The sequence below is a fragment of the Treponema putidum genome (genome assembly GCF_024401155.1).
Classification (GTDB): Bacteria; Spirochaetota; Spirochaetia; order Treponematales; family Treponemataceae; genus Treponema_B; species Treponema_B putidum.
In genome coordinates, this window is the sequence record NZ_CP038804.1 from 749,069 (window position 1) to 806,739 (window position 57,671).

Annotated in this window: 49 protein-coding genes (2 of these 49 running past the window's edge); 47 read left to right on the forward strand and 2 right to left on the reverse strand. The window is 32.8% G+C overall.

The annotated features are described in order from the left end of the window. The 37 genes from rfbF to hisS form a co-directional block, all read left to right on the forward strand. Window positions 1-388, forward strand: partial view of a glucose-1-phosphate cytidylyltransferase gene (rfbF, locus tag E4N74_RS03545; RefSeq protein WP_255818919.1) — the final stretch only. The gene continues 389 nt to the left of window position 1, outside the view; 388 of the gene's 777 nt are visible here — the last part of the coding sequence; its start codon lies off the left edge, out of view; it ends in the stop codon at window positions 386-388. Window positions 389-390: 2 nt separating this feature from the next. Continuing rightward, complete coding sequence (gene rfbG, locus E4N74_RS03550; RefSeq protein WP_255818921.1) at window positions 391-1,458, forward strand: CDP-glucose 4,6-dehydratase; 1,068 nt, start codon at window positions 391-393, stop codon at window positions 1,456-1,458. 60 nt (window positions 1,459-1,518) lie between these two features. Further along, window positions 1,519-1,815, forward strand: a complete 297-nt coding sequence (locus tag E4N74_RS03555; protein ID WP_255818923.1) for a hypothetical protein — start codon at window positions 1,519-1,521, stop codon at window positions 1,813-1,815. Window positions 1,816-1,831: 16 nt separating this feature from the next. Continuing rightward, complete coding sequence (locus E4N74_RS03560; protein ID WP_255818925.1) at window positions 1,832-2,098, forward strand: STAS-like domain-containing protein; 267 nt, start codon at window positions 1,832-1,834, stop codon at window positions 2,096-2,098. A gap of 9 nt (window positions 2,099-2,107) precedes the next feature. Continuing rightward, window positions 2,108-3,439, forward strand: coding sequence for a lipopolysaccharide biosynthesis protein RfbH (gene rfbH / locus E4N74_RS03565; protein WP_255818927.1), 1,332 nt, complete (start codon window positions 2,108-2,110; stop codon window positions 3,437-3,439). Continuing rightward, window positions 3,436-3,975 carry a dTDP-4-dehydrorhamnose 3,5-epimerase family protein gene (locus E4N74_RS03570; protein ID WP_255818930.1) on the forward strand — a complete coding sequence of 180 codons (540 nt, stop codon included), beginning with the start codon at window positions 3,436-3,438 and terminating at the stop codon, window positions 3,973-3,975. Before rfbH ends, E4N74_RS03570 begins: the two co-directional genes overlap by 4 nt. A gap of 1 nt (window position 3,976) precedes the next feature. Next, entirely contained in the window at window positions 3,977-4,846 is an 870-nt protein-coding gene (locus E4N74_RS03575) for an SDR family oxidoreductase (RefSeq protein ID WP_255818932.1), read from the forward strand. Window positions 4,847-4,855: 9 nt separating this feature from the next. Further along, window positions 4,856-6,133, forward strand: a complete 1,278-nt coding sequence (locus E4N74_RS03580) for a protoporphyrinogen/coproporphyrinogen oxidase (RefSeq protein WP_255818934.1) — start codon at window positions 4,856-4,858, stop codon at window positions 6,131-6,133. A 602-nt stretch (window positions 6,134-6,735) separates the two neighbouring features. Further along, window positions 6,736-7,986 carry a glycosyltransferase family 2 protein gene (locus E4N74_RS03585; protein WP_255818936.1) on the forward strand — a complete coding sequence of 417 codons (1,251 nt, stop codon included), beginning with the start codon at window positions 6,736-6,738 and terminating at the stop codon, window positions 7,984-7,986. A 190-nt stretch (window positions 7,987-8,176) separates the two neighbouring features. Then, window positions 8,177-9,202 (forward strand): glycosyltransferase, encoded by a 1,026-nt coding sequence (locus tag E4N74_RS03590; protein ID WP_255818937.1) that lies wholly within the window; start codon window positions 8,177-8,179, stop codon window positions 9,200-9,202. A gap of 4 nt (window positions 9,203-9,206) precedes the next feature. After that, the gene (locus tag E4N74_RS03595; RefSeq protein WP_255818938.1) at window positions 9,207-10,559 is read left to right on the forward strand and encodes a sulfotransferase family protein; all 1,353 of its coding nucleotides are present in this window, start codon (window positions 9,207-9,209) and stop codon (window positions 10,557-10,559) included. A gap of 31 nt (window positions 10,560-10,590) precedes the next feature. Continuing rightward, window positions 10,591-11,838 (forward strand): nucleotide sugar dehydrogenase, encoded by a 1,248-nt coding sequence (locus E4N74_RS03600; protein ID WP_255818941.1) that lies wholly within the window; start codon window positions 10,591-10,593, stop codon window positions 11,836-11,838. A gap of 7 nt (window positions 11,839-11,845) precedes the next feature. Next, complete coding sequence (locus E4N74_RS03605; protein WP_255818943.1) at window positions 11,846-12,904, forward strand: glycosyltransferase; 1,059 nt, start codon at window positions 11,846-11,848, stop codon at window positions 12,902-12,904. A gap of 36 nt (window positions 12,905-12,940) precedes the next feature. Continuing rightward, the gene (locus tag E4N74_RS03610; protein ID WP_255818944.1) at window positions 12,941-13,960 is read left to right on the forward strand and encodes a glycosyltransferase family 2 protein; all 1,020 of its coding nucleotides are present in this window, start codon (window positions 12,941-12,943) and stop codon (window positions 13,958-13,960) included. A gap of 7 nt (window positions 13,961-13,967) precedes the next feature. Further along, a complete protein-coding gene (locus E4N74_RS03615) occupies window positions 13,968-14,360 on the forward strand; it encodes a sugar 3,4-ketoisomerase (protein WP_002678015.1) in 393 nt (130 codons plus the stop codon). After that, window positions 14,357-14,782 (forward strand): sugar 3,4-ketoisomerase, encoded by a 426-nt coding sequence (locus tag E4N74_RS03620; RefSeq protein WP_255818945.1) that lies wholly within the window; start codon window positions 14,357-14,359, stop codon window positions 14,780-14,782. The genes E4N74_RS03615 and E4N74_RS03620 overlap by 4 nt, the downstream gene beginning before the upstream one ends. A gap of 290 nt (window positions 14,783-15,072) precedes the next feature. Continuing rightward, window positions 15,073-16,179, forward strand: coding sequence for a DegT/DnrJ/EryC1/StrS family aminotransferase (locus E4N74_RS03625; RefSeq protein ID WP_255819349.1), 1,107 nt, complete (start codon window positions 15,073-15,075; stop codon window positions 16,177-16,179). Further along, the gene (locus E4N74_RS03630; protein WP_255818946.1) at window positions 16,167-17,558 is read left to right on the forward strand and encodes a glycosyltransferase; all 1,392 of its coding nucleotides are present in this window, start codon (window positions 16,167-16,169) and stop codon (window positions 17,556-17,558) included. Before E4N74_RS03625 ends, E4N74_RS03630 begins: the two co-directional genes overlap by 13 nt. 3 nt (window positions 17,559-17,561) lie before the next feature. Beyond that, window positions 17,562-18,899 carry a hypothetical protein gene (locus E4N74_RS03635; protein WP_255806200.1) on the forward strand — a complete coding sequence of 446 codons (1,338 nt, stop codon included), beginning with the start codon at window positions 17,562-17,564 and terminating at the stop codon, window positions 18,897-18,899. A gap of 3 nt (window positions 18,900-18,902) precedes the next feature. Continuing rightward, a complete protein-coding gene (locus E4N74_RS03640) occupies window positions 18,903-19,892 on the forward strand; it encodes a glycosyltransferase family 2 protein (RefSeq protein ID WP_255818947.1) in 990 nt (329 codons plus the stop codon). A gap of 14 nt (window positions 19,893-19,906) precedes the next feature. Next, the gene (locus tag E4N74_RS03645; protein ID WP_255818948.1) at window positions 19,907-20,656 is read left to right on the forward strand and encodes a glycosyltransferase family 25 protein; all 750 of its coding nucleotides are present in this window, start codon (window positions 19,907-19,909) and stop codon (window positions 20,654-20,656) included. Between the two features lie 9 nt (window positions 20,657-20,665). Next, window positions 20,666-21,976 (forward strand): sulfotransferase family protein, encoded by a 1,311-nt coding sequence (locus tag E4N74_RS03650; RefSeq protein WP_255818949.1) that lies wholly within the window; start codon window positions 20,666-20,668, stop codon window positions 21,974-21,976. Beyond that, a complete protein-coding gene (locus E4N74_RS03655; protein WP_255818951.1) occupies window positions 21,973-22,989 on the forward strand; it encodes a glycosyltransferase family 2 protein in 1,017 nt (338 codons plus the stop codon). Before E4N74_RS03650 ends, E4N74_RS03655 begins: the two co-directional genes overlap by 4 nt. Further along, on the forward strand, window positions 22,970-23,602 hold the full coding sequence (locus E4N74_RS03660) for a glycosyltransferase family 25 protein (protein ID WP_255806205.1): 633 nt from the start codon (window positions 22,970-22,972) through the stop codon (window positions 23,600-23,602). Before E4N74_RS03655 ends, E4N74_RS03660 begins: the two co-directional genes overlap by 20 nt. 37 nt (window positions 23,603-23,639) lie before the next feature. Then, complete coding sequence (locus E4N74_RS03665; protein ID WP_255818952.1) at window positions 23,640-26,327, forward strand: membrane protein insertase YidC; 2,688 nt, start codon at window positions 23,640-23,642, stop codon at window positions 26,325-26,327. 30 nt (window positions 26,328-26,357) lie between these two features. Beyond that, window positions 26,358-29,072 (forward strand): YidC/Oxa1 family membrane protein insertase, encoded by a 2,715-nt coding sequence (locus E4N74_RS03670; RefSeq protein ID WP_255818953.1) that lies wholly within the window; start codon window positions 26,358-26,360, stop codon window positions 29,070-29,072. Window positions 29,073-29,086: 14 nt separating this feature from the next. Continuing rightward, on the forward strand, window positions 29,087-30,304 hold the full coding sequence (locus tag E4N74_RS03675; RefSeq protein ID WP_255818954.1) for a CDP-glycerol glycerophosphotransferase family protein: 1,218 nt from the start codon (window positions 29,087-29,089) through the stop codon (window positions 30,302-30,304). Next, window positions 30,298-33,006 carry a YidC/Oxa1 family membrane protein insertase gene (locus tag E4N74_RS03680; protein ID WP_255818955.1) on the forward strand — a complete coding sequence of 903 codons (2,709 nt, stop codon included), beginning with the start codon at window positions 30,298-30,300 and terminating at the stop codon, window positions 33,004-33,006. The genes E4N74_RS03675 and E4N74_RS03680 overlap by 7 nt, the downstream gene beginning before the upstream one ends. A gap of 19 nt (window positions 33,007-33,025) precedes the next feature. Beyond that, the gene (locus E4N74_RS03685; protein ID WP_255818957.1) at window positions 33,026-34,315 is read left to right on the forward strand and encodes a CDP-glycerol glycerophosphotransferase family protein; all 1,290 of its coding nucleotides are present in this window, start codon (window positions 33,026-33,028) and stop codon (window positions 34,313-34,315) included. Then, window positions 34,312-37,152: a YidC/Oxa1 family membrane protein insertase gene (locus tag E4N74_RS03690; RefSeq protein WP_255818958.1), complete on the forward strand. Its 2,841-nt coding sequence runs from the start codon at window positions 34,312-34,314 to the stop codon at window positions 37,150-37,152. The genes E4N74_RS03685 and E4N74_RS03690 overlap by 4 nt, the downstream gene beginning before the upstream one ends. Window positions 37,153-37,157: 5 nt before the next feature. Next, window positions 37,158-40,007, forward strand: coding sequence for a YidC/Oxa1 family membrane protein insertase (locus tag E4N74_RS03695; RefSeq protein WP_255818960.1), 2,850 nt, complete (start codon window positions 37,158-37,160; stop codon window positions 40,005-40,007). Beyond that, complete coding sequence (locus tag E4N74_RS03700) at window positions 40,004-40,804, forward strand: glycosyltransferase family 32 protein (RefSeq protein WP_044979116.1); 801 nt, start codon at window positions 40,004-40,006, stop codon at window positions 40,802-40,804. Before E4N74_RS03695 ends, E4N74_RS03700 begins: the two co-directional genes overlap by 4 nt. Window positions 40,805-40,806: 2 nt before the next feature. Then, window positions 40,807-41,877 (forward strand): glycosyltransferase, encoded by a 1,071-nt coding sequence (locus E4N74_RS03705; RefSeq protein WP_255818962.1) that lies wholly within the window; start codon window positions 40,807-40,809, stop codon window positions 41,875-41,877. A gap of 2 nt (window positions 41,878-41,879) precedes the next feature. Beyond that, window positions 41,880-42,869: an NAD-dependent epimerase/dehydratase family protein gene (locus tag E4N74_RS03710; RefSeq protein WP_255818963.1), complete on the forward strand. Its 990-nt coding sequence runs from the start codon at window positions 41,880-41,882 to the stop codon at window positions 42,867-42,869. A 54-nt stretch (window positions 42,870-42,923) separates the two neighbouring features. Next, window positions 42,924-43,799, forward strand: coding sequence for a glucose-1-phosphate thymidylyltransferase RfbA (gene rfbA / locus E4N74_RS03715; protein ID WP_255806216.1), 876 nt, complete (start codon window positions 42,924-42,926; stop codon window positions 43,797-43,799). A gap of 18 nt (window positions 43,800-43,817) precedes the next feature. Continuing rightward, window positions 43,818-44,906 carry a dTDP-glucose 4,6-dehydratase gene (gene rfbB, locus E4N74_RS03720; protein ID WP_255818964.1) on the forward strand — a complete coding sequence of 363 codons (1,089 nt, stop codon included), beginning with the start codon at window positions 43,818-43,820 and terminating at the stop codon, window positions 44,904-44,906. Window positions 44,907-45,027: 121 nt separating this feature from the next. After that, window positions 45,028-46,374, forward strand: coding sequence for a histidine--tRNA ligase (gene hisS / locus E4N74_RS03725; RefSeq protein WP_044979121.1), 1,347 nt, complete (start codon window positions 45,028-45,030; stop codon window positions 46,372-46,374). Here the strand turns inward: hisS and rlmB are convergent. Together rlmB and E4N74_RS03735 are read right to left on the reverse strand one after the other, a co-directional pair. Next, window positions 46,371-47,147 (reverse strand): 23S rRNA (guanosine(2251)-2'-O)-methyltransferase RlmB, encoded by a 777-nt coding sequence (rlmB, locus tag E4N74_RS03730; protein ID WP_145475344.1) that lies wholly within the window; start codon window positions 47,145-47,147, stop codon window positions 46,371-46,373. The genes hisS and rlmB overlap by 4 nt on opposite strands. A gap of 4 nt (window positions 47,148-47,151) precedes the next feature. Continuing rightward, window positions 47,152-48,564 (reverse strand): MBL fold metallo-hydrolase RNA specificity domain-containing protein, encoded by a 1,413-nt coding sequence (locus tag E4N74_RS03735; protein WP_044979122.1) that lies wholly within the window; start codon window positions 48,562-48,564, stop codon window positions 47,152-47,154. Between the two features lie 390 nt (window positions 48,565-48,954). On the opposite strand from E4N74_RS03735, the gene E4N74_RS03740 reads away from it, so the two are divergent. The 10 genes from E4N74_RS03740 to E4N74_RS03785 all read left to right on the forward strand — a co-directional run. After that, window positions 48,955-49,149 carry a hypothetical protein gene (locus E4N74_RS03740; RefSeq protein WP_173402615.1) on the forward strand — a complete coding sequence of 65 codons (195 nt, stop codon included), beginning with the start codon at window positions 48,955-48,957 and terminating at the stop codon, window positions 49,147-49,149. A gap of 347 nt (window positions 49,150-49,496) precedes the next feature. Then, window positions 49,497-51,245, forward strand: a complete 1,749-nt coding sequence (ettA, locus tag E4N74_RS03745) for an energy-dependent translational throttle protein EttA (RefSeq protein ID WP_044979125.1) — start codon at window positions 49,497-49,499, stop codon at window positions 51,243-51,245. Between the two features lie 12 nt (window positions 51,246-51,257). After that, a complete protein-coding gene (locus E4N74_RS03750; protein ID WP_044979126.1) occupies window positions 51,258-51,986 on the forward strand; it encodes an HAD family hydrolase in 729 nt (242 codons plus the stop codon). Between the two features lie 113 nt (window positions 51,987-52,099). After that, on the forward strand, window positions 52,100-53,575 hold the full coding sequence (locus tag E4N74_RS03755; RefSeq protein WP_255818965.1) for a S41 family peptidase: 1,476 nt from the start codon (window positions 52,100-52,102) through the stop codon (window positions 53,573-53,575). Further along, window positions 53,575-54,348: a 16S rRNA (uracil(1498)-N(3))-methyltransferase gene (locus E4N74_RS03760; RefSeq protein WP_255818966.1), complete on the forward strand. Its 774-nt coding sequence runs from the start codon at window positions 53,575-53,577 to the stop codon at window positions 54,346-54,348. Before E4N74_RS03755 ends, E4N74_RS03760 begins: the two co-directional genes overlap by 1 nt. Next, window positions 54,329-55,069 (forward strand): WecB/TagA/CpsF family glycosyltransferase, encoded by a 741-nt coding sequence (locus tag E4N74_RS03765; RefSeq protein ID WP_044979129.1) that lies wholly within the window; start codon window positions 54,329-54,331, stop codon window positions 55,067-55,069. The genes E4N74_RS03760 and E4N74_RS03765 overlap by 20 nt, the downstream gene beginning before the upstream one ends. Before the next feature lie 13 nt (window positions 55,070-55,082). Then, window positions 55,083-56,210: a hypothetical protein gene (locus tag E4N74_RS03770; protein ID WP_044979130.1), complete on the forward strand. Its 1,128-nt coding sequence runs from the start codon at window positions 55,083-55,085 to the stop codon at window positions 56,208-56,210. A gap of 169 nt (window positions 56,211-56,379) precedes the next feature. After that, a complete protein-coding gene (locus E4N74_RS03775; protein ID WP_255818968.1) occupies window positions 56,380-56,700 on the forward strand; it encodes a hypothetical protein in 321 nt (106 codons plus the stop codon). Between the two features lie 50 nt (window positions 56,701-56,750). Next, complete coding sequence (locus tag E4N74_RS03780) at window positions 56,751-57,587, forward strand: CPBP family intramembrane glutamic endopeptidase (RefSeq protein WP_255818969.1); 837 nt, start codon at window positions 56,751-56,753, stop codon at window positions 57,585-57,587. Further along, a protein-coding gene (locus tag E4N74_RS03785; protein WP_255818971.1) for an McbB family protein crosses the window boundary here: on the forward strand, window positions 57,547-57,671 show its 5' end (the start). Its footprint extends 721 nt past the window's final position; the window shows 125 of its 846 coding nt (coding positions 1-125); the start codon lies at window positions 57,547-57,549; the stop codon falls past the right edge of the window. Before E4N74_RS03780 ends, E4N74_RS03785 begins: the two co-directional genes overlap by 41 nt.

A 57,671-nucleotide genomic window follows, 5' to 3' on the forward strand; every position in this document is an offset into this window, starting at 1 on the left:
TGGGAACATCAATATTCCCGAATTAATAGATTTTCATAAACAAAATAACAAAACGGTAACATTGACAGCCGTATTACCTGACGGAAAATTCGGCGCCCTGCAATTAAACAATTCGGATGATATAACCGAATTTAGGGAAAAACCTGCCGGCGACGGCAGCTGGATTAACGGCGGTTTTTTTGTATGCGAACCGAAAGTATTCGATTACATAACAAAGGGCGACAGTACTATTTTTGAAAGAGAACCTTTAGAAAGGCTTGCAGCTGATAAGCAGCTAAAAGCATACAAGCATACCGGATTCTGGAAGCCTATGGATACGCTAAAGCAAAAAATGGAACTCAACAGCTTATGGAATTCCGGTAATCCGCCGTGGAAGGTTTGGCAATAATCATGCTTGAATTTTATAAAGGAAAGCGCATTTTTATTACCGGTCATACGGGATTTAAAGGAACATGGCTTACACGAATCTTACTTGCCGCAGGGGCTGACATCACAGGTTATGCTTTAAAACCGCCGACCGCCCCTTCTCTTTTTGAATTAACCGATACCCAAAAACATATACATTCAGTTGAAGCGGATATTGCCGATAGAGAAAAACTTATAAAATCGGTAAAAAATGTAAAACCGGATATAGTTTTTCATCTTGCGGCCCAGCCGTTAGTGCGGTTGTCATACAAAGAACCTGCGGCAACATACAGCACGAATGTTATGGGAACCGTAAACATTTTAGAAGCAGTCAGACAATGCTATTCCGTAAAATCTTTTGTAAATGTTACCACCGACAAGGTATATGAAAATAAAGAATGGTGCTGGGGGTATCGTGAAAATGAAAATCTCTGCGGCTTTGACCCCTATTCAAACAGTAAAAGCTGCAGCGAATTGGTAACGTACAGCTATCGAAATTCTTTTTTTGCCGGATTTGAAAGTCCTGCAATCAGTACAGCCCGCAGCGGTAATGTAATAGGCGGCGGAGACTATGCCGAAGACCGCATTATTCCGGACTGTATACGTGCCGTTCAAAACAACAAACCGATAGTACTTCGAAACCCAGGTTCTACACGCCCATATCAGCATGTGCTTGAGTGCTTATCCGGCTACTTGCTTTTAGCACAAGCTCAATACGAAGATAAAAAACTGGAAGGTGCTTATAATTTCGGTCCGGATGATGAAAGCTGTGTTACAACGGGCGGTTTAACCGATATTTTTTGTAAAGCGTGGGGAAACGGTGTACAATGGGGAAGCAAAGATGAAAACGGACCTCACGAAGCGAACTTTTTAAAGCTTGATAATACCAAAGCAAAAAACATGTTACACTGGAACCCTCATTGGAAAATCAAGAATGCGGTTGAAAAAGTTGTAGAATGGGAAAAGAACATTGCAGCAGGAATTTCTGCCGGAGAAATAACAGATAAACAAATAAAAGAATATTTTACAGATGAATATAATATAAGATTTTGATGTAAATTCAATTGTTCAAGAAATTAAAAGAGCTTCTGAAAAAAAAGATTATAATTATTTTTGTACAAGTCGCGATATCTTTCAAGCTCACAAGGTATAAGGAATTATCTTTCTTCCGTACGACAAATTAATTCCGATTTAGATGCGATAAAAATTGCATTTACAGAACGGCTTTCAGGACGTTCACCGGAACAGAGAGGAAACGGATTAAAATTTGTTTGTGAATCCGTAAAAGAAAAACAGTGGACTTTATATTTTCAATCGGGCAAGGCTTGTTGTGTAATAAAAGAAAGAGTTGTTTCTTTTATGGAAACAGGTGATTCGGTAATCGGCTGCCTAGCAATTTTAAAACTTTAATGGAGAAATAAGTGCGATGAATTTAAGTATAAACAAATTTGGAGATATATTAATATCACGACCTGTCGGTAAAGATGCTTTTCTTACTGCAAAAGTGTATGTTTTTAATTCTCTAAAGGCCGATGAAACGATCAACTTGGATTTTACCGATGTAAAGGTTCTTACACTTTCGTGGATTGACGAGTTTATTTCCGGTATAAAATCAAATTTTAAAAATAAAATAACGTACTTTAATACGACTAATGAATCCGTTGCCGCTTCATTGAAAACCGTATTGAACTGAGGATATACTATGTTTGAAGGTGCTGAAAAAGAACAAGCGGCACAGAAAATTCTTGCCGTTGTAAAAGAATACTACAAGGAATACATGATTAAGCCAGAATACAAAGACGGCGACCGTATTCCATACGCTAGCCGTGTCTTTGACGAACATGAAGTAATAAATCTTGTAGACAGCGCTTTGGAATTTTGGCTTACGGCAGGAAGATACACCGATGAGTTTGAAAAAAACTTCGCACGGTATTTAAACGTACCGTATTGCTCATTGGTCAATTCAGGGTCAAGCGCAAACCTTATAACTTTTATGGCTCTAACTTCACCTCTTTTAAAAGAGCGTGCCGTAAAACGCGGAGACGAAGTTATAACAGTCGCCTGCAGCTTCCCGACGACGGTAGCTCCTATACTGCAATACGGAGCCGTACCGGTTTTTGTGGATGTAACAATTCCTCAATACAATATCGATGTAACAGAACTCGAAGCAGCGTTGTCCGATAAAACAAAAGCCGTGATGGTTGCTCATACACTCGGTAATCCGTTTGACTTAAAAACCGTAAAAGAATTCTGTATCGAACACAACCTTTGGCTTATAGAAGACAACTGTGATGCACTCGGTTCGGAATACACAATAGGCGGTACAACAAAGCTGACCGGAACATGGGGAGATATAGGTACGTCCAGTTTCTACCCGCCGCATCATATGACGATGGGAGAAGGCGGCGCTGTCTATACGGCTAATCCGTTATTGCACAAAATTATCCGTTCACTACGTGATTGGGGACGCGATTGTATTTGTCCGTCAGGTAAAGACAATATGTGCGGTAAGCGATTTTCGCAACAGCATGGAGAGCTCCCGTTCGGTTATGATCATAAATATGTGTACAGTCATTTCGGCTATAATTTAAAAGCAACCGATATGCAGGCCGCAATCGGCTGTGCCCAGCTTGAAAAATTTCCGACATTTGTAGAAAAGCGTCGCTATAATTGGCAGCATTTATATGACGGGCTTAAAGATGTAAAAAACGAATTGATTTTACCTGAAGCTGCCGAAAATTCAAATCCGAGCTGGTTCGGTTTTTTAATAACCTGTAAAACAAACGAACAAAAAAATATACTTGTTTCAAATTTAGAAAAAAACAAAATACAAACGCGCTCATTGTTTGCAGGAAACCTTATCAGGCATCCCTGTTTTGATTCAATCCGCGGTACGGCGGCATATCGAGTTTCAGGTTCACTTGATGTTACCGACCGCATTATGAATACAACTTTTTGGGTTGGCGTATATCCGGGCATGACAAAAGAAATGCTGGATAAGATGATTAAAACTATTAAAATAAATTTAGAATGATTATTAAAACAGAAACAGAAATATCGGGACTTTTTGTACTGTCAAACACAATTTTTTTAGATGAACGCGGCAACTTCAAAAAAGTTTTTACTAAAAACGAATTTGCACACCTTAATCTGGAATTTGATTTTAAAGAATTGTATTATTCAATAAATAAAAAAAATGTTATACGGGGAATGCATTTTCAATCTCCGCCGCACGATCATATAAAAATGGTATATGTAACTCAAGGTACCATTACCGATGTTTGTTTGGACATACGAAAAAAATCAAAAACTTACGGTAAATATTTTTCGATAGAATTATCTGGTGAAGATGAAAATTATCTCTATATTCCGAAGGGAGTGGCTCATGGCTTTGCCGCCCGTACAGATAATGCAATAGTACACTATGTCCAAACGAGTTGTTATAACAAAGAACATGATTGCGGTATTCATTACGCTTCATTCGGATATAATTGGAATGTTACAAGTCCCATTGTTTCTGCACGTGATAAAATGTTTCCTGATATACAGGCTTATGAAGGAATTTTTTAGTATGAAAATACTGTGTACCGGATCTACAGGTTTTATCGGCTCTAACCTTATTCCTGCACTATTACAGAAAAAATATAGTGTCGCCATATTAAAACGAAAACTGTCTGATTTAAGGCAACTGGAAAAACAAAAAGATAATTTAATTATATATGATTACATGAATTACCAAGATATCGAAAATGCTTTAAAAAATTATAAACCTGATGTGGTAATTCATTTAGCTACTTTATATATAAATAATCATACAAAAGATGAATTGCAAAACTTGCTTGATTCAAATATTGTATTCGGTTCATATTTATTAGAAGCAATGAAAAATAGCGGTATAACTAAGTTATTAAATTTTGGCACACGCTGGCAGCACATCAATAACGAGTTATACAATCCTGCTAATTTGTATGCAGCAACAAAACAGGCTTTTTATGATATTCTTTGTTGGTATAATAAAGATGGTATTATGTCAAAAACACTTGAGCTATGCGATACATTCGGTAAAAATGATACTCGAAAAAAAATCGTTAGTTTGTTGATTGAGGCATGTAAAAATAAAATTCCATTGAATTTATCGCCAGGAGAACAAATACTGGATGTTCTTTATATAGACGATCTTGTTAATTATATTATTGATAATATTGAAACTCTCTCTTTTTTTGACAACCAAACAGTACAAATTATCGGAACGGAAATTAAATTAAAAGATTTGGGGACGCTTATTGAAAAACAATATGACGTAAAAAGCATTTTACAATGGGGAGCAAAAGATTACCGCAAAAACGAAGTGATGACTCCACCATTATTCAATGATCTTACTCAAGTCCATTTAACATCTGATATAAATACCATACTTACAACAACTTTTAATTTATTATAGATATTAATTATGCAAACATATGATACTGTTATTTTAGGAGCTGGTTTTGCAGGGATCGGAGCAGCTTACGGTGCAAGGCTTGCTAAAAAAAAAGATATAGTTCTATTTGAACAGGATAAAACATGGGGTGGATTATGTGGTTCATTTAAAAAATATGATTTTATCTTTGATAAAGCTGTTCATCTATCTTTTTCCGAGATAAAAGTGGTACAGGATATTTTTTATAAAACACCGCATATAGAACATAGACCCGAGGCAAAAAATTATACCAACGGTTTTTGGGTTCGCCACCCGATTCAAAATAATTGTTGCGCCCTTCCTGTAGAGGAACGAATAAAAATTATAAAGAGTTTTATAAACCGCTCTGAGAAAAAACGAAATCCCAAAAACTATCTTGATTATCTTGTTGCGCAATTTGGGGAATATTTTGCGCAAAAATATCCTGAACAATATACAAAAAAATACTGGGCGGCAAAGCCTGAAGAATTAAATTGTGTATGGTGTGGGAATCGACTTTATATTCCGACTCTGGATGAGGTATTACGAGGAGCATTTACGGATAAAACTCCCAGCACATATTATGCAAAGAAAATGCGTTATCCCGAGAAGGGGGCTTATAAAACTTTCTTGACGAATATTGTTGACGGTCTGGATATACAATACAGAAAAAAAGCAATAAAAATAAATACGGATTTAAAACAGATTGAATTCAGTGACGGTTCACTATGTGCATATCAAAATTTGATCAGTACTATTCCACTGCCTGAATTATGTTTTATGTGTGATTCAGCATCCGATTCAATAAAGAAAGCTGCTTCAAATTTACAGGCAAGTTCTATCTGTTTGGTTTCAATAGGTTTTAATAAAATAGTGGATATTCCTGCATTGTGGTTTTATGTATATGATGAAGATATTCCTTTTGCAAGAGCTCATTCTCCAAGTATAAAGTCTATGGCAAATGTCCCGAATGGAACAAGTTCCTTGCAATGTGAGATTTACTATAGTAAAAGTATGCCTCTTAGGTATTCCGACAAAGAACTCATAAGTAAAACCGTGCAGTCACTTACCAATATGAAAATTGCAAAAGAACGGGATATTCTTTTTACGGATTTAAGACACATAAAATATGCAAATGTAATTTTTTATCACAATATTGAAAAATATAGAAAATTTTGTTATGAGTATATCTTATCAAAAGGTATACGTACTGCAGGTAGATTTGGAAATTGGGATTACTTATGGAGTGACCAAAGTTTTATGAGTGGATATAATATTTTTAAAGAGTAACTATGAAAATATTGATAATCGGTTGTTAGGTTTTGTAGGTTCTGATGTTTTTATATTTTGTATATACAAAAAAGAAAAGCAATGATGTTATTGTTTTAGATAATCCCATTTTGTATAGTAGATGATCGCGATATGTTTATAAAAGGTTATTATGTTGACATTTTTGAACATAATATACAGGATAATTTAAAGGGTATTTTTTTAATTATTCTCACAAGAGGGCTATATGTGCAATGCATTTTCAACGAGAAAAACAATAAGCCAAATTAGTCCGCCGTGTTGCTGAAGTATGTTTGATGTTTTTTCCTGATTTAAGAAAAGACACAAACTTTTTGGATATATGGATCAGTTTAGAATGATCTCAGGAAAACCAGCGTGAAATTATAATTTCAGAAGGTTGCGTATACGGTTGTTGAGTTTTAGGAGATGCTATGATGTTATATAAGTGTGGTGAAGTGTTTAGAATACGATGATGGTATTATATGAAATTATCCTAATTTGAATATAAAGAACCCATTGATTTAATTGGCAGAAGTAAAAAATAATTATATTTGAAAAAGATAGAAAATGTTTTTTTTATGAAAAGATAAAGGATGATGTTTATGAAAAATGAAATTGTACCAAGGTATTCAATTATATTACCGGTAAAAAATGTAAGACCTTATATTGAGTCAGCTATTAATTCTGTATTATATCAAAATTATTTAGATTATGAGTTGATTATTAGTGATAATCAATCTGATGATGGAACTTCTGAATATGTAGATGCAATCAATCATGATAATGTAAAGGTGTTTCATACTCCTCGACATTTTACTATAGCAGAACATTTTAACTGGGCTCAATCTCATGCAGTCGGAATATGGCAGATTTATTTAGGAGGTGACGACGCAGTTCAACCATATTTTTTTACTTTAGCTGATAAACTTACTACAATTGCTGAATCAAAAAAAATATCTGCTATTTCAAGTAGGCGCGGATATTATTTTTGGAATGGTTGTCAAGAACAACATGGAGATGTGTGTGTGTCTTATTCAGCAGAGGATAAATATAAAATATTATCTGCAAAAAAAGAGATGTATAAGGCATTATGTGGAAAGTTACCTTGTGGATATTTTGATTTACCTCAAATGTATACCACATCCCTTTTTCATAAATCAATGATAGATGAGATACGACAAAGACAGAACGATCTCTTTCTACATTCGTATACGATTCAAGATGCTGCCCTTGCTGCTATATCTATCTTATTTTCAGAAAAGATCCTACGTTCAGAAATTCCTTTAGGTTGGGTTGGTACCTCACCTAAGACAGCTTTCAGAGAAAAAACATGGAGTAATAATTTTAAATTACGGCCTGAATCTGGAGATTTTAATATTGCTTCTTTGGAATTATATTTTTTTGATTCTTTATTGACTATTATGGAAGCTATTCCGGAAGTAAAAATAAAAAAACTTTTTTCTTCTTTTTTCAAAATTAAAATGTTTGCGTCTATTCTTGCAAATATTGAATATGCGAAAGAACCAAATAAATATGACGCTTTGTTAAAAGTAATAAAAGTAAATAATTGTAGTATAACACTTGTTAAATTATATATTAAAATCTCTTTTATTTATATAAAAATTTTAAATTTTATAAGATATGTATTTAGATTCTCTTGGCATTGCATCAGATATACCCTAAAACGTATTCCTTTTACAAAAAAATACTTTATAAATAAAACTTCGATAAAAAATGATATTAATCTGTATGTTTCTTGGAATGATGATCCCAACATGACGATGCAAAAAGCATCAGAGATGGTTATGGATTTGATAAATAAAAATATATATTTTGAAGAATTTAAATTATAGTCTGAGTTGTTTTTTTAATTTTATATGTTATAATTTCAAGCAGCTATGTCTCTTATGTTGATGATGTCAAAGACAAGTTTTATATGAAAAGGTTGTTTAGAATGGATTGGTTAGTTTTAATAAAAATTTATCCAATGAATATACAATGTACTGTTATTTAATTCTAATAAAATATAATGATTGATGCCATATGAATAAAATAACCATATTAATGCCTTCTTATAATAGAGGAGCATATATTAATGAAGCAGTTTCATCCGTATTAAACCAAAAAACTGATTTTGGTGTTAAACTTATTATAACGGACGATTGTTCGACAGACGGATCTATTGAAATAATAAAAAAACTGCAAGAAAAACATCCCGAAAAAATTGAAATATTGTTATCTGAAAAAAACGAACGGCTTCTTGCTAACATTCTTAAAGCTCAAGTAAGGGTGCAGACTGAATATTTTTGCGTGCTCGACCCAGACGATTATTATACTGATGAGTTTTTTTTACAAAAAGCAGTTGACTATCTTGAAAAACATGAAGATTTTACTATTTATAGTTCAAACTGTATGATGATGTATGAAAACAAAACCGAAAAACCGTTTATTGAAAATAATGTAAAAGAAGCTATATTTGATTTTAATGATTTACTCCAAGATAAACCTATTATAACCCAAACTGCCGGAAGCATTTTTAGAAATACCGTGTATAATAATGGTATACCTCAGATAATAAAAGAATCTATAGGTACGCCAAGTGAAACATCATTTAGAGATGATACATGTAGGTATATAATTCATTTATATAAAGGAAAAGCCTTTTTTAGAAATGAGGTCGTTGCCGTATATAGAATACATAAAGATGGGATATGGACAAAAGCTAATCAATTTCAGCACAATTTATTTTCGGTACAAGCTTATTATGATTATTTCCGATACTTCAATTATACTCATGAGGAATATTTTATACGCCGTTCTTTATTTTATGTAAAAGAATGTTTTACAGAATTAGAAAAGATAATAGATAAAAGAGAATTTACACAGACTATCGAGAAGTCAGATATGGTGCGATTATTTAATATAATCGTTGAAGACGAAAAATATTTTAAAGAACCTAAAGAGAATAATGATAAGCCATACACAAAAAAATCTATAACGGTAAAAAAAATAATCAAGTATCTGCTGCCATACGGTTTTGTGCGGCTGATTCAAGAAATAAGGAGATGATAATATGAGTATACCCCCCCCTACAATTATAGGAACTTCCAGCTTTGCACAATCAGGAGGTTCCGCTATTACAAATATTTTGGAAGAATTCTCCAATTTTTCAGTTCTTAGAGGAGAAGCGACATTTGAGTGTAAATTTTTTACGGAAAATATTTTTGCTTTAGAAACCGCTTTGAAAATAGGTAATGGTATAGATAGAGCAGCGAAGGCATTCTTATACAACGCACAAAAAGCTTCAAAAGAATTTGATTATAAAAATAATTTCGGTTCCGAATTTTTAAATTATACAATTGAATATATTAATTCCGTTACGGAAAATTATCTCGGTGCCGTTCACAAAGATTATGATTATGCTTTTCTTGACCCTGCTGAACATGCTATATTTTCAAAGGCTCAAACGCTTTATAATTATAAATACGGTATGCGTGTTTATGAAGCCTATGAGCCGTATCCTTGGGTGCCTGTTTACGCTCCTTTTGGCATTGTATATTACGGTGATTTCCCAAATGATTTTTATGATAAGACCCAAAAATATCTGGAAAAAGTTTTTTCCCCTCTTTATGAAAATGGAAAAAATTATATACTTGCCGATTCTATTTATAGTGCGACTACAATAACACCGCAAGAATTAATGTACTATAAAAATTCAAAGGCTTTAATTGCAAATAGAGATCCTCGTGATTTATATGTGATGAATAAAGAAATATACGGTGAGTGGTTTATTCCAACTTGGAACGTAGACGCTTGGATTACATATTATAGAAATAGACGACAAAGCATTAAACCTCAAAAAGAAAATAATAAAGACAATATCTTACATCTTCAATTTGAAGAGCTTATTTACAATTATGAAGAAAGTTTAGCAAAAATTAAAACTTTTTTAAACTTAAAAGATTCGGATCATATAAAAAAAGGGCAAATCTTTATTCCGGAAAAATCACAAACGAACACTCAAATGTTTAGAAAGTATCCGCAATATTCAAAAGACGTTGAAAAAATAGAGAAGGAATTGCCTGAATTTTGTTATCCTTACTCCGAAGGACAAATACGGTATTTTCTGCCTGAAGAGATAAAAGACAAAAATAGGGAAACATTAGAAGATATACGCAAAACCGTTTGCATCTTTCAAAAAACGGGAAAACTGCCGTTTTCAAATAAACAGGGTGCTTTTTTGTTCTCAAAACTAGGTCAACAAATACAAAATTTTAAAGACAGAAAAACGCTGTTCTCAAAGATAAAAGGTATAATAAAACTCGTAATGCTTTTTCCATATTGTCTTGCGGATTTTTATAAACAGCTTAAATTTCTTAATGAATATCAAGATAAAAATAAAGATAGGGTGGTGGAATTTAAATAACGCTTAGCGTATTAAAATTAAATCAATACATATGTCAAACTATAACATTGCCGTAGCAGGAACGGGATACGTCGGTTTAAGCATTGCGATTTTGCTTGCCCAATACAATGAAGTTTGTGCCGTCGACATTCTACCTGAAAAGGTCAGTCTTATAAATAATAAAAAATCTCCTATTCAGGATAAAGAAATAGAAGATTATCTTTTAACTAAATCACTTAATCTTACGGCAACACTGGATGAAGCCTCGGCTTATCGCAGTGCCGATTTTGTTGTTATTGCGGTTCCTACCGATTACGATCCGCAAAAAAACTTTTTTAACACAGGCGCAGTTGAAAACGTTATACATTCCGTAATGCAACACAATCCGAATGCAATTATGATTATAAAATCTACTATTCCGGTCGGCTTTACAAAAGCAATACGGGAAAAAACAGGGAGTAAAAATATTTTATTCAGTCCTGAATTTTTGCGTGAAAGCAATGCTCTTTATGATAATCTTTATCCGAGCAGAATTATCATCGGTACGGATTTAAAAGATAAAAAACTTACAAAAAAAGCTCATATTTTTGCTGAATTATTGCAAGAAGGCGCTATTAAAGAAAATATCGATACTCTTTTTATGGATTTTACCGAAGCCGAAGCCGTAAAATTATTTGCAAATACCTATCTTGCTCTTAGGGTAAGTTTTTTTAATGAACTTGATACTTACGCTGAACTTAAAGGCTTGAACGTTCAATCGGTAATTAAGGGGGTTTGTCTTGATCCACGAATAGGTTCTTTTTATAATAATCCTTCATTTGGATATGGTGGTTATTGCCTTCCAAAAGATACAAAGCAGCTGTTGGCCAATTATCAAGATGTACCGCAGAATCTCATTCAAGCAATAGTGGAATCAAACCGGACAAGAAAAGATTTTATTTCTGATCGGGTGCTGCAAAAAGCCGGTTATTATGATTATTCCGGCTCAGTATCGTTCAATGTACATAACGAAAAAAAAATAATTGTTGGTGTCTATCGTCTTATTATGAAATCAAACAGCGATAACTTCCGTCAAAGTTCAATTCAAGGTATTATGAAACGTATTAAAGCAAAAGGTGCTGATGTTATCATATATGAACCTAATTTAAATGACGGCGAAACATTTTTCGGTAGTCTTGTTGTAAATGATTTGGAAAAATTTAAAAAAATGAGTGAAGTTATAATTGCAAACCGTTATGATTCTTTACTTGCCGATGTTCAAGAGAAAATATATACACGGGATTTATTTGGAAGAGACTGATATTATTATGAATAACGATGTGAATGATACGATAACGATAATAATTCCGACATATAATAAAGTTGATTTTATTTCTCAAACAATTGAAAGTGCTTTAAATCAAACTTATTCTGACTATAAGATTCTGGTTGTTGATGATTGCTCCTCTGATGGGACAGATTTAATAGTAAAAAAATATATATCAGATAAACTTAGATATATTAGACATGAAAAAAATTTAGGGCCAAGTGTAACATATAATGATGGAATTCTTATGTCAGATTCCAAATATGTTACTATCCTTGACAATGATGATATTTTATTACCCAATCATTTAGAGCTGATAATGCAAGAATTTAAGAAAGATGAACATTTAGATGTCGTATTTTCAAGATTGGCTGTAATTGATGAAAACAATAATATCACGAATGAAAGAAGGATTAATACAAACAAAGATAAATACAGCTTAATAAGACAAGCCTTTTATGTTAGTAATATTTTTCCTTCTCCAGGAGTTGCTTTTAATAAAACGTTTTTTAAACAAATTGGGCTATTTAATACTGGTTTAATTTTAATGCATGATTATGCACTAAATATAAAAACGGTTGTATATGGGCGATTTACAATTTTACCTCAAATAACTGTTTATTATAGGCGTTTCTCTGATAATAAAAAAAATCTTAGTGCTCTCGGTGAGTGGCAGCATAATTGTGAAGTTTTTGAGCGCAACATCGTTAGAGATATTATTTTTGATTCTATACCTAAAGATGAGTTTACCTCCTTTTTCCCTCAGTTTACTAATGTCGGTAATACTGAGTATACCGATTTTCTTTTGATAAAAGAGGCTTGTCTTTCGCAGTCTCACGATCTAAATGAATGGGGGTTTTCCAGGATCCAAAAATATTTAGATGATAACCGTGATTTTTTTACTAACAATGTTTTTAATTTTCAATACACTGATTATATAGACTTATATAAGAAAAGGATAAAGCTTAACTATACCCAACTTACACGTAAGCAAAAGCTAATAAAAATGCTGAAAAAAATAATTAGAAGCACGATCGGCAGATTGTACAAGATGCTATAAAGAGTACTATATATAAAAAATCATTGGAAGGTTTTGATGAATTGTCCTGTTTTTTCGATTCTAATTCCCGTATATAATACGGAATGTTATTTAACTCGTGCCTTAGATTCAATTGTAAATCAGAGTTTTGATTTAGACAAAGTGGAGGTAATTGTTGTCAATGATGGTTCTCCTAATACCGATCTTTGTGATAAAATCGTAACTAATTATTCAAATACTCTTCATATTACCTACATAAAAAAAACTAAAAATGAAGGATTATATTTAGCAAGGAAGACAGGTGTTGAAAATGCACATGGGAAATATTATTTAAATCTTGATGCTGACGATGAACATACTCCTGAGGCTTATGAAACACTTTTTAATGTGTTAAAAAAACATAAAGAGCAGGATTTGGACTATATTGAATTTCAAATTTATGAAATTGGAAGTAGAAAAAAACCTTACACATATCCTATATGTGATAATAGAAACCTTGATATATTGTTACAACAAGAAATATGGACATCAATGTGTTATCGGTGTTTTAATACTGACTTTTTAAAAAAAGTATATTCAAATATGAATAATTTTTATGCTGTAACAATTGAAGATTTTTATCAAAGTGTTATATGCGAATATTATTCAAAAAGTAAAATTTCTATTCCGGAATTTTTATATAATCGTTATTTAGATATAGGAGTTTCTTCACAACGCCACTATGATGATATTGAAATATTTCTTAAAATGCAAATAAGTGTTGAAAATGTTTTTCATAATATTTATGAATTTTTTCATTCTAAAAATATTTATAACTATGATATTTATCTAAATAAGTTCTATAATAAATTTTATATAGATGCCTTAGATATAACTTCAAATACAATGGTGATTGATATAGCTTTAGATAAAATTGATGATAAATATCTTCATAAATATTTAATCAAACAATATAAAAACTTGTCTCATAATATGACAAGATATAGAGCCTTGTTACCAATAGCAAGTCGGTTAACTAAGCCTATGAAGTTTTTAAGCTCTATTAAAAGTTATTTTAAATTACACAACAATTTCTAGACAATATATGCGAAGAGCAAAGATAATACAATTATTTACAATTACAGATTCTCGAGGAAGTTTATCTTTCTTTGAAGAAAATAATCCTATTCCATTTAAAATTCAATCCTCATATTGGATATTTAATGGATGTCAAAGACAAGATTATGCACATAAAGAGAGTGAAGAATTTATAGTTGCGTTATCAGGTCATTGTGACATTATTATTGATGATGGAAAAATAAAAAAAAAATATATGCTTACTAAACCTTCCTATGGATTATATATACCTGATTTACATTGGAGTAAAATAGAAAATTTTTCCAAAGACTTTATATTGCTGGTTATTACTTCTTCTGAAATTGATAAAATAGATTGCATTTATGATTATGATGAGTTTTTAAATTTGCTAAATAAATGAAAAAATATAATGTGTACAGTTGTTCTGTTATTGAACTGAAAAAAGAATATTTATTGGGCGGCTATATGCTTGGCATCGGAAATAATAAAAATATTCCCTTTCAGGTTAAGAGGTGTTATTATTTGTATGATGTTCCAAACAATGAAAAAAGAGGAGCGCATGCTCATAAAAATTTAATACAGTTAATGATTGCAGTTTCAGGTTCTTTTGATATATGCCTGGATGATGGATTGAATAAACAAAGATTTACTTTAAATTCTCCATATCAGGGTTTGCTAATTGTTCCCGGTATTTGGCGAGATTTGAAAAATTTTTCATCGGAAGCTATTTGCTTAGTACTTACATCTGAACTTTATGATGAAGCCGATTATATTAGAAACTATGATGATTTTTTACAATACCGAAAAATGAATGTACATTAGGATATAGCAAAAATGTCCATATCCCTGATAATATTTCTCTTTTCGGAGGGTATATTCAAGATGGCTTAGTTGTAGCTGTTGTAGTTTTTTATTTTCTAAAAACAAAAACGATACATACTCAATATTTATGTTCTAAGGAAGAATTTACAAAATTAAGCCAAATGATTCTATGTATTATTATTCTATGATCGGTGAAGCAAAAAAATAAATTATAAAGAATTAAAAGAGAAATAAAATGTGTGATATAGAAAAATATGGGAACGACAGGTAATAATATTAAGAATAAATCTATGAATATTCCTTTTTTATCATTACAAAAAATAACCGAATCTTTTGAACCGGAACTTTCACAAAAAATTGCTGAAGTTGTAAAAAACGGCTGGTATATTCACGGCAAAGAATGCAAAGCGTTTGAAGAAAACTTTGCTCAATTTTGTAACGTTAAGCACTGCATAGGTGTAGGAAACGGTCTTGAAGCCCTAAAACTCATTTTGCATGCATATAAATTGCTTGGCGTTTTTAAGGCGGGTGATGAAGTTATTGTTCCGTCAAATACCTTTATCGCAACTATTTTAGCGGTAAGTGCTGAAAATTTGACGCCCGTTTTTGTTGAGCCGAATATAGATGATTATTTAATTGATGTAAAAAAAATAGAAAAAAAAATAACAGAAAAAACGAAGGCAATTATGCCTGTACATTTATACGGCAGACTTTGCAATATGGAAGCGGTTACCTCCATTGTAAAACAATATAACTTAAAAGTAATTGAAGATGCGGCTCAAGCGCACGGTGCAGCGGAAAACAAAAAACGCAGCGGAGCATTCGGCGATGCCGCCGGTTTTAGCTTTTATCCGGGGAAAAATTTGGGCTGCTTGGGCGACGGCGGCTGTGTTACGACTAACGATGATGAACTTGCAGTTGCCGTGCGAAAACTGGCAAATTACGGTTCAAGCATAAAATACGTGCACGAATACAAGGGAGAGAATTCCCGCCTTGACGAAATACAGGCAGCTGTACTTTCAGTCAAACTGAAAAGACTTGATACGGACAATGATCGCCGCCGTCAAATCGCTGCAATGTATAATGCTGAAATAAAAAATAAGGCTGTTATTTTACCCAAACCGCATCAAGCCGAAGAACACGTATGGCACATTTACTGTGTGCGGGTTCAGAACAGAAATGCGTTTATTGACTATTTAAAAGATTGCGGAATAGAGACGGTTATTCATTATCCAACTCCACCCCATAAACAAAACGCCTATAAAGAATTTTCACACCTTCAACTGCCGATAAGTGAGAAAATACATGCGGAAGTTGTCAGCCTTCCGATGAGTCCTATGTTGATAGACGAAGAAGTTCATTTTGTAATTGAAAAAGTAAACGAATGGAAAAATTAAAACTACTTTTTATAACTTATACCCATTCAAATGGAGGGGGTGCTGAAAAGGTTTTAACAACGCTTGTTAATAATTTGGATGCGGAAAGATACGATATTTCTATTTTTGAAATAGTACGGTATAATGTTAAGCAAGAACCTCTAAATAAAAATATTCAATTGCTCCCACCGCTTTACTATTGTAATGATCGAGATTATAAAGTTAAGGTATTAGACTATATCCTTGAACAGAAACCGGAAATTATCAGAGCTCTGAATAATTTTGATGCATACGATGTTATAATTACATGGAATTATCAATTACCATCGTTTATGCTTCCTGCTTTTCCCGATAAAAAAATGATAGCCTGGTTTCACGGGGCTATTGATGATTTGGATATTTCAGATAATTTAACTGCTGTCAAATGTAGATACTATCTGCAGAAAAACGCTTGGGGCTTTGCCGATAAAATTGTTACGATTTCACATAAATCGCTGCAGTCGTTGGGAACCGTTTTTCCGGAATATATGCACAAAGCGCAAATAATTCATAATGCGTTTGATGTAAAAATTTCAAAAATAAACGCGACCGAAAAAATTGAAGATATTTATGAAAACTGTTATTTACCGATTATAGTTTGCGCAGGACGATTGGATAAAAATAAAAACTTTTCGCTTCTTGTAAAAACCGTAGCAAAATTGAAAACCGATAATATTAAATGTGCTTTATTTATCATCGGTGACGGAGAAGAAAGAGAACCGCTTGTACACTTAGCAGCTGAATCAGGTGTAACTGATTTAGTCTTTTTTTTAGGCTATAAGCAAAATCCATTGCCCTATATAGGCCGGGCACAATTGTTATGTGTATCATCACTGGCAGAAGGTTTCCCTACTGTTGTTCTGGAATCGATGGCCTTAGGTAAACCTTTTGTAACAACACCGGTTGCAGGTGCCTCTGAAGAATTGGCTGACGGTGGAAAATGCGGTCTTGTAGCCGATTGGAATGCTGATGATTATGCGGAAAAGATAAAAACTTTACTAACCGATAAAGCTCTTTACGATAGAATGTCGGAAAATTGTATTAAAAAAATAAAAGAATTTTCCGTAGAAAATACCGTTCGGCAATTTGATAACCTTGTTGCTTCATTGCCGGAAAAATCGAATGTAACATTCGATATCCTTGGCAAAAAAGAAGCTTTCAGGCAAATGTGTTCCATTTATGTGTGGCACCCCGACAATCTGGTCAACAATATAAAATTTTCAATTACCAGATTTAAAACAACAAAAAAAGTCTACCATTTTATGCTGCTTGGTTATCATATATTGCGGTTTTTATTCTATATATTAACCGCCCCTTGCAGAATGTTTATGGCAAAAAACATCTTAGGGTGTGATAAATAAACTATGCATAAACCCCCTTTACCTACTATTTTAACATCTACAGGATACGGCGGAAGCGGTAGTTCAGCGGGAACGAATATCCTGGAGGAGTTTTCTTCGGTAACAAGTTTCGGCAATAAATTTGAATGTACTTTTATTCATGAAGCGGACGGAATTTATGATTTGGAAAATGCAATTAATGAAGGACATCGCTTAAAGATAGATTTAGCTGTTAAACGTTTTTTATCGCTTGCAAAAAAATTAAATCAAGATAGTGATTATCAAAAATATTTTAACGGACAATTTTATGAACTAAGTAAAAACTATATTGATTCAATTACAACATGTAAATGGAACGGTTGCTGGCACCGTGCTTTTGAAATAGAAAAAATAACCTTTGCGGAAAAACAAAGAATAAAATTTGCTGAAGCACTTTTTAGCACTTTGTATAAAAAAAAACAATTCGGCAGTTATGAACCTGATAGTTGGAGACCTTCATATAATCCTGTAATCGATTATTACTGTATCGGTAAGCAGTCGGATTTTTACGAAAGAACAAAAACGTATACGGCGGCTTTATTTTCCAATGATCTATATAAAAATAAATATACTTTAGTCGATCAGCTTTTACCGGTCTGCGATCTTAAACAATATTCCAACTATTTTTCCGATATAAAAACGCTCGTTATTGATAAAGACCCAAGGGATTTATATGCGGTACAGATGGCAGAATGGGGAGTCGGCTATATTCCATGCGATGATGTAAACGTATTTATAGATTGGTATAAGACAACACGGGCACAGCGGTATAAAATCAACACGGAATGGAAGGATGTCGCTCTTTTTATTCCGTTTGAAAGTTTGATATATGAATATGAAAATTCATTAGAAAAAATAAAAGAATTTACCGGCCTAAAAACCGATGAGCATGTGCATAAAAAGCAGTTTTTTATTCCTGAAAAATCAATAGCAAACACGCAAGTGTATAAACGCTACCCTCGATTAAAAAAGGATATTGAAAAAATAGAAAAAGAACTGGCAGAGTATTGTTTTCATTTTGAAAAATATCCTCCGATGCCGATTGATGTCGTAAACGATGACTATATTTTTATAAACGATATTTGTAAGACTGTGGAGAAACTACAATTAACCGGAAAATTATCACAGAACCGGAAGGTAAACCCTATTACATTGATTTTTAATGTATGCAAATTGCCCGTTTGCATTAAAACTTTCGCTGGGAGAAAAACATTAAAATCGAAATTAAAGGGAATAATAAAAATCGGATTGTTTTTTTTATCGTTTCCGATTGAGTTTTGTATGAATCTTGCATTATTTTTGTTTGCAACAAAGGATGCTTAATAAATGAAGTTTTCTATCATTATACCGATTTACAATACCGAAAAGTATTTGGAAAAATCGATTTTATCCGTTTTAGATCAATCCTACACCGACTATGAGCTCATTTGTGTTAATGACGGTTCAACAGATAATTCCACACAAATTCTGTCTACATTTGCTGATAATCCAAAAATAAAATTAATTCACAATAATGCTAACAAAGGCCCCCACTGTGTACGTAAAATAGGCGTGCAAAACGCTACAGGTGATTATATTTTATTTTTGGATTCAGATGACTGGCTGGAACAAAATGCGTTAAAAATATTAGCAAAAGAGTTAAGTAACAGCAGACCCGATTATATAGAATTCAGTTATTATATGGTTTCTGCCAATGGGCGAAAAAAAACATGGCGTTTTTCAAAGGCGGATAAGACAAAAAAACTTACAGATATATTATCATCAAAAGCAAATTTTACTATTTGGAATAAATGTTATAATGCAAATACCATAAAATCGATTTACGATGCCTTACCGGATTTTTATGCAGTATTTGCTGAAGATTATTATCAAATAGTGATACTTGAATATTTTATTAAAACACGAAAACTTATCACGTGTCCACTTTATAACTATAGAGTTACAACCGGTATAAGCAATATTCCGTATTTTGATAATCTTGAAAAGACGAAGAATATTGATATAAGTTTGAACAATATATCTCAAAATCTTTCTTCTTTCTTTGAAAAAGAAAATCATGTGGAATACACTCAGTTAATTCAATGTTTTATTAATGTAAGATATTTGACTATATTAAAAAATACGCATTCTTATGATGTTATTCGTATTGTAAAGGAAAGATTTGGTGAAGACGGGTTTACATTACTTTTAATGCAAGAACTGAAAATTATGGATGAAAAAACAAATAAGATAGACGAAAAATATGCCCCATTGTCTGTTTTTGCAAAAATTCTAAAAAAGCCATTTGCATATATAAAAAAAATCATTAAAACTTAAATATGCCAAAAAATATGAAAGTTTTTATAGTTAATCTAAAAGAATCTACAGATCGCCGTCAATATATGATTGAAGAAATGAAAAAAACAAATCTTCAATATGAGTTTTTTAATGCGGTAAACGGTAAAGATATAAAAAATATAGAAGATGTTTATGATCATGACTATGCTGTGACAAAAGTCGGTAGTCCCTTAAATTTAGGTGAAATAGGTTGTTGTATGAGTCATCTTTTAATTTATAAAAAGATGATTGATGAAAATATCGAAAGAGCTTTGATACTTGAAGACGATATTATTATTAGTGAGAAAATTGATGAAATAATAAAAGAAATATTGGAATTTAGTTTACAAAATAGTGTTATACTTTTGGGACAATCTTCTAAAAAATTAAAAAGGAAAATATATAAGACTAAACTAGATTCTATTTATACTATGTCTAAGATTTTTAATTCAGCATGTGGTACTTATGGATATATAATAGATAATAAGGCAGCAGAAAAACTTTATGATTTTAACTATCCAGTGAAATATGCTGCAGATATGTGGCATATATTTTGGCAGTTTATAAATATATACATTGTTGAACCTTATTTGATCGATTATAAAAGAGACGGCTGTTCAGTAATTGATTCCTATTCTAAACGTACCTACGATTTAAAGAAAACTAATCTTTCGATATTTTATATTTTTTTTAGAAAGTCAATTAGTTTATGTAAAAGAATCTTTTGGTTTTTACGTGATTGTATATATCGTGTTTTACCATAGGAATAAATAATGCAGCAAATAATAACATGCACAGGCTACGGATTTACCGGCAGTTCTGCAGCAACAAACATCATAGAAGAATTTGAAAATGTAAAAAGCCTTGATGCCGGTTTTGAGTGTACTTTTTTACATGAACCTGATGGTATCAGAGATTTGGAAACAGCTCTCAAAGAAGGACATCGTCTCAAAGTTGACATGGCGGTCAAAAGATTTTTAAGGCTTGTAAATATACTTAACTCCCAAGTCGAATTTCAAAAGTATTTTAATGGAAATTTTGAAAAACATTCAATCGATTATATAAATTCGATTTGTACTGCGCAGTGGCAAGGGAATTGGCACCGCGGTTCCGATACTATTAAGTTTTCAAAACAAGATTTACTTTATTATAATTTAGCAAAACAAGTCTTTCTTAATGAATATTCATATAAAAATTATTCTTTATATGAACCTGATACTTGGCATCCTACATATCAGATGAGAAATAATAGTTTCTATGCTTTTTTTGATGATTCTTTTTATGCTAAGACTCAAGATTATATAAAAAAACTTTTTTTGGAAGTCGGTATTCATGCGGACGCAAAAAGAGTTTTGATAGATCAGTTTTTTCCTGCTTATAATATATCGGCATATTTGAAATATGCTCCGCAAACAAAAATTGTTATTGTTGACCGCGATCCGCGTGATCTTTATGTGTTAAATAAAAGTTCTTGGGGAGAGCCTTATATTCCGACTGATGATGTAAATACTTTTATAAGCTGGTATAAGGGTATACGTTTTTCACAAAAAACAGAAGCTGAAAATAAAAATGTTCTTTTACTTCATTTTGAAGAGTTTATTTTTGATTATGAAAATTCGTTATTAAAATTAAAAACATTTTTTGAACTGCGGGATGAAGAACATATAAAAAAGGGGCTTTATTTTAATCCTGAAAAATCGGCAAAAAATACATACAAATTTAAAAACTATCCTCAGTGGGAAGATGATATTTTTAAAATTGAAAAAGAGCTGTCTGAGTATTGCTACGATTTCCCTGATGGATTGGATAATGGTATTAAAGTCGATAAAAGTAAGCCTGTGGAAAAATATATTCAAGATTCTTATGAGTTTCAACTTAAACAAGAACTGCCTGAAGAGTATAAAAATAAGGCGTATAGGTTATTGTTTGGAATAACTTCTTTCGGCGGTGTTTGTGAAAGTTTTAATCATAGAAAGACTTTAAAAATGAAAGTTAAGGGGTTTGTAAAACTGTTTATGTTTTTTCCTTTTTTTTTGATTGAATTTCCATATATGATTTTTAATTATTATAACTTAAAAAAATGAAATTCAGTATAATAATTCCGATATATAATCGCAGTTTTTTTATTGATGGAACTTTATCAAGTATTTTAAATCAGACCTATACAGATATTGAGATAATTTGTGTTGATGATTATTCTACGGATAATAGTCTTGAGCAATTAGAAACTTATGCTTTAAAAGATGACCGTATAAAAATAGTGCGACATCAGAAAAATCTTGGACCGCATTGCGCAAGAAAAACCGGAGTAGAAAATGCTTCGGGAGATTATATTCTTTTTTTGGACTGTGATGATGCTCTTAAAATATTTGCCTGTGCATCTTTATATGATATACTCTCAAAAACCGATTATGACGTTTTGGAATTTGCTTATAAACATAAAAATAAAAAAAACCTATCTTTACCTGTTCCATCTATTACGATAGACAATCTTTTTGACAGTTTGGTATATTTTAAAAATCCCAGAGCCGGTACTGTTTGGAATAAGGTATATAAAAAAAAACTGTTGCAAGAAGCTTTTTCAAAAATGCAAAGCTTTTATTCGGTAATGGGTGAAGATTTGTATGAATCTATTATCATTGCCTATTATGCAAAAAGCTATGCTTTTATAAATAAGCCTTTAATTTTGTATAATGATGAAAGCGGAATTTCAAATAAACAAAATGATTTAGCTGCCGTAAAAAAAAGTTTAGCTTCTATTAAAGCTAATCTTAATGCTTTTAATGTTTTTTTTGATATGTATGCAAAAGAAAAAACTGATGCGGTTGTGTGTATCGAAAGACAATATTTTAAGTATGTTTTTTATATACAAATTTTAATGAATACACAAAAAAAAGATTGGCTTAATTCTTTGAATTTGCTGTCTGAGTGTTTTAGTAACGATATGCTTTTAACCTACGAAAAAAAAATAAAAAAAACAATTTTAGGCCTGCGTTTAGAGCTTATAAAATATAAAATAAACAATCATCTAAGACGACTTATGCCATACAAGCTAAAAAAAATTATAAAGGATCTTTATGCGAACTTTTGTGCTTAATCTGGAACATAATACAGAAAGAAAAAAATATATGCAAGACCTTCTCAAGGATATACCGATTGATTATGAATTTTTCCCTGCCGTTTATGGTAAATCAATAACAAACATAGATCAGTTTTATGATTCTAAATTGGCAGAAAAAAGGGCTAAGCGGCAATTAAATGTGGGAGAAATAGGAACTGCTATAAGTCATAAAAATATTTATAAAAAAATGATAGATGAAAATATTGAACAAGCTCTGATTCTTGAAGATGACGTTACTTTTTTAGATGGATTTATTGATGTTTATAAAAAAATTGAAAAAATCAATGTAGGTAATAAAATAATTTTACTGGGTACAATCGTCAAGAAGAAAATAAAAAAAATATGGAAAAAAATACTGACACCCGAACATTCTATGTATTTGGTTTTAAATAATTATGCAGGGGCTTATGGATACATCATCGGATTGGATGCTGCAAAAAGAATATATTATCATAATAAAAAAGTTTTTATAGAAGCAGATAAATGGAAGTATTACCGTAGACTTTCTCAAATATGGCTTGTCTCTCCTTCTGTCATAACGGTTGATGAGATTTTTCCCTCTGAAATAGGGGATGAATTAAGGCACTAAGCCCTGTTTATTATGTTTTTGATTTAGAGAAATTTAAATGGCAATTATTTTATATACACTTTTTATATACCCGCTTGAATCGATTATTGAATTGGTTTTTTTGGTTGCGTTTAAGATTTTTAATGAGAATGTAGGCGGTGCAATAGTTATAGTAAGTTTATTTGTAAATATTGTTACTTTACCCATTTATGCTGCTGCAGAGCAATGGCAAAATAAGGAGAGATTATTACAAAAGAGATTAAAAAATAAGATTAAAGATATAAAAGCGGTATTTAAGGGAGATGAAAGGTATATGATTCTTTCTGCGTATTATCGCCAAAATAATTATCATCCCCTGTATTCTTTAAGAGGTATGTTGGGGCTCCTTTTTCAAATTCCTTTTTTTATTGCAGCATACCATTTTTTATCGGAACTAGCATTATTACAAGGCTCTGGGTTCTTTTTTTTAAATAATTTAGGCAAGCCTGATGCTTTGCTTAATATATTATCATATAAGATAAATTTTTTGCCGTTTTTAATGACTTTGGTCAATCTTTTATCGGTTATGATATATACGAAGAATTTTTCAATAAAAGAAAAAATACAGCTATATATAATGGCTATAGTTTTCCTTTTTTTACTTTATAATTCTCCTTCGGGCTTGGTTTTTTATTGGACTCTTAATAATATTTTTTCATTATTTAAAAATATTTTTGCAAAATGTAATTATAATAAAAAAATCTGGTACTGTTTAGGGCTTATTTTTATTGTGGCGGGAGGAGCTTTTTTTATAATTACGGCTCAGAAGCCTATTGCTATTATTCTTATGATTGGGATTATGGTAATATATATTTTAATTCCGTTTTTTATTAGACTTCTAAAATACTTTATCAATTCAATAACATTTTTTCAGAATATAAAAAACGTTAATTCTCTTTTTTATTTTTCTATAATTTCAATCACTGTTCTTTTAAGTATTGTAATTCCTTCCTCTTTGGTCTCTTCTTCCGTTCAAGAATTTTCCTATACAATTCAGTATCAAAGCCCTTTTTATTTGCTTTGGATTACTTTATTGCAAGGTTTCGGCTTTCTTTTTATTTGGCCTGCGATATTATATCGTTTGGCAAGCGAGAGAATTAAGCCGTTCTTTTCATTTATAGCTTTTATTATTTTGATCTGCTCTGTAATTAATGTTTTTGTATTCCAAGGGAATTACGGTTCGCTTACAGGCTTTCTTTCATTTTCAACAGATGAAGTTCTGATTCATTCAATAAACGAGAATGTGATTAACTTACTTTCTCTTTTTTTAGGTATAGTACTCATAGTAGTTACTCTTAAGTATAAGTTTTCTCAGAAATCTATTTTTATATCAAAGATTTTACTTGTTTCTTTTTTGATCCTTTCTTGTATTAATATGGTTAAAATATATTCAGGATATAAAAACGTTACAAGACTTATCAAAATAGATAAAAAGAATAAATCTATAGGACACATTGAGAAAGTTTATAGCTTTACTAAGACAGGTAAAAATGTATTAATTTTTATGCTTGATAGGATGCCTGGGATTTTTATTCCATCTATTTTTGATGATTTTCCTAAAATTGCAGAGAATTTTACGGGATTTACACTATATCCTAATACAATTTCTTTTGGAGGTCATACCTATATTGGAGCTCCGGCTTTATATGGCGGGTATGAATACACGCCTGCCGCGTTTAAGAAAAATACGGATTCAAATCGTGATATGTATAATGAATCTCTTTGCGTTATGCCGCGTCTTTTTTCGGAATCAGGTTGGAATGCGGTTATTACCGACGCTTCACTTGCCAATCATAGTTGGATACCGGATAATTCCATATTCGAGCCTTATCATGGGATTAAAGCTTTGAACATGGAAGGAAAATATGTAGGGGAGTGGATTCAAAAGCATAAAATAGGTGTGCAAAATAGTGTTCTTCCGTTTTCTGAAACCTTGAGGAACACAATCAGATTTTCTTTTTTAAAAGCATCTCCATATTTTTTGCGTAAAAGACTTTATAATAAAGGCAGGTATTTACAAAGTAAAGCCTCGGCATACGGTTTATTTGATTTTGTTGCAAAAATTGCTCCGCTTGAATTTATTGAGCGGGATATAAGTACAGGATATGATAAAGATTGTTTTAACTTAATTGTTAATAATATTTCTCATACGCCGATATCTGCTTCGCAGGCTCGTCTGTTTTGTTCGGATGAGTTTATAAAAAAGTGTGAAGACAGATCAAAAAATGAAATTACGTTAAATCATTATATATCGGATGCTTATCTTTTTTCGGCTCTTGGTGACATGATGAGAATTTTAAAAGAAAGCGGAGTGTATGATAATACAAGAATTATTTTTGTAGCCGATCATGCCTATGGAAATTTTATTTTAAATAATTCTATGTTTAATACTGATTTTAAGGATAAAACACTTCAGCAGACATATTATATGCCTATTTTGATGATGAAAGATTTTAATGCTTCCGGTAAATTGAAACTTAACATGGATTTTATGACCAATGCCGATGTTCCCATAATGGCAACAGACGGTTTTGATAATGTTACCTCCCCCCTTACAAAAAATCCCTTTACCGGAAAAATATTTAAAGAAACCAAAGAAAAAGAAGAATTTATTATTGGTAATATCTTAGAAGATGATATTTTAAATATTCATCTTAAAGAAAAGGATATTTTTGTAGAATCGAATTGGGCAAAAGTAAAAAAATAACTTTTTTTGAATTTTAATTAGCAGGTTGTTATGTTAAATTTTTTATATATGATTTTTATTTACCCTGTATATATGTTTGTTGAGTTTGTGTTTTTTCTTGCAAACAATATTACAGATGATTATATAGGGGGCTCTATTATTCTTTTAAGCATTATTGTAAATATTATTTGTTTACCAATATATAATGTTGCAGAGACTTGGCAAAAAAAAGAACGGGATATTCAAAGAAAACTAAAACCTAAAGTTAAAGATATAAGGGTAGTTTTTTCGGGCGACGAAAGGTACATGATTTTGTCGACATATTATCGGCAAAATAACTACCATCCCCTTTATGCTTTAAGAGGAATGTTTCCTTTACTTATTCAGATTCCGTTTTTCTTTGCTGCATATAAACTTCTTTCTAATCTAACGTTATTAAATAATGCTTCTTTTTGGTTTTTAAAAGACTTAGGAAAACCTGATAAATTGTTTAATATTGGAGGAGTATATATAAATTTCCTTCCGATACTTATGACTATAATAAATATATCCGCTTCTGCTGTTTATTCTAAGGGATTAAGCTTAAAAGAAAAAATACAGCTTTACCTTACAGCCGCTGTTTTTCTTGTTTTACTTTATAATTCTCCATCAGGTTTGGTTATGTATTGGACATTAAATAATTTATTTTCGTTATTAAAAAATATTTTTTATCGGGTAAGGTTAGATAAGCGAGTTTGGTATGCTGTAACCGTATTATGTTTTATATATTTTAGTATCTTTGTAAAAACCGATGATTCAAAATTGAGAATTAAGGTTATTGTTTATAGCCTTACCTCTATTGTTATACTTGTGCCTGTTATATGGCATTTTATGTCTAAATTTTTATTTAAAAATATTTGGAATATATTTTCAGATGATAGGAATAGATTTTTTCTTTTTTTTCAAGCTTCTATAGCATTTTTTATTTTTTTAGGTCTTGTGATTCCTTCATCGACTATTGCCAGTTCTCCCTTGGAATTTGTAAACTTTGAAAATATTACCAATCCGTTTTTTGTTCTTTTTTATTCGTGTGTTCAATCGTTAGGATGTTTACTTTGGTTTATATGCATATATAAACTTTTTCAAAAAAAAGCACAGACTGTTTTTACCCTTGCTTCCGTAATTTTACTTGTAATTTCAGTTTTGAATGCCTTTGTTTTTCGGGATGGTTACGGAAGCATAAATAATCTTCTTGTATTTTCGGATGCGAGTAAACTTAGACATTCTTTAAGCGAAATACTGATCAACATTTCAATAATTACAGTTGCAGGAATATTGGTTTTTATAGTTCTTTATTTTGATTTTTTGCAAAAATATGTTAGTGCGGCTTTAAAAATTCTTATAGTTTCGTTTTTTGTTATTACGGTAATTTCTTCTATAACAATTTATAGAGAATTTAAATCTATGAATCTTGCTGCAAAATCGGTTTCCACTCCCGATAAAGCATATAGAGTAAGTAAAACCGGGAAGAATATTTTTATTTTTATGCTGGATCGCTCAATGAATTTTTTTATCGATCCTATATTTGAAACTTCAGAAATAGTAAAAAAAGAATATACTGGTTTTACTCTTTTTGAAAATGCTATAGCATACGGTTATACAACAAATTTTAGTACCCCATCTCTTTTTGGCGGATATGAGTATACACCTGAAAATATTGATAAAAGATCAGACGAACTATTGGTGGATAAGCATAATGAAGCTTTAAGTGTTCTTCCAAGACTTTTTAGTGAACATAATTGGCACGTGAGTTTTACCGATCCTTCTTGGCTTAATTATTCTTGGATTCCGGATTTATCGGTTTTTTCGAAATATAATATTATTGCGAAAAACATAGATGGTAACGGGTTGTATACACAAGATTTTCTTAAAACCGGCACGAAAGAAACATTTGAAAAAGGCGGAATACGCGGTATTCGCCGAAATATGTTGTATTTTTCTTTTTTTAGAATTTTACCTCTCGAAGCTCGTAGAATTTTTTATGCGAACGGTATGTATGCTAGTGTAGGACTTCCCATTTATTCTGCTCCTTTTTTTAATGCATATTCGGCTCTGGAGAATATTGAAAAGGAAGTGGAATTTGTTGAAGATCAAAATTGCATAAATATTATTGTAAATAATTTAACACATGAACCTTCTGAACCTAGTACTATTAAACTTGCAGGAAAGGATTTTCTTATTCCTATAGCAGACAACTACTGTTTAAACGGATACACATCAGAACATTTTTATGTTAATTATTTGGCACATGAATCATGTGCTAAGTTCTTTAGATTTTTAAAAAATAATGATTGCTGGGATAATTCCCGAATAATAATTGCAGGAGATCATGGAAATGCTCCTATGAGAACCAAGTATACAACATATGCGAGTAAATTCGATAATCTTGATTTTATGCCTGATATATTAATGCCTTTAATAATGATGAAGGATTTTAATTCTGACGGAGCATTAAAAAAAGATAATACTTTTATGACCTTGGCCGATATTCCGTTTTTGACTACAAAGGATTTACCACCTGAATTGCAAAGAAACCCTTTTACAGGTAAAACATTTATTAAGAATCAAGATAAAAAAGTTGTAAAAGCAGTAATTTCAGGAAACTGGCATGCTAATCATCAGCTTAAGGCTACTCAGTTTGATGTAGACAAGGATGGTTGGATTTATATAAAAGATAATGTCTATGATCCTGCTAATTGGAGTAGAACAAATTTTAATGAGGAATAAGGAGAATTTATTTTATGTTTCCATTGTTATATATTGATCCTGGCACGGGCAGTATTCTTTTTTCTATTGTAATAGGGCTAATTACGACTCTATATTTTTTGACAAAAACGGCTATAATAAGGCTAAAAGTTCTAATCTACAAGGATAAGACGAAACTTAATGAAATTAAAACCGATTTTGTTTTTTACTCTGAAGGCAAACAATACTGGAATGTATTTGCTCCCATTTGTGATGAATTTGAAAAGAATAAGGTAAAGGTGACTTTTTACACCTCATCCGAAGACGATCCTGTGTTTTTACAAAATTATGAGTATATAAGTCCTGAGTATATAGGGAAGGGAAATAAGGCCTTTGCTAGGCTTAATATGTTGGAGGCAGATATCTGTTTGATGACTACGCCCGGCCTGGATGTATATCAATTAAAGAGGTCAAAAAAAGTAAAGCATTACAGTCATATTCTTCATGCCCTTGATGATGCTACAAGTTACAGACTTTTCGGTCTTGATTATTTTGATTCGGTTCTTTTATCAGGTGAATATCAAATGCAGGGAATAAGAGAGCTTGAAGATTTGCGCGGAATAAAGAGGAAAGAATTATGCGTGGTGGGCTGTCCTTATTTGGATGTGCTTAAGGAAAAAATAAAGGACTTACCTCAGAAAAATGAGGCTTTTACCGTTTTGCTAGCTCCTTCATGGGGTACAAATGGTATTCTTTCCAAATATGGAGAAAAACTCCTTACACCTCTTGTAGAAACAGGATGGAATATTATCGTTCGTCCCCATCCTCAAAGTAAGATCGCCGAGTCCGATATGCTAAAAAAATTAGAAGAAAAGTACAAGGTAAATAGTAATCTTTCTTGGGATTATGAGCCTGAAAATATTATTTCTCTTTCAAAGTCCGATATAATGGTTTCCGATTTTTCGAGTGTTATCTTTGACTATTGTTTTTTATTTGACAAACCGTTTTTATACTGTAATAACGAATTTGATCATCGCCCTTATGATTCAGGAGATTTAAAAGAGCTGCCATGGAAGTTTTCTATATTGAAAGAAATAGGAAGGGAGTTAAAATCTACGGATTTTACTGATATAAGAAAAATTATTAAAGAAACTTGCGAAAGTTCTACCTTAAAAGAAAACAGATTAAAAGCTAAAGATACTGCATGGCAAAATAGAGGGCTTGCAGGACAGAAGGTATATGAATTTTTACTGGAGATTAAAAGAATATGTTAGATTTTTTGTATACAATTTTCATTTATCCTGTATACATGTTTGTAGAGTTTATATTATTTATTGCAAATAATATAACTCAAGATCATATAGGTTTATCAATAATTATTTTGAGCCTAGGTATCAATTTAATAACCTTGCCCATTTATAATGTAGCTGAAAAGTGGCAAGAAATGGAACGTATTATTCAAAAAAGAATGAAACCTAAGGTAAAAGATATTAAGGCCGTATTTAAAGGCGATGAGCAGTACATGATATTGTCTGCATATTACAGACAAAATAATTATCATCCCTTATATGCATTAAGGAGTCTTTTTGCCTTATTTATACAGATACCTTTTTTTATAGCAGCATATCAGCTTTTATCTGATCTGCCTGTGCTAAAAGATTCTTCTTTTTTATTTTTAAAAGACCTAGGTTCTCCGGATAAATTGGTTACCATCGGTTCTATTTCATTGAATCTTTTACCTGTAATAATGACTGTAATAAATATTGCTGCTTCTGCTGTGTATACAAAAGGCTTAGAGTTAAAGGACAAACTTACCCTATACCTGACAGCTTTTTTATTTTTGATATTATTGTATAATTCACCATCAGGACTGGTTTTATATTGGACACTTAATAATATTTTTTCATTATTTAAGAATATTTTTTATAGAGTGAAACTTAATGCTAAAATTTGGTATTTTATAACTTTATTATTTTTCATAATATCCACTATTGTTGCGGCTGCTTTTTTAGAGAAACGCAAACCTTTTTTAATAATGTCCGGTTTTACATTTACTATAATAATAATACCTGTTTTTGTTTTTTTACTACATTTACTTGATAAAAAATATTCTTATTCAATCTTTAATAATCAAGAGAAAAGAAATAAGATTTTTTCTTTTACACTATTGTCTTTTTTATTACTTATTGGTATTGTAATTCCTTCCGGTTTAATAGCATCATCTGTACAGGAATTTTTAAATATAGATAATATTACAAATCCATTTTATATTATTTATACTTCGTTTATACAAAGTGTTGGTATTGCATTTTGGATTATTTGTATCTATGCTATTTTTAATCAAATTGTAAAAAAATATATCACATATACACTAGTCATACTACTTATATTTTCATTGGTAAATTCTTTTATTTTTAATGGGAATTATGGTTACATTTCAAATATGCTTGTATTTGAGCATATTGAAAAACTCCATTCATCTTATAAGGATATTTTTTTGAATTTTGGATTCTTATTTATTTTATTAATTATTATATTTATTATGATGTTTAAAAAATCCAATTTTTTTATTCCTTTTACAATCATAACCACTATTTCACTTTTTTTATTAAGCTTAATTAATTGTGTTAATATCCAAAAAGAAACCGGTAATTTATTACAACTAAACAAGATTGAAAAATCTATGTCTTCTACAAAGACATATACTTTTACACGGTCGGGGAAAAACATTTTATTTATTATGCTCGATCGTGCTATGAATTTCTTTATTGACCCCATCTTTGATAATTCAGAGTTAATTAAAAATGAATATTCTGGTTTTGTTTTGTATAAAAATATTGTATCATTTGGTACAGGTACAAATACAAGTACCCCATCTTTATATGGCGGATATGAATATACACCTGAAAAAATTAATCAACGTAGTAATGAGTTGCTTGTAGATAAGCATAATGAGGCTTTATGTGTTTTACCGAGATTGTTTAGTGAACATAATTGGTCTGTGAGTTTTACCGATGCATCTTGGGCAAATTACTCGTGGCTTCCCGACAATTCTATTTTTAAAAACTATCTTATAACTGCTAGAAATATTACGGAAACCGGTAAGTATACGGAAAAATGGATACATGATAACATAAGTAAAAACGAGGATAAAAATTCGAACATTATTTTAAGGAATATGCTCTATTTTTCTTTTTTTAGGATATCTCCATTGGAAGTACGTAGGTTGATTTATGATTCAGGCGGATATGGTAGTGTATTAATACCGCAATACTTTGACCGAGGATTTATTAATTCTTTATCTGCTTTAGAAAATTTAGAAAAAGAAGTGAAATTTGATGATACAATAAATTGTGTTAATATTATTGTTAATAATACGGCCCATGATCTTCCTAAATTAACTGATCATCTTTCGATAAACCGTCCTGAAATTATTGAATTAGCAAAAAAATATTGTCAAAATGATTTTACAATTACTTCTTTTTATGGTAATTTTTTAGGTCATGAAAATATTGCTAAATTTTTATTATTTTTAAAAGAGAATAATTGTTATGATAATACAAGAATAGTTATTGCCGGTGATCATGGTGCAGGAGGAATAAAAATGAATAATATGAAGTTTTTAAAAAATTTTGAGAGTTCTCCTTTTTCTCCTGCTGCATCTATACCTCTTTTAATGGTTAAAGATTTTGATAGTCATGGAGATTTAAGAATAGATTCTACATTTAGAACTTTGGCAGATATACCTTATATTCTGACAGAAAATTTGCCTGATATACCTCAACTTAATCCTTTTACAGGGCATGCTTTTTTAAATTCTACGAATTTAAAAACTTTTAAAATTCTTATTAATTCTGATGGGTATGCAAATAGACAAAAGAAATTAACTCAATTTGTTTTAAATCAAGATGATTGGGCCTTCGTTAAAGATGATGTATATAAGCCTGAAAATTGGAGTCATAAAGAATTTAAATAAATTGTTTAAGAGGTTAATTATGAAATTAAAATATTTTTATTGTTTGTTTTTTTTATTATTACCGGTATATGCCTTTGCTTATCTTGATCCGGGAACAGGAAGCCTCTTGTTATATGCCGTTATAGGTATAGCAAGTTCGGTTATTTTTGCATTGAGGAATTTGTGGTATAGGATTCTTGAGCTTGTATTTTCAGGAAAAGGAAAAAATGCAGCAAGAAAAGACTTGCCGGATGTTGTTTTTCATTCAGAAGGTAAAAAATATTGGCATATTTTTCAACCTGTGATAGAAGCTCTTTTGAAAAAAAACGTTCCGTGTGCTTATATTACTCCCGATAAAAGTGATCCCGGATTGACTTTTAAAACTGACGATAAAAACTATCAGCCTATAAATCCCGGAAAAGAACTGGCCGCTATTTCGTATCTTAATATGATTAAAACAAAACTTGTGGTTTCTACTACACCAGGACTTGATGTCTATATGTGGAAACGTTCAAAAAATGTTAAGAGATATGCTCATCTTTTTCATGCCCCGACAGGAGTGGATTTTTATGAAAAATATGCCTTATCATTTTATGATGATGTGTTTTCGGTAGGTCCATTTACGCAAAAAGCTCAAGATTTTCTTGATGATTACAGAAATTTGCCGCGTAAAAAGTTTTATCCTACGGGATGTACTTATTATGATTATCTTGTTAATGAGGCTGCAGAAAAGAAAAAAACAATTAAACCTGATGGTAATACCATATTATATGCTCCTTCTTGGGGTAAAAGGAGTTCGGTAACAAAATATAAAGCTGAAATCATTTCCGAGCTTATAAAAACAGGGATGAAGGTTATTTTTAGACCCCATCCTCAAAGTTTTATTTCGGATAAAAATATAATTGATGATATTAAGAATAAATTTTCTGATCATCCCCAATTTTATTTGGATTCCAATAATACCGGAATAGAAAGTATGGCTTCTGCCGATATTTTGGTAACGGACTTATCCGGTGTACTTTTTGATTTTGCCTATCTTTATACACGCCCGATAATAATAGTTAATTATGAGACCGGGGTAGGAGGGTATGAGGCAGAAGATATTGGTAATTCCGGATATGATATTGAAGCAAGTTTAGCCCTTGCCGAAAAAGCCGGTGAGGATATTACAAAAATTTCAGAGAAAATTATGTTTATTATGAAAAACTATGACGATGTTTCAGATAAAATTAAGTCATTTAGAGAAAACAATATCTATAATTTCGGATCTGCCGGAGCAGCTGCCGCTGAACACATTATAAATATACTTAAGGAAGAAGCCGAAAAATGAGTTTAATGTCTAAAGTTTTAACGGGTTTATTATATCCCTTTGTTGTTTTAATACAAACGGTATTTACTTACTCATATACTATTTGCGGGAATTACGGTATAGCCTTAATACTTTTAAGTTTATTTATAACCGCAATAACGGCTCCTCTTTATTATTTGGCAGAACGCTGGAAAAATAAAGAAAAAGTTGTTCAGAAAAAAATGCACAAAGATATAAAAAGTATAAATGAAAACTATGAAGGACAAAAAAGATTTTATCTTACAAAAGCGGCAAGGAAGATATATGATTATAAATGGTGGTATACATTTAGAACATCCTTTGGTCTTATAATACAAATACCGTTTTTCTTTGCAGCTTATGAGGTATTATCAAAGTATTCTGGATATAATGGTGTGTCATTCTTGTTTATAAAAGACTTAGGTATGCCTGATAATCTGTTTTCAGGAGTTAATGTATTACCCTTTGTGATGACAATAATAAATATAGCTTATTCCGTATATTATACGCGAAGTAAGAGTTGGAATGCAAATAAAGAGCTATATATAATGGCTGGTATATTTTTAGTGCTGCTATATAACTCGCCGTCAGCCTTGCTTTTGTATTGGACGATGAATAATGTATTTAGCTTTATAAAGGGGGTTATATTACGTAAAGCCGGTTTATCTGAGGTGCCTGTACTAATAGAAGGTGGGGCAGATAAGTCTTTAAAAGAGATAATAAAAGAGAATATCAATATTGTATATTTCTTTTTCTTTACTCTTTTATGCAGTTTACAGGTTTATTGGTTTATGAATTGGCCAGTTACCGTCAAATATAGTGTATTACTTTTAGCCGGGATTTCCGGTATTTTATCCTTGTTTACTTTATATATAATAAGAACAAAAAATATTTTTCTTAAACTTTTATTACAATGGCTGGTATTTTTACCGTTTATTTATGTTTTTTTATTTAGACGTGATATGGAGTTTATACTTTCAAATCAAAATCTTAAGCTTTTTATTTCGTTTTTTGCTATAGGGCTAATTTTATATTGTATAAAAACTATACTTGGCATAAAGCATAAAAAATATGAATCAACTTATAAATTCTTTTTACCAGCTATTGCTTTAATTTTTTGGGTTTGTATTTATTTACCGGTCTTTTTTTATATACAAAACCCTGAAATAATAGATATATCTTTTACAAAATATATGATTACCCTTGTTGCTACAGCAGCATCAGTTGCGATAATATATACTCTTTTATATTATTTTCTGCCTAAAAATTTTAGATATACTTTAGAACTGATTACTGTTGTTCTATTATTAGCGGCAGTTATATACTCTTTATTTATAAAGATTGAGGTCGGTGAATTAGATGGTTATATTTTTACAAATCAAAATGAGCTTAAACGTATTTCTGTTATAAAATATTTTTTTGATGCAGTTTTACTTTCAATCTTTGTTTTTGCCGGTAAATACATCATATTAAAAAAGAGAAAACAGTTAAATGTATTTGTAGTATTATGTATTATTTTTCTTACCGTAAATTTATTTTTAAAGTATTCAAATACGGACTTCACAAAAGAACCTGAAATTATCAATACCGATATGCCTGAAACAGCATATTCAAACTATAAATTCTCTAAAAGAAATATCAATATAGTCTATTTCCTTGCGGATATGTTTAACGGTAATTATATAAAACGTATAATTGATGAATATCCTGAGTATAAAGAAAAGCTTTATGGTTTTGTTTGGTACCCGGATTCACTTTCCATTTCTACAAATACCGAAAAATCGCTTGCGGGACTGTTAGGTGGCCCTAATATGACGGCGTATGTTGAGTATAAGAAGGGTACGGACGATGACATGAAAGTAGCAAATCAAAAAGCCGGTGAATTCTTTTTTAAAAATATTCTTGGTGCCGGCTATACTTTAACAATGCAGGATGCTGCATATTTTAAATTAGAGGCTTCAGATAAAATACATATAGATTCCAGTACAAATTATAAGCCTTATTGGAAGTCAAAGCATAACTATCCGCTGACTCCTAAAAAAGAGAATAATGGTTTTTTAATGATATTTCTTGCTATGTTTCAATCGGCACCTCATTTTTGTAAACCTGTTATTTATGACAGCGGCAGCTGGATCTTCTATTATAACAAGAAATTTTTTATCAGGTTTACGGAAGCTGCAATAAGAGATTTGGCTGGAATTGAAATTTTACATGAAGTTTCACAAGTTGATACGGAAACGGAAAATAAGTATTTTTTGTATATTCATAATAATTTGGCTCATTCACCTTATGCAGTAAACAAAGAGGGCATTATTGTAAAAGAAGGATTTCCCGTACCCGGTATAGAAAATGCAGAAAATTCTGTTGCAGCTATGTATTCTGCAAAAAAAACCTTGGATGTTTTGATCGACTGGTTTGAATGGATGAAAAAAGAAGGTGTATATGATAATACGGTTATATATGTTTTTTCTGATCATGGTAATTGGTTTTGTGATAGCGATTTACCCGAACTTAGTCATATTAACTATGATACCTTAGATGATGATATTTCTCACGCAAATACCTTGGTTTTAACAAAAAATTTGAATGCCGTAGGAACATTAAAAACATCTCCTCTTTATATTCATTCTTCCGATTTACCGGCAATGTTAGCTTCAGATACAGGCCTTCCGAATATTTTTGGACAGGATCCTCGTACAAATCCTGAGAATCAAGACAGAGTCCGCTTTTACTTTACATCTTCTTATAAGAAAAATAAATATAATCTTTATTATGTGAAAGGTTCTATTTTTGATCCTAATTCATGGAGTATGACACCGCCTGAAGATAGTATAAAATGAGTTTTATGTCTAAAGTTTTAACGGGTTTATTGTATCCTTTCGTTGTTTTAATACAAACGGTATTTACTTACTCATATACTATTTGCGGGAATTACGGTATAGCCTTAATACTTTTAAGTTTATTTATAACCGCAATAACGGCTCCTCTTTATTATTTGGCAGAACGTTGGAAAAATAAAGAGAAAGTTGTTCAAAAGAAAATGCACAAAGATATAAAAAGTATAAATGAAAACTATGAAGGACAAAAAAGATTTTATCTTACAAAAGCGGCAAGGAAGATATATGATTATAAATGGTGGTATACATTTAGGACATCTTTTGGTCTTATAATACAAATACCGTTTTTCTTTGCAGCTTATGAAGTATTGTCAAAGTATTCAGGATATAACGGTGTATCTTTTTTGTTTATAAAAGACTTGAGTATGCCTGACAATCTTATTTTTGGGGGCAATATTTTACCATTTTTGATGACGATAATAAATGTTGCATATTCAGTATATTATACGAAAAGTAAGAGTTGGACGGCAAATAAAGAACTATACATTATGGCGGGATTATTTTTAGTGTTGCTATATAATTCTCCATCAGCCTTGCTTTTGTATTGGACAATGAATAATGTATTTAGTTTTATAAAGGGGATTATACTGCGTAGAGCAGGTTTATCTGAGATACCTATAATAATAGAAAGTGAGACCAATAAATCTTTAAAGGAGATAATAAAAGAGAATATCAATATTGTATATTTCTTTTTCTTTATTCTTTTATGCAGTTTACAGGTTTATTCCCTCGTAAGGAATTCTATTACATATAAATATTTTCTTTTTTCCGTAATAGGTGCTTCTTTTATTTTAAGTCTTGTTGTGATTATATTTAAGTTTACAAGAAAAAACATCTATGAACTTTTATTTGTTTGGATTCTCTATCTGCCTTTTTTATATTTGCTAATTTTTACGTTAAGAACAAATATATATATTTCGCCGGATAATATAAAGCTTTTAAATGGATTTTATGCTACTTTTATTGTTGTGTTTTCATTCAGCCGTTTTTTCTATTATAAAAAAAATACCTATACTGAAAAGTCTTATATACATAATAGTATACCAATAATTTTTTTTATCGTATTTTGGCTATTTTTTTATTTACCCATTCTTTTTTATATAAATAATCCCGAAATTATTAAAATTGGGATATTTGAATACTTTGTTTCTTTGCTTATCCCTGCTGGCGTATTTTTTTGTTCTTTTGTGCTGCTTTATTTTTTGCTTCCAATGTACATAAAAATCAGATATGATTTATTATGTCTGTTTATCTTGCTTGTGCTTCTCATATACTCTTTGATTTTTAAACTCAATGTAGGGGAACTTGATTTTTTTATGCTAAAAAATGCTGATGCAATTTTTAGTATGAGATTGATTTATTATATATTGGATGCTTTTATACTTTCAGGATTGTTGTATATTTCAAAACTTTTGATGGAAAAATATAAAAAAGCTGTATTTTCTTTTGGTTTGATTCTTCCTCTAATTTTATCTATAGTTTTAATAAATCTATATGGACAAAGACCTCGCGAAAAAATGCGAATAACTTCTGAAAATGCCGATATTGAGCTACCTCAGACAGTATATAATAATTATATTTTTTCTAAAAATAAAAAAAATCTTGTATGTGTTTTGGTAGATATGTTTAATGGAAATTATTTGGGAAAAATACTTAATGAAAATCCTGAATATAGACAAAAATTGTCTGGGTTTATCTGGTATCCCGATTGCCTTTCCGTTTCTATTTCTACAAAAAGGTCTCTTGCAGGTTTGTTGGGAGGGCATGAGTATAGTTTCAAAGCATCTGAGTCAATGGATTATAACGAAATAAATACTGAGGCCGCTTCTTTTTTCTTTAATAATATTTTTAGTTCAGGTTATGATATGAGTGTTGATTCAGGCAGTGATTACTCTGGTGTGGATATGTCTAACTACCATACAATTGAACAAGCAGGTATTTTTGAATACTGGAAAAAATTAAAAGATTATAAAGATGATAAGACATCCGGTGAATCAAATCCAATGCTGTTTATAATGTTATCAATATTACAATCAACTCCATACCATTTTAAATATATAATTTATGATGATGAAGAATGGCTTTTTTTTCATAAATCGGCTAAGTTGAGTAATATCCGACATTCTGTCATGAATAGAGCCGCCGGATTGGAACTTATACCTATGATTTCGTCCTCTAGAGATACTGAACGGAATAAGTGTATGTATATTCATACAATGCTTCCGCATTACCCTTATGGGGTTAATAAATTCGGAAAAATAATGGAAGAGGCTGAATTTGGGAATTTTAGTTATTCTGCCTTCAATAATAAAGATTTAGCCCTATATTCGGCAAAACTGACACTTGATTATTTGATAGCTTGGTTTGAATGGATGAAGGAAGCCGATGTTTATGATAATACCGTGGTATATATTTTTGCAGATCATGGTAATACTTTTTATGATTCTGATATTCCTAAATCAGCTAATATTACTTATCAAAATTCAGAAAAAAATCTTTCTACCGCTAACAGCCTTTTGTTGATTAAGCCGCTAGATTCCAGAGGTGACTTAGTTGATGACCCGCTATATATTAGTTCTGCTGATCTTCATTCAATGTTGGTTACTGATGCGGGATTGAATAAAATAGATGATGTTGATCCTCGTTTTTTATCCATTGAAGACAAACTTAAAAGAACAAGAATGTTTTTTGGGCCTAATGTTACTTTTTTAAAAAATGATAAGTACTATGTTACCGGATCCATATTTGATCCTAATTCGTGGAGTATGGAGTCTCCACAGGGAGAAATTACAAAATGATCCCAAAGGTAATCCATTATTGTTGGTTCGGAGAAAATCCTTTACCGGAAACGGCTCTTAGGTGTATCGAATCATGGAAAAAATATTGTCCCGATTATGAAATTAAAGAATGGAATGAAAAAAATTATGATGTAAATAAAATTACTTATACAGCTCAAGCTTATCAGGCAAAAAAGTATGCCTTTGTAAGTGATTACGCCAGATTTGATATTTTGTATCAATACGGCGGAGTGTATTTTGATACTGATGTTGAGGTTATAAAGCCTATTGATAAAATTATAGAAAGAGGAGCTTTTTTCGGTATGGAAACCTCGGGAACTGTAAATCCGGGCTTAGGTATTGCAGCTTCTGAGAAAGATCTGCTTTATGCTGAAATTTTAAACTCGTATGAGAAATCATCTTTCTTTAAATCTAACGGTAAGCCGGATCTTACAACGATTGTAGAGCGTGTTACCGATATATTATATAAACATGGTTTTTTAAAAGAAAATAAAATACAATTAATAAAAAATATTAATATATATCCTATTGATTATTTTAACCCTAAGGATCCAAGGACTGGGATAATCGGTATAACCCCTAATACATATGCTATTCATCACTTTGATGCCAGTTGGACTATTCCTTTACGAAAGAAATATATAAAATATTCCAGATTTTTGATTCCCAAGATAGGTTATATTCTAACTAATATTATTCTATCACCGGTGCGTATTATATGTATTTTTAAAGAAGTCGGTTTTATGGGAGCGATTAAAAAATTATTAGCTGTTATTAGAAACCGGAATATGGTATAAAGATGAAAATCTTACATATAATCACCAATACTGAACTTGGAGGCGCTCAAACCGTATGTATTTCTTTAGCCAATATGGCTTCTGATGAAGGAAATACCGTTGCTGTAGCTTCAATGGAGGGCGGATATCTATGGGATAAACTGATTCCTTCTGTTATTCGATTTAAGATTAAAAATATGATAAAACCTATTAGGTTATTACCGGATTTGAAATGCTATTTTGAGCTAAAGAAGGTAATTAATGAATTTTCTCCCGATATTATTCATCTACATTCAAGTAAGGCCGGAACGTTAGGCCGCTTTGCAGGCTTTAAGTATAGAAAAAAAATAATTTATACTGTGCATGGGTTTGATTCGATCCGTCTTCATCATAGATTTTTTTTACCGATAGAGCGTTTTTTACAAAGATTTTGTGCCGCAATAGTTGCAGTTTCTAAATATGATGAAAAAAAATTATATAAAGAAAAAATTACTAAAAATATAAAAATGATTTACAATGGTATAAGTTTGATTTCTGCCGATTCTTTAAAACCTTTTGATTCCTCTTTATATAAAAAAGTTATTATGACGATAGCACGTATTTCCAGACAAAAACGATTTCAAAGCTTTTTATCTGTTGCTTCCGATCCTTCAATGAAAGATTACCTCTTTGTCTGGGTCGGCGGCTCTGCCGATAAATCTATGGATGAGATAAAAAAAGAGTATTCTATTCCTTCCAATGTTTTTTTGCTTGGAGATTATCCTGATGCATCAAGCCTCTTACCGTATTGTGATCTTTTTGTCTTATTTAGCAACTATGAGGGGCTTCCGATGACTATTATAGAAGCCATGGCTCAAAAAAAGGCTATAGTTGCATCAGATGTAGGTGGAATTGCTGAGCTGGTTGATGTTACAAATGGTGCTTTAATCGAAACTGATGAAGATGCCGTTGAGGCAATAAGTAATATCTTGCAGGATGACAATAAAAAGGCTAAAATGGAAAGAGCTTCATTTAAAAAATTTTCAAAGTTTTTTACTTTGGATATTATGTGGGAAAATTACCGTAATTTATATAAAGAGATAACAAAGGATTAAAAATGCACATAGCAATAATAGGCGGTTCAGGTTTTATAGGAACGAGATTAACAAAGAGACTTTTAGCATCCGGACATAAAATTAAAATTCTTGATAAGCAGAATAGTAAGTACTATTCCAACTTGAGAGTCTTTGCTGATGTAAGAGATATAGATTCTTTAAAAAAAGAATTATCCTCTGACTTTGACTGCGTTATCAATTTGGCGGCTGAACATAGGGACGATGTTGAACCTAAAAGCCTATATGATGAAGTAAATGTTGACGGTGCTGAAAATGTATGCAATGTCTGTTCGGAATTGGAAATAAAAAAAATTATTTTTACAAGTTCTGTTGCAGTATATGGTTTTGCTCCCCTTAACACAAATGAGACAGGTGCTATAAATTATTTTAATGATTACGGTAGAACTAAGTGGCTAGCTGAAGGGAAATACCGTACTTGGCTTAAAACCGATAAAGAAAATTCCCTTACCATAATTAGACCTACTGTTGTATTCGGCGAGCAAAACAGAGGTAATGTTTATAATTTATTAAGACAAATAAGTTCAGGATTTTTTCCTTTTGTGGGCAATGGAAAAAATAAAAAGTCAATGGCCTATGTTGAAAACATAACAGCCTTTATCGAATTTTGTTTAAACAATGGAACAGGTGAACACTTATTTAATTATATAGATAAACCTGACTTTGATATGAATTCTCTTACCAATGAAGTTTATAAAATCTTAGGCAATCCTGAACATAAAATTTTTCATTGGCCCTATTTGCTGGGCTATTTCGGCGGTATTTGCTTTGACTTACTTGCCAAAATATCGGGGAAAAAATTAGCAATCAGTTCAATCAGGGTAAAAAAATTCTGTGCCGATACTCTTTTTGATTCGGTAAATATTCCAAAAACCGGATTTAAGGCTCCGGTTTCCTTAGCTGACGGTTTAAGTAATACGGTAAGGTATGAATTTATCGATAAGATTCAAGGTCATGTTTTTCATACCGAGTAAAAATTTTTAAGTACTTAAGTTTTTTATATTCTAAATTTCTTGGCAGGCGTTTTTATGAAAGCAATAATTTTAGCAGGAGGGGCAGGCACCCGTTTATCTCCGCTTACAAAGGCTGTTTCAAAACAAATTTTGCCCATGTATGATAAACCCATGATTTATTATCCCTTGTCGGTTATGATGCTGGCCGGTATACGTGAGGTTTTAATTATATCTACACCTCGGGATATAGGTCTTTTTAAAGAGCTCTTCGGTGATGGAAGCTGGCTGGGTATGAAATTTGAGTATGCCGTTCAAGATAAACCTAGAGGCCTTGCCGATGCTTTCATCGTGGGTGAAAAATTCATCGGATCCGATTCTTGTGCCTTGGTTTTGGGGGATAATATTTTTTATGGAAGGGGCTTCAGCAGCACCTTGGCGGACTCGGTTTCTTCCATAAAAACTAATGGAGGCGCCTTAATTTTCGGTTATTATGTTAAGGACCCAAGAGCTTACGGAGTAGTTGATTTTGATGATGAAGGAAATGTTTTGAACATTGAGGAAAAACCTCAAAATCCAAAATCAAATTATGCAATTCCGGGTTTGTATTTTTATGATAATGAGGTAATTCAAATTGCAAAATCGGTCAAGCCTTCAGCCAGAGGTGAAATTGAAATTACATCCGTAAATAAAGCATATTTGGATATGGGCAAATTAAGAGTTGAAAAGCTGGGCCGCGGCATGGCATGGCTTGATACGGGAACTTATGACGGCCTTTTAGAAGCATCAAATTTTATAGCAACGATTCAAAAAAGGCAGGGGATGTATGTTTCCTGCATAGAAGAAATAGCTTATTTACAAAAATGGATTTCAAAGGCTCAGCTTTTAAATTTATCTTTATTGTATAATAATGAGTATGGGGATTATTTAAAATACATTGCGGAAAATTGTTAGGTCAAGGAGCTCCAATCAATGCGGAATTTTGAAAATATACTGGTAACCGGCGGTGCGGGTTTTATAGGTTCGAATTTTATCCGAAGTCTATTAAAAAAAGATTCTGATTTTAAGGGACGTATCGTCAATTTGGATGCTCTTACCTATGCAGGCAACGCTGACAGCCTTGCCGATGTAGAATCAGAATTCGGCAAAAACCGTTACTTTTTTGTGCATGGAAATATCTGTGATAAAGAAATCGTCGACAAAATTTTTGCTGAATATAATATCGACACAGTTGTTCATTTTGCAGCTGAAAGTCATGTTGACCGCTCTATTTTAGGGCCTGAGATTTTCTTAAAGACAAATGTTTTGGGAACATTTAACCTTTTGGATGCTGCCAAAGAATTTTGGAAAAAACCTGACGGAACAATGCGTGATGGTGTTCTTTTTCATCATATAAGCACGGATGAAGTTTACGGCTCTTTGGGAAATGAAGGTTATTTTGAAGAAACTACAGCTTATTCTCCGCGCTCTCCTTATTCTGCAAGTAAGGCATCAAGCGATCACTTGGTAAAGGCTTACTTTTATACCTATGGACTTCCTGTTACTATTTCAAACTGTTCCAATAATTACGGCCCTTTTCAATTCCCTGAAAAATTGATTCCTCTTATGATTTTAAATATGCTTGAAGGCAAAAATCTTCCGGTTTACGGTGACGGTAAGCAGGTTAGAGACTGGATACATGTTGAAGATCACAATGAGGCTGTAAGGCTTATACTAAAAACAGGAAGACCGGGTGAAACCTATAATATAGGCGGCGAAAATGAGTGGGAAAATATAAAACTCTTAAATAAGCTCATTCAAATTGTTTGCAAAAAGACAGGTCTTAACGAAGAAAATGTAAGAAAAACCATTACCCATGTAACCGATAGGTTAGGTCACGACCGCCGCTATGCCATTGACTGTACTAAGATAAAAAATGAACTTAATTGGAAACGCCGTTTTGATTTTGAGACAGGCCTTGAAAATACTGTTGAGTGGTATTTAAATAATAAAAACTGGATAGAAAATGTCCGCTCCGGCGAGTATCTTAATTGGATAGAAAAAAACTATAAAAAAAGATAAACGTTGACTTAGTCAACGTTGACGAAGCCAACATTGATGAAGTCAGCGTTAGCGAAGTAAATATTGTATTCGTCAATGTTGACCCTTGTCCAATCTAAAAAAATATTGTAAAATAAGAACTATGAGTGATTTAATACAACCGAAAGTTTTAAAGGGCTTTAGGGATTTTCTTCCCCCTGCAGAAATTGAAAGAGCCTTGTTGATGGAAAAACTGGTAAAGGTTTTTAGAAATTACGGCTTTGTGCCTATCGACACTCCTGCCTTGGAGTATTCCGAAATTCTATTGAGAAAGAGCGGAGGAGAAACCGAGAAACAGGTTTTTCGGTTTAATGATAACGGCGGTAGGGATGTTGCTATGCGCTTTGACTTAACCGTTCCCTTAGCCCGATTTGTTGCAGAACATAAAAACGAAATATATTTTCCTTTCAAACGCTATCATTTGGGAAAAGTTTGGCGCGGAGAAAAGCCTCAGGCAGGCCGCTATAGGGAATTTTTACAGTGCGACTTTGATACTTTAGGTTCGGATACTGCCGCAGTTGATTTTGAAATTTTACGTATTATTAAAAAGGCCTTAAACGAATTAGGTGTTTCTAACTTTAAAATTCATGTTTCTCACAGAGGCATATTTAACCGTTTTTTACAATCTTTAAACTTGTCCGAAGATAGTGAAGAAGTTTTGAGAATTGTAGATAAAATTTCTAAAGTAGGTGAGAATGAAGTTTTAAGACTTCTTAGCGAATTAAGTTCTGAAGAAAAGGCTAAAAAAATATTGGATTATATTTCGGGTGTGAGCAAGGAACTAAAAAGTGAAGATTTTGAAAAAACTCTTTTACATCTTGAAACTCTTGCCGGAGGTTCAAGCGAAGATACAAAACGGATGAGGGATATCTACTCTTTGATAAAAGCTGTTGGAATCGAAGATTCAGTTGTTTTTGACCCTTCAATTACAAGAGGTTTGGACTATTATACTGGTGTAGTATTTGAAACTTTTTTGACCGATTTACCATCAATAGGTTCTGTGTGTTCCGGCGGAAGGTACGATAACCTGACTGGCCTTTACATGAAAGAGTCTATTACCGGAGTGGGAGCATCCATCGGGCTTGACAGGCTTTTAGCTGCCCTTGAGCAGCTGGGACATCAAAAAACAAAGGCCAGCTTTACCGATCTCCTTATTTTTTCTTTACCTGAAGATGATCAGGCCCTTTCTTATAAGATAGCAAGTATTTTTGAAAGCAAAAATATAAATGCTGAAGTATATCCTGAGCCTAAAAAGATGAATCCTCAGTACACCTATGCCGAAAAAAAAGACATAAGGTGGGGGCTTTTCTTAGGTAAAGATTCTTGTATGGAAGAATTCGATAAGGAACCCCAGAGTTTTAAGATAAAATTAAAGGATATGACTAATAGAACTGAGGATGAAATGCCTCTTAACGAAGCTGTAAAAAAGATAAATACCGCTAAGGCTTAAACTTGTTTTTTTCTGCTTATTTCATATAAAAGAATCCCCGCCGCTACTGAAACATTTAGACTGTCAAGTTTTCCGCGAGTGGGGATGGATACTATCTCATCGCAAGTTTCTTCTACAAGGCGGCTCATTCCCTTACCCTCGCTTCCCATAATGAGGGCCGTTTTTTGGGGAAATTTGAGGCCGGGGAGAGCTTTTCCTCCGGCATCTGCTCCGTAAATCCAAAAGCCTTCCTTTTTTAGCCTTTCTACTGTCCTAACCAAATTGGTTACCTCTACAAATGGAACCCATGCGGAGGCTCCTGCACTTACCTTGCTTATAATCTCAAAGCCTCCCGCACTTTTGTTTTCAGGGACTATTATTCCGTCTATTCCGAACTGATCTGCACTTCGTATAATGGAGCCTGTATTGTGAGGGTCTGTAACGGAATCAAGTATTACCACAAAGGCCGATTCTTTTTCTGCAAGTTTTGCAAAAAACTCATCGACGCTAATTCTTTCTTTTTGATTTTCAGCTTCCGTTACAAGAACAATTCCTCTGTGATCCCTTAACTGTTCGGGCAAAGTTTTAGTAAGGGAATCAAGAAAGAGGTTGTCCTTTTGTTCAATCTTTACCTTTAATTTTCGTGCAGCTTCCAGAATTTTTTTTACCCTTGGTCTTTCTTTTGAGTAAAAAATTTCAAGGTTCGGCTTCCAATTCTTTTCTTTTTCTATTTTAAGTTTTTCAGCTCTTAAAATCTCGTCTATTGCATGAAAACCCGTAATTGTTTTTTTCATAAATTTAGTCCAAATTGTAGATTTCACCGTATTTTACCGTTTTTACGTCATTGTAACCGTTTTCGTTTAGGTATTGGGTAAAATAAGTTTGGGCCTTAGGTTCTCCATGAACCAAGAATATCGTTTTAAGTTTTGGATTTTCCAAAGAATTAAGCCATTGAGTAGATTCAAAATAGTCGGCATGAGCACTAAAAGCGTTCATCTGTAAGATTTCGGCTCTTACCTGATGCCATTCGCCGAAAATTTTTACTTCCTGTTCTCTGTTTTGAAGTCTGCGGCCGAGGGTGTCTTCTGCCATAAAACCTACCAGCATTACTTTTGTCGAGGGCTTTTCTATATTGTTTGCAAGATGGTGGGTTATACGCCCGAATTCACACATTCCGTCCGCACTTATTATAACCATGGGGCCGTCAATATTGTTCAGTTCTTTGGACTCGGCTACGCTCGTTATAAATTTAAGAGAGTTAAAGCCGAAGGGATTTTTATGATGTGTTAAAAAGGCTTCATGTGTTTGTGCATCATAACATTCCGGATGAACTTGAAAGATACTCGTTGCGTTTACAGCCATAGGTGAATCTACATAAATCGGAATATCGGGGATTATTTTTTTATCTACCAAAAGATGAAAATAGTAGACAATTTCTTGAGTTCTTTCAACGGCAAAGGCCGGAATTATCATCTTTCCCTTGTTTTCTACGAGCTCCTGTGTTTTTTCGGCAAGCAGTTTTAGGGCATTGTCGGTTTTCTCGTGGCGGCGGTTTCCGTAGGTGCTTTCAATAACTATATAATCTACAGGCGGAATAATTTCCGGATCGCGGATTATGGCCTTGTTTTTTCGCCCTAAGTCTCCGGTAAAGGCTATTTTTATCTCTTCCCCGCCCGAATCCTTGGCGGTAATCAGAGCCATTGCAGAACCTAAAATATGGCCGGCATCATAAAACTCCAGCTGAACATTGGGGCCTATCCAAGTAGGCCGATGATATGAGATTGTTACAAACTGATTTACGGTTTGTATTACATCGGTTTCATCAAAAAGAGGCACCCATTTAAAGGTTTCACCTTTTTTGGCTGCTTGTTTGGATAAGTATTCTCTATCTCTGGCCTGAATTCGTGCAGAATCCATCATAACAAGGTTTGCTATATCTCTTGTGGCAGGAGTTGAATATATATTGCCGTTAAATCCGTGCTTTCCCAGTAAGGGTAATAGGCCGCAATGGTCATAATGGCCGTGGGTTAAGATCACGGCTTCCAATTCGGGAGCGGGAACGTTAAAATCTCTGTTTTTTTTGTCTGCTTCAGCTCTTTTTCCTTGAAAAGCTCCGCAGTCTATCAAGTATTTATGCCCGTCAACTTCAAGAATATGTTTAGAACCTGTAACTTCTTCTGCAGCACCGAGCGAGTAAAATTTAATTGCCATAGGTTAAGGATACATTATAATCAGTGAAAAATCAAGTACTGTTTTTTATTTGTTTTTTATTGCCATAGATGATAACTATGAATCTTTTTTATAAAGCATATATTTCCGGTAATGAATAGGGTAAGACCGATACCCAATAAAAAATATGATGAGGTATATATTAGAAAAAAATAGCCGATTAAGGCACCTGTGAGTGAAATAGCTGCAAATAAATATTCTTTTATGCTTTTTGTTATGTAAACAAAAAAATAATTTATACAGGCCAAAATCGCCGTTATTAAAAATAAGTATATATATGAATGGCCGGCTTTAATATCCGAAATAAAATATCTGTTTATGTAAAAATTATTTATAGGCATAGATAGACATATCAAAAAAGATATAAAAAAGATGAAAAAGAATACGGAGCCTATTTTTCTGGTTATGATTTTATTTGCAAAGACCCCTGCCATAAAAAGAGACATAATTCCTGCTAATCTAAAAAAATATACCAATCGTGATAGGTTTGCAATAGTCTCAAGCCGTATATTTGAAAAGTTATATATGGGAAAAATCAGCCTTAAGCTTTCAAAACTTATGCAATAAACAAACATGGCAAAAAAAGAAATTTCTATCGCATGGGTTTTTTTAAACGTAAAATATACAAGTATCAAAAAAATAAGAGATAAAATTGGAAAAATTAAAATACTTATCAATACGGCATAACTATCAAGGTTTCTATAAAGAACAATACCTACAAAGGATATCAATGATAATATCAAAATTAAAGCTGTAATTGATATGGCGGCTAGGCGCACTCTGTTTCTTCCCGCAATTGTCATGCTAGGTAGTATACCAGTAAAAAAAATATTTGTAAATATGGGGCAAGCATTAAAAATTGAGATGGCTTCTTCCTCTTGCTTTTTTAACGTTTCTTTGATAGATTATCGGTTATGGCAAAGACAGTAGACGATAAAAAAATTATTTACACAATGGACAGGGTTTCAAGAACCCATGGGACAAAGCAGGTTTTAAAGGATATAAGCCTTTCTTATTTTTACGGTGCAAAAATAGGCGTTATAGGTTCTAACGGATCCGGTAAGTCAAGCCTTTTGCGTATTATGGCAGGGATTGACGGGGATTATACGGGCGAAGTTTCTTCGGCTCCCGGTTACACGATAGGCTATCTTGAACAGGAACCCCAGCTTCAAAGCGGAAAGACCGTGCGGGAAGTTGTTTCCGAGGGAGTTCAGGAGTTGGTAGACCTTCTTGCAGAATTCGACAAGATAAACGAGGCCTTTGCCGACCCCGATGCCGATATGGATAAGCTGATGGAAAAACAGGCCAAGGTGCAGGAAAAACTGGATGCAACAGATGCTTGGAATTTGGACAGCCGCCTCGATCTTGCTATGGAAGCCTTAAGATGCCCGCCTGCCGATCAAGTAGTCGATGTGCTTTCGGGGGGAGAAAAAAGACGGGTTGCTCTTTGCAGGCTCCTTCTTCAAAAACCCGACATTCTTTTATTGGACGAACCTACCAACCACTTGGATGCGGAAACGGTAGCATGGCTTGAAAGGCATCTTCATCAATATGCAGGAACGATTATCTGCGTAACCCACGACCGCTATTTTTTGGATAATGTTGCAGGCTGGATATTGGAGCTTGACCGCGGAGAAGGCATTCCGTGGAAAGGAAACTATTCAAGCTGGCTCGACCAAAAGCAAAAAAGACTTGCCCTCGAAGAAAAAGGGGAAACCGAGCGCCAAAAGATATTGAAGCGGGAACTTGAATGGATTGGTATGAGCCCTAAGGGAAGACATGCCAAGAGCAAGGCCCGTATCAATGAGTACGAAAAACTTTTAGCCCAAGGCTCAAAGGAAAAAATAAAGGACTCTCAGATTACCATTCCGCCCGGTCCTAGGCTTGGGAACTTGGTTATAGATGTAAAAAATGCTGCAAAACATTATGGGGATAGAATCCTCTTCGATAAGCTTAATTTTTCGGTTCCTGCGGGAGCCATAGTCGGCATCATAGGCCCGAACGGTGCAGGTAAGACAACCCTCTTTAAGATGATAGTCGGAGCAGCAGGTTTTGAAACTCCCGAAGGTGCCGATCAAAAAAGGCAGATCGTAAAACCCGATGAGGGTGAAATCAAAATAGGGGAGTCGGTAAAACTTTGCTATGTAGACCAGACAAGAGAAAAACTTGATCCCAACAAGACTGTTTGGGAGCAGCTTTCAGACGGGCTTGATATTATAAAGCTGGGAGCTGCAGACGGTTCTTCAGGTGTACGCGAGGTAAACTCAAGGGCTTATTGTTCTTGGTTTAACTTTTCGGGACAAGACCAGTCCCGCAAGGTAGGCGTGCTTTCAGGCGGTGAGAGGAATAGGCTCAATTTGGCTATGATGCTAAAAGAGGGCGGAAACGTTTTAATGCTCGACGAGCCTACAAACGATTTGGATGTTACCACCCTTCGTGCCTTAGAAGAAGCCCTTGAAAGTTTTGCAGGTTCAGTCCTCGTTATAAGTCATGACCGCTGGTTTTTAGACAGGGTTTGCTCCCATATCTTGGCCTTCGAAGCTGACGGCGAAGTCGTATGGTTTGACGGCAACTGGACTGAATACGCCGAATGGAGACGCGAAAAGTACGGTAAGGATGCCGACACTCCCCACAGAGGCGTTTACAGAAAACTTGAAAGATAGGCAGTTTACACTATGAAAAGCCCTGCGATGATTATTTTCGATTATGGGAATACTCTTATCTATGAAAAGGAGCTTGATTTAGAAAGGGCATATAAGGCCCTTTATGCCCGAATTCATAGAAACCCCGATAAAATAGATTTTATTAACTTTTATGAAAAAGGAATGGCTATTTTTGAGAAGGTAAAATCAAAGGCTTTACAAAACGATCTGGAAATACACACTCATAATTTTTATAATTGCCTTTTTCAAAGCCTTAATATAGACTTTAACCTATCCTACACGGAGCTGGAGCTCCTTTTTTGGGAAGCTCTGGCTCCTTGCAGTCCAATGCCCAATATCGAAAAACTTTTGTCCTTTTTGGAAAGAAAAAATATCAGAACCGCCGTTATAAGCAATATTTCTTTTTCTGAAAAAGCCTTGACTGCAAGAATAAATAAATATCTTCCGCAAAACAAATTCGAATTTATAATAGCTTCAAGCGAGTACGGGTTTAGAAAACCCGAGCCCCTTCTTTTTGAAGCTGCCTTAAAAAGAGCCCGCCTTTCCGCCGATGAGGTTTGGTATTGCGGAGATAACCCGAGGGCTGATATCATAGGTTCAGCCTCCCTCGGAATAAAACCTATTTTGTATACAAGCTGCTTTTCCTGTCCCTACGACAACGAAACCCGTGTTTCTCCCGATTTTGAATTTACTAAAATAAGCGATTGGGACGAGCTGATAGAATTATTGATAAATTTATAGAAATATCCTAATGACCTTATTTGATAAATTCTTTACTTATCCCTTCTAAAATCCGCTAATCTATGCAGAACGCACCCTATTGACAAATCTACAATATAGTTCAAAATAGAAAGATGAATAAAAGAATAACTTGGATAAATACTATTATCTTTTTAACTCTTCTGTTGGCTGCTATTTTTTTTATGCCGCAAAGGGCTCCTGCAACATCGAATTCGGAATCCGATACAAGCAATGCCGATGTAAATTTAAGATATCTTGAATCCGTGTACAAGCTTATTCAAGAAAATTATGTAGATGAAATAGATCCGGCTCTTTTATATAAGGGGGCTATGGAAGGGATGCTTAATTCTCTTCAAGACCCTTATACATCTTATATTTTTAGAGATACAACGGTAGGTCATGATTTGGAGGATACTACAACCGGTGTTTTTGGAGGTATAGGTGTTCATATTACAAAAGCAAATGTGTCTACCCCTGAGCGTCCTGCCTATGTCGAAGTTGCAAGCCCTATAGAAGGAACTCCGGGCTGGAGAGCAGGACTTCAACCGGGAGACTATATTATCGAAATAGACGGAGTAAAAACCGAAGAGATTACCCAGGAGGATGTTTTAAATATGCTTCGGGGAAAAGAAGGTACTCAGGTTACAATAAAAGTTCTTAGAGGAAAAAACCTAAAGTTTGATCTTACTCTGACACGAGCTATAATCGAAGTTCCTACCATAAAGTATACAAAGATCGGAAAGGATATTGCCTATATCCGTTTGATAGAGTTTAATCCGAATTCTGCAAAACGCATAACCGAGGCTATAGAAAAATTACAAGAAGAAGGCTGTACAAAGCTGATCTTTGATTTAAAGAATAATCCGGGAGGTTTGATTACAAGCTCTGTCGATGTAGCGAGTATATTTTTAGAATCGGGAGTTGTGGTTTCGACAAAGGGAAGAGCCATCAATACAAATGAAACTCGTAATGTACGCCGATTTGTAAAAAAACTTCCTAAAGATATGCCCATAGTTGTTCTCATCAATGAAGGCTCTGCAAGTGCTTCCGAAATTGTGGCAGGCGCTTTAAAAGATCATAAGAGGGCTTATCTTGTAGGAACCCGCTCTTACGGCAAGGGCTTGGTGCAACAGATAGTTCAGCTTAGCGAAAAGGAACTTGTGAAGCTTACTATAGCAAGATACTATTCTCCGAGCGGTGCAAATATAAATAAGCAGGGAATCCTTCCCGACTTGGAAGTTACAAGGCCTAGTTTTACGCCCGATGAAGAAAAGAGCGTACTCGAACTTTTAAAGACTTCTAAAATTGCAGACTTTACGAGGAGCAAGCCTTCTCTTTCAAAAACTGAAATGGTAGATTTTTCTAAAAAACTTGGTAAAGAATACAATGTAAGGGATGAGCTGATTTTAAGTCTTGTAAAGGTTGAATACTACCGCTCTCACGAAAGTCCTGTTATAGATGAAGACGATGAACAGCTTCAGGCAGCAATAAATCTTTTAAACACAAAGGATGTAAATGCTCTTTGTAAAACTACGAAGACCCTTTTTGAGATGCAGGAAGAAGAAAAGGCAAAAACCGATAAAAAATAATGAAGCAGCTTATTGTTTCCGCAGGGCCGGATAAGAATATAATCCGACTCGATAAAAAAGATTATAACTATCTTGTTTCCGTGCGGAGAATTAAAGAAGGGCAGGCCTTATTGGTTTCTTTAAATGGAGTTAAGCCCGCCTCGGCTGAAGTTTTTAAAATTAATACCGAAAAAAAATATATAGAGCTTAAACTTTTAAAGGAAGAAGTTGACTTAGATGCCGAACCTTATAAACCCCGTGCAGAAATTATTTTAATGCAATGGCTTATAAAGGGGAATCATATGGATATTGCAGTAAGGCAGGCTGCAGAAGCAGGCTGCTCGCTTATTGTTCCTGTTTTGGGAGAATTTTCTGTTATAAAAAAAGAAAATATAAATCAAACCGAAAGGCGTGAGCGTATTATCAGGGAGGCTAGGCAGCAGTCAGGTTCTATTATAAATACTAAGATTTTTTCTGCCAAAGAATTGAAGGCGGCTTTGGATTCGGTTTTGGAGTATACGGCAAACAAGAAAACTTCTTTTATGATGTTGAGTGAAAAAAAGACTGCCCCTTTAAGCTTTTTTGACTGTTTATCGGCCGAGACCGAGGTGATAGTACTTGCCGTAGGCTGTGAAGGCGGCATCAGCCCTAAAGAGATTGAATTTTTAAAAGAACATAAATTTGAGGAAGTGCATTTTAATACAAATGTACTCCGTGCCGAAACGGCTGCAATTTATTCGATTGCAGCGGCTCAGGTTATAATGGAGGAAAAAGGTGGCTGTAAAAAGAATTAATTTTTTAAATGTTCCGCTTGATGTTTTACATGAAGAAGATATAGAAGAAACCGTGATGTCTCTTTTAAATAAAGAAGGACCGCAGCAGATTATCTTTATGACTCTGTGGGATGTTCTTAGAGCCCGCCGTAACGGAGAGTTTAGAAGCATGGTTGAAGAGGCTGCTCTATGTTTACCGGTTTCAAAAAGCCTGATACGCGGAGCCCGTTTTTTAAAAAAAGATGTCCCCGTAAGGCGGCAGCAGTTTTCGGTAGTGATAGATTTTCTAAACGTAATAGATTCCCACTATAAAAGCCTCTATCTTTTCGGAGGACGTCAGGAAAGTCTTCTTATTGCAGAAAAAAATGTGAGAAGCACTTTTCCCGGGCTGCGGTTGGTTGGCCGCTTTGCCGGTTACTATCATAAGTCGATGGAGCCCCATATTATTTCGGCGATTTCAAAGGCCGCTCCTTCTGTGGTCATAATAGGAAAGGGAGTTCCAGGTGGGAGAAAATGGATTCACCGCAACAAGGAACATTTTAGTTCAGGTATCTTTATTCGCTATGCAAACCTAATCGATATTTTTTCCAAATTTAAAAAGCGCCCCTCCGAAAAACTTTTTAATTCCGGATGGGATTTTATAATCCCTGTCATTAAAAATCCTTTTAGAATATTTACTTTTTTCGGTTATATTTGGTATAATATTCTGCTCTTATTTTATAGACTGTTTAGGAAAGATTAGATAGGTAACCTTTATGGAAAACTTTTTAATGAGTGTATCGATGTTTTTTTATAGGGTGCAGGATAAGGTCAGTATGACTATGTCTTTTTTTGTTATGGCGGCATGTATCATCGGTATTGTTCTTGTGCTCTTTATTGCAAGTACGAAATTAAAAAAAATAAATGCTGTACTTGCAATAGTATTGTCAACTGCCGTATCCTGTATTCTAATGATTCCGCTGATGACGGCATTTAATTCTTTTGTAAATAAAAAGGTAGTTAATGAGGTAACTGACAGCCAACTTGCCGAAATTGAGGCACGCAAAGCTCAAATAAAACTTCTTGCAGCAAATCAAGAATTAAAAGAAAAGGAAAAAGAAATTCTTGATAATAGAATAAACATGCAAAAGCAATCAATAGAAATAAGCGGTTTAGAAGACAGTTTAAGAGTTTTACAAAATACTCAATTGAACATGCAGAGTTTTAAGGAAATATTGGAGCTTGGATTACTGGAAGCGAATTTAAAACAGACAACCTTGTATCGAAAACAGTTAAGCGGTATTTTAACCGGAATGGGCTTAAAGGCCGATCAATACTATGATGAAGGGCTTGTCATTTTAACCCATGATATCGATGCAAAATTCGGTGTCGATTTAAAAAAAATTAAAATTACGGTATCAAAGGATTTTCCGAATATTCTTTGGATAAAGGATATTCAGCCTAAATTTTTAGGAGCAAGCAAAAACAAGCACGTAAAAGAGGTTGCCGAAATAAGGCGGGTCGATATAAAAAACAATATTAAAACCTATAATATCTTAAACGGTCAATCCGAGGTAAAAAGGGCAAATCAATATGCTGATCTATGTGAACAAGAATATCAGACCCGTTTAAGTCAGGGTCTTGAAACAAATTTTATGAATGCTGCCGTTTTAAAACTGGCTGAAAATTTTATAAAACTTATTTTAAGTCCTTTAAAAAAAGAAATCAGGTTTGATTCCGGATTAGGCGGAGACACTATGTCATTGGAAGACTATATCGAAACCGAATTAAAAGAAATCAGGGCAAAACGCTTAGAACTTGAAGATAGCAATAAAACCCTTGATGCCGAAACTCAAACAAAAGAAAAAGAACTTGAAAATTTAAAATCGAAGATAGGTGACTGAAACCTAAAAGTCGGTAAATTTAAATGCAAAAAACATTAAAATGTGATAAAAAAATTGAAATTTTCATAAAATTTTTTGTATTTTGTAAATTTATCTTGATAAATCGTAAAAAAGATGTATACTATGTACATGGTATCTTGAGCAAAAAATTTATTCTAGGAGGAATGATATGGGTAAAGGTAAAAAAATAGGACGAGATAATGATAAGGCTGCGTCTGTAGACATGGATATGTTTTCAATAGGGAATCCTATGCAGGGGCTTAGTGATGTAATATTTGGCGGTTGCGGTTGCGGTTGCGGCTGCGGCTGCGGCTGCGGTAATGGTAAAGATGGTAAAGACGGTAAAGACGGTAAAGATGGTAAAGATGGTAAAGATGGTAAAGACGGTAAAGACGGTAAAGACGGTAAACCTGGTTGTTGTTGCTGTTGTTGCTGTTGTTGCGGTGGCGGTTCCGGTCATCTTATCGATGAATCGGAGATAGTTTTATAAGATAAAACTTGCTCAAGATACTTTTTATTTTAAATTAATTGGAGATTTATATGGATAAGAATATTAAAAAAGCTTTTTTACATTTTTGGTGGCTCTCAGGTATTCTCTTATTTTTAATACTTTGGAACCTTGTGCAAATATTAAATCCTGAAATGTCTATACCGGATTTAAAAAAAAGATATTTTTATGGACTAGCAGTTATTTTAGATTTGTATTTGGTTATTTTTTGTTTTAAAATAAACCGTATTAATGTTAAAGAATATTTTAAATTTAAAAATCCTAATTTTATTTTAATTTTAAAATATACTTTGATTGTTCTTGCAATAAGTGCAATTTATTATCAGTTTAATACGCTTATTCCTGATATAAAATATTCTTTTAGTTTTTTTAAAGAAAATATGGGGAAAATATCCTATTACGATGTTTTTAAAAATCCGAATTTATGGAACTATGTTCTTATTGGAGGAATGATATCTGGACCTGTAGCGGAAGAATTGTTGTTCAGATACTGCATGTATAATGCTTTAAAATATAAATATTCGAGTGTCTTTATAGCTAATATTATTTCAAGTGTAATATTCGGTCTTATTCATATTAACGTGTATGGATATGATCTTAGTGCTGTTATGATAATAAGTATACTGGGCATGGTTCTTGCTTACGGTTATGAAAAAACAAAAACCATTTGGACGCCGATGATTATGCATTCCCTTTATAATGGTCTTATATATTTTGGAAGATGTTTAACTACCCCTTTTTTTACCATTTTAACTCTTACTTATATAATTCTGGGAGGAAGTCTTGGAATAATTGAGCTTATCAAACATCTAAAAAGGAGGAAACAAAATGCGATACAAACTAATTCCTTATCTCATGTACAAGAATGATGAGATTACCGTCATTCAAAATGAAAAAACTACGTGCATTATAACCGATACACATCTAATAGATTTTTTTACAAGGAATGATAC

Bases quoted from the DNA above. Each gene is read 5' to 3' on its own strand.
- rfbG (WP_255818921.1), top strand. From the start codon at position 391: ATGCTTGAATTTTATAAAGGAAAGCGCATTTTTATTACCGGTCATACG.
- E4N74_RS03560 (WP_255818925.1), top strand. From the start codon at position 1,832: ATGAATTTAAGTATAAACAAATTTGGAGATATATTAATATCACGACCT.
- rfbH (WP_255818927.1), top strand. From the start codon at position 2,108: ATGTTTGAAGGTGCTGAAAAAGAACAAGCGGCACAGAAAATTCTTGCC.
- E4N74_RS03570 (WP_255818930.1), top strand. From the start codon at position 3,436: ATGATTATTAAAACAGAAACAGAAATATCGGGACTTTTTGTACTGTCA.
- E4N74_RS03575 (WP_255818932.1), top strand. From the start codon at position 3,977: ATGAAAATACTGTGTACCGGATCTACAGGTTTTATCGGCTCTAACCTT.
- E4N74_RS03580 (WP_255818934.1), top strand. From the start codon at position 4,856: ATGCAAACATATGATACTGTTATTTTAGGAGCTGGTTTTGCAGGGATC.
- E4N74_RS03585 (WP_255818936.1), top strand. From the start codon at position 6,736: ATGAAAAATGAAATTGTACCAAGGTATTCAATTATATTACCGGTAAAA.
- E4N74_RS03590 (WP_255818937.1), top strand. From the start codon at position 8,177: ATGAATAAAATAACCATATTAATGCCTTCTTATAATAGAGGAGCATAT.
- E4N74_RS03595 (WP_255818938.1), top strand. From the start codon at position 9,207: ATGAGTATACCCCCCCCTACAATTATAGGAACTTCCAGCTTTGCACAA.
- E4N74_RS03600 (WP_255818941.1), top strand. From the start codon at position 10,591: ATGTCAAACTATAACATTGCCGTAGCAGGAACGGGATACGTCGGTTTA.
- E4N74_RS03605 (WP_255818943.1), top strand. From the start codon at position 11,846: ATGAATAACGATGTGAATGATACGATAACGATAATAATTCCGACATAT.
- E4N74_RS03610 (WP_255818944.1), top strand. From the start codon at position 12,941: ATGAATTGTCCTGTTTTTTCGATTCTAATTCCCGTATATAATACGGAA.
- E4N74_RS03615 (WP_002678015.1), top strand. From the start codon at position 13,968: ATGCGAAGAGCAAAGATAATACAATTATTTACAATTACAGATTCTCGA.
- E4N74_RS03620 (WP_255818945.1), top strand. From the start codon at position 14,357: ATGAAAAAATATAATGTGTACAGTTGTTCTGTTATTGAACTGAAAAAA.
- E4N74_RS03625 (WP_255819349.1), top strand. From the start codon at position 15,073: ATGAATATTCCTTTTTTATCATTACAAAAAATAACCGAATCTTTTGAA.
- E4N74_RS03630 (WP_255818946.1), top strand. From the start codon at position 16,167: ATGGAAAAATTAAAACTACTTTTTATAACTTATACCCATTCAAATGGA.
- E4N74_RS03635 (WP_255806200.1), top strand. From the start codon at position 17,562: ATGCATAAACCCCCTTTACCTACTATTTTAACATCTACAGGATACGGC.
- E4N74_RS03640 (WP_255818947.1), top strand. From the start codon at position 18,903: ATGAAGTTTTCTATCATTATACCGATTTACAATACCGAAAAGTATTTG.
- E4N74_RS03645 (WP_255818948.1), top strand. From the start codon at position 19,907: ATGAAAGTTTTTATAGTTAATCTAAAAGAATCTACAGATCGCCGTCAA.
- E4N74_RS03650 (WP_255818949.1), top strand. From the start codon at position 20,666: ATGCAGCAAATAATAACATGCACAGGCTACGGATTTACCGGCAGTTCT.
- E4N74_RS03655 (WP_255818951.1), top strand. From the start codon at position 21,973: ATGAAATTCAGTATAATAATTCCGATATATAATCGCAGTTTTTTTATT.
- E4N74_RS03660 (WP_255806205.1), top strand. From the start codon at position 22,970: ATGCGAACTTTTGTGCTTAATCTGGAACATAATACAGAAAGAAAAAAA.
- E4N74_RS03665 (WP_255818952.1), top strand. From the start codon at position 23,640: ATGGCAATTATTTTATATACACTTTTTATATACCCGCTTGAATCGATT.
- E4N74_RS03670 (WP_255818953.1), top strand. From the start codon at position 26,358: ATGTTAAATTTTTTATATATGATTTTTATTTACCCTGTATATATGTTT.
- E4N74_RS03675 (WP_255818954.1), top strand. From the start codon at position 29,087: ATGTTTCCATTGTTATATATTGATCCTGGCACGGGCAGTATTCTTTTT.
- E4N74_RS03680 (WP_255818955.1), top strand. From the start codon at position 30,298: ATGTTAGATTTTTTGTATACAATTTTCATTTATCCTGTATACATGTTT.
- E4N74_RS03685 (WP_255818957.1), top strand. From the start codon at position 33,026: ATGAAATTAAAATATTTTTATTGTTTGTTTTTTTTATTATTACCGGTA.
- E4N74_RS03690 (WP_255818958.1), top strand. From the start codon at position 34,312: ATGAGTTTAATGTCTAAAGTTTTAACGGGTTTATTATATCCCTTTGTT.
- E4N74_RS03695 (WP_255818960.1), top strand. From the start codon at position 37,158: ATGTCTAAAGTTTTAACGGGTTTATTGTATCCTTTCGTTGTTTTAATA.
- E4N74_RS03700 (WP_044979116.1), top strand. From the start codon at position 40,004: ATGATCCCAAAGGTAATCCATTATTGTTGGTTCGGAGAAAATCCTTTA.
- E4N74_RS03705 (WP_255818962.1), top strand. From the start codon at position 40,807: ATGAAAATCTTACATATAATCACCAATACTGAACTTGGAGGCGCTCAA.
- E4N74_RS03710 (WP_255818963.1), top strand. From the start codon at position 41,880: ATGCACATAGCAATAATAGGCGGTTCAGGTTTTATAGGAACGAGATTA.
- rfbA (WP_255806216.1), top strand. From the start codon at position 42,924: ATGAAAGCAATAATTTTAGCAGGAGGGGCAGGCACCCGTTTATCTCCG.
- rfbB (WP_255818964.1), top strand. From the start codon at position 43,818: ATGCGGAATTTTGAAAATATACTGGTAACCGGCGGTGCGGGTTTTATA.
- hisS (WP_044979121.1), top strand. From the start codon at position 45,028: ATGAGTGATTTAATACAACCGAAAGTTTTAAAGGGCTTTAGGGATTTT.
- rlmB (WP_145475344.1), bottom strand. From the start codon at position 47,147: ATGAAAAAAACAATTACGGGTTTTCATGCAATAGACGAGATTTTAAGA.
- E4N74_RS03735 (WP_044979122.1), bottom strand. From the start codon at position 48,564: ATGGCAATTAAATTTTACTCGCTCGGTGCTGCAGAAGAAGTTACAGGT.
- E4N74_RS03740 (WP_173402615.1), top strand. From the start codon at position 48,955: ATGAAAAAGAATACGGAGCCTATTTTTCTGGTTATGATTTTATTTGCA.
- ettA (WP_044979125.1), top strand. From the start codon at position 49,497: ATGGCAAAGACAGTAGACGATAAAAAAATTATTTACACAATGGACAGG.
- E4N74_RS03750 (WP_044979126.1), top strand. From the start codon at position 51,258: ATGAAAAGCCCTGCGATGATTATTTTCGATTATGGGAATACTCTTATC.
- E4N74_RS03755 (WP_255818965.1), top strand. From the start codon at position 52,100: ATGAATAAAAGAATAACTTGGATAAATACTATTATCTTTTTAACTCTT.
- E4N74_RS03760 (WP_255818966.1), top strand. From the start codon at position 53,575: ATGAAGCAGCTTATTGTTTCCGCAGGGCCGGATAAGAATATAATCCGA.
- E4N74_RS03770 (WP_044979130.1), top strand. From the start codon at position 55,083: ATGGAAAACTTTTTAATGAGTGTATCGATGTTTTTTTATAGGGTGCAG.
- E4N74_RS03775 (WP_255818968.1), top strand. From the start codon at position 56,380: ATGGGTAAAGGTAAAAAAATAGGACGAGATAATGATAAGGCTGCGTCT.
- E4N74_RS03780 (WP_255818969.1), top strand. From the start codon at position 56,751: ATGGATAAGAATATTAAAAAAGCTTTTTTACATTTTTGGTGGCTCTCA.